Annotated in this window: 49 protein-coding genes (2 of these 49 running past the window's edge); 14 read left to right on the forward strand and 35 right to left on the reverse strand. The window is 55.2% G+C overall.

Annotation, left to right across the window (positions count from 1 at the left end; translation table 11 throughout):
• The 6 genes from E0E37_RS15730 to E0E37_RS15755 form a co-directional block, all read right to left on the reverse strand.
• Nucleotides 1–948 carry the 5' portion of an ATPase gene (locus E0E37_RS15730; protein ID WP_130863931.1) on the reverse strand. Its footprint begins 153 nt before the window's first position, so only the first 948 of its 1,101 coding nucleotides appear in the window; it begins with the start codon at nt 946–948; its stop codon lies beyond the left edge, outside the window.
• Between the two features lie 99 nt (nt 949–1,047).
• Nucleotides 1,048–2,244, reverse strand: coding sequence for a M20 family metallopeptidase (locus tag E0E37_RS15735; protein WP_130863932.1), 1,197 nt, complete (start codon nt 2,242–2,244; stop codon nt 1,048–1,050).
• A 71-nt stretch (nt 2,245–2,315) separates the two neighbouring features.
• Complete coding sequence (locus E0E37_RS15740; protein WP_130863933.1) at nt 2,316–3,413, reverse strand: DUF975 family protein; 1,098 nt, start codon at nt 3,411–3,413, stop codon at nt 2,316–2,318.
• A gap of 39 nt (nt 3,414–3,452) precedes the next feature.
• Nucleotides 3,453–6,029: a bifunctional diguanylate cyclase/phosphodiesterase gene (locus tag E0E37_RS15745; RefSeq protein ID WP_130863934.1), complete on the reverse strand. Its 2,577-nt coding sequence runs from the start codon at nt 6,027–6,029 to the stop codon at nt 3,453–3,455.
• 135 nt (nt 6,030–6,164) lie between these two features.
• Nucleotides 6,165–8,750, reverse strand: a complete 2,586-nt coding sequence (gene clpB, locus E0E37_RS15750) for an ATP-dependent chaperone ClpB (protein WP_130863935.1) — start codon at nt 8,748–8,750, stop codon at nt 6,165–6,167.
• Between the two features lie 409 nt (nt 8,751–9,159).
• A complete protein-coding gene (locus E0E37_RS15755) occupies nt 9,160–9,915 on the reverse strand; it encodes a site-2 protease family protein (protein WP_130863936.1) in 756 nt (251 codons plus the stop codon).
• 213 nt (nt 9,916–10,128) lie between these two features.
• On the opposite strand from E0E37_RS15755, the gene E0E37_RS15760 reads away from it, so the two are divergent.
• Together E0E37_RS15760 and E0E37_RS15765 are read left to right on the forward strand one after the other, a co-directional pair.
• Nucleotides 10,129–10,998, forward strand: a complete 870-nt coding sequence (locus E0E37_RS15760) for a muramidase family protein (RefSeq protein ID WP_130863937.1) — start codon at nt 10,129–10,131, stop codon at nt 10,996–10,998.
• A 311-nt stretch (nt 10,999–11,309) separates the two neighbouring features.
• Nucleotides 11,310–12,107 (forward strand): hypothetical protein, encoded by a 798-nt coding sequence (locus E0E37_RS15765; RefSeq protein ID WP_130863938.1) that lies wholly within the window; start codon nt 11,310–11,312, stop codon nt 12,105–12,107.
• A 129-nt stretch (nt 12,108–12,236) separates the two neighbouring features.
• Here E0E37_RS15765 and E0E37_RS15770 read toward each other — a convergent pair whose 3' ends face one another.
• Nucleotides 12,237–13,478 carry a serine hydroxymethyltransferase gene (locus E0E37_RS15770; protein WP_130863939.1) on the reverse strand — a complete coding sequence of 414 codons (1,242 nt, stop codon included), beginning with the start codon at nt 13,476–13,478 and terminating at the stop codon, nt 12,237–12,239.
• A gap of 468 nt (nt 13,479–13,946) precedes the next feature.
• Between E0E37_RS15770 and trxA the strand changes: the two genes are divergently transcribed.
• The 3 genes from trxA (at nt 13,947) to E0E37_RS15785 (ending at nt 16,694) form a co-directional block, all read left to right on the forward strand.
• Nucleotides 13,947–14,270, forward strand: a complete 324-nt coding sequence (trxA, locus tag E0E37_RS15775; RefSeq protein ID WP_130863940.1) for a thioredoxin — start codon at nt 13,947–13,949, stop codon at nt 14,268–14,270.
• A gap of 39 nt (nt 14,271–14,309) precedes the next feature.
• Nucleotides 14,310–15,770 (forward strand): cardiolipin synthase, encoded by a 1,461-nt coding sequence (cls, locus tag E0E37_RS15780; RefSeq protein ID WP_207302977.1) that lies wholly within the window; start codon nt 14,310–14,312, stop codon nt 15,768–15,770.
• A gap of 120 nt (nt 15,771–15,890) precedes the next feature.
• Nucleotides 15,891–16,694 (forward strand): IclR family transcriptional regulator, encoded by an 804-nt coding sequence (locus E0E37_RS15785; RefSeq protein WP_130863941.1) that lies wholly within the window; start codon nt 15,891–15,893, stop codon nt 16,692–16,694.
• A 115-nt stretch (nt 16,695–16,809) separates the two neighbouring features.
• On the opposite strand, the gene E0E37_RS15790 is transcribed toward E0E37_RS15785, so the two are convergent.
• Together E0E37_RS15790 and E0E37_RS15795 are read right to left on the reverse strand one after the other, a co-directional pair.
• Entirely contained in the window at nt 16,810–18,210 is a 1,401-nt protein-coding gene (locus E0E37_RS15790) for a YfcC family protein (RefSeq protein WP_130863942.1), read from the reverse strand.
• Between the two features lie 24 nt (nt 18,211–18,234).
• Nucleotides 18,235–19,455: a M20 family metallopeptidase gene (locus tag E0E37_RS15795; RefSeq protein WP_165445401.1), complete on the reverse strand. Its 1,221-nt coding sequence runs from the start codon at nt 19,453–19,455 to the stop codon at nt 18,235–18,237.
• A 741-nt stretch (nt 19,456–20,196) separates the two neighbouring features.
• Between E0E37_RS15795 and E0E37_RS15800 the strand changes: the two genes are divergently transcribed.
• From E0E37_RS15800 to E0E37_RS15815, 4 genes are all read left to right on the forward strand, one after another.
• Nucleotides 20,197–21,276 (forward strand): ABC transporter substrate-binding protein, encoded by a 1,080-nt coding sequence (locus E0E37_RS15800; RefSeq protein WP_246019757.1) that lies wholly within the window; start codon nt 20,197–20,199, stop codon nt 21,274–21,276.
• A 108-nt stretch (nt 21,277–21,384) separates the two neighbouring features.
• The gene (locus tag E0E37_RS15805; protein WP_246019758.1) at nt 21,385–22,401 is read left to right on the forward strand and encodes an ABC transporter permease; all 1,017 of its coding nucleotides are present in this window, start codon (nt 21,385–21,387) and stop codon (nt 22,399–22,401) included.
• Between the two features lies 1 nt (nt 22,402).
• On the forward strand, nt 22,403–23,179 hold the full coding sequence (locus E0E37_RS15810; protein WP_130863944.1) for an ABC transporter ATP-binding protein: 777 nt from the start codon (nt 22,403–22,405) through the stop codon (nt 23,177–23,179).
• Nucleotides 23,180–23,279: 100 nt separating this feature from the next.
• Nucleotides 23,280–23,699, forward strand: a complete 420-nt coding sequence (locus tag E0E37_RS15815) for a DMT family transporter (protein WP_330548593.1) — start codon at nt 23,280–23,282, stop codon at nt 23,697–23,699.
• 94 nt (nt 23,700–23,793) lie between these two features.
• Here E0E37_RS15815 and E0E37_RS15820 read toward each other — a convergent pair whose 3' ends face one another.
• From E0E37_RS15820 to E0E37_RS15855, 8 genes are all read right to left on the reverse strand, one after another.
• Nucleotides 23,794–24,777 (reverse strand): lipoate--protein ligase, encoded by a 984-nt coding sequence (locus tag E0E37_RS15820; protein ID WP_130863946.1) that lies wholly within the window; start codon nt 24,775–24,777, stop codon nt 23,794–23,796.
• A gap of 96 nt (nt 24,778–24,873) precedes the next feature.
• Entirely contained in the window at nt 24,874–25,089 is a 216-nt protein-coding gene (locus tag E0E37_RS15825) for a FeoB-associated Cys-rich membrane protein (protein ID WP_130863947.1), read from the reverse strand.
• 12 nt (nt 25,090–25,101) lie between these two features.
• A complete protein-coding gene (gene feoB, locus E0E37_RS15830) occupies nt 25,102–27,123 on the reverse strand; it encodes a ferrous iron transporter B (protein ID WP_130863948.1) in 2,022 nt (673 codons plus the stop codon).
• A gap of 231 nt (nt 27,124–27,354) precedes the next feature.
• Nucleotides 27,355–27,567, reverse strand: a complete 213-nt coding sequence (locus E0E37_RS15835; protein ID WP_130863949.1) for a FeoA family protein — start codon at nt 27,565–27,567, stop codon at nt 27,355–27,357.
• A gap of 304 nt (nt 27,568–27,871) precedes the next feature.
• On the reverse strand, nt 27,872–28,177 hold the full coding sequence (locus E0E37_RS15840; protein WP_130863950.1) for a DUF6506 family protein: 306 nt from the start codon (nt 28,175–28,177) through the stop codon (nt 27,872–27,874).
• A gap of 231 nt (nt 28,178–28,408) precedes the next feature.
• Nucleotides 28,409–29,878, reverse strand: a complete 1,470-nt coding sequence (gene spoIVA / locus E0E37_RS15845) for a stage IV sporulation protein A (RefSeq protein WP_330548611.1) — start codon at nt 29,876–29,878, stop codon at nt 28,409–28,411.
• A gap of 250 nt (nt 29,879–30,128) precedes the next feature.
• Nucleotides 30,129–31,082: a 4Fe-4S dicluster domain-containing protein gene (locus E0E37_RS15850; protein ID WP_130863952.1), complete on the reverse strand. Its 954-nt coding sequence runs from the start codon at nt 31,080–31,082 to the stop codon at nt 30,129–30,131.
• Between the two features lie 183 nt (nt 31,083–31,265).
• On the reverse strand, nt 31,266–32,891 hold the full coding sequence (locus tag E0E37_RS15855; RefSeq protein ID WP_130863953.1) for an FAD-dependent oxidoreductase: 1,626 nt from the start codon (nt 32,889–32,891) through the stop codon (nt 31,266–31,268).
• A 162-nt stretch (nt 32,892–33,053) separates the two neighbouring features.
• Here E0E37_RS15855 and E0E37_RS15860 point away from each other — a divergent pair, with 162 nt between their 5' ends.
• A complete protein-coding gene (locus tag E0E37_RS15860; RefSeq protein WP_165445402.1) occupies nt 33,054–33,986 on the forward strand; it encodes a LysR family transcriptional regulator in 933 nt (310 codons plus the stop codon).
• A 102-nt stretch (nt 33,987–34,088) separates the two neighbouring features.
• Here the strand turns inward: E0E37_RS15860 and E0E37_RS15865 are convergent, their stop codons facing one another.
• The 11 genes from E0E37_RS15865 to E0E37_RS15915 all read right to left on the reverse strand — a co-directional run bounded on the left by E0E37_RS15865 (nt 34,089) and on the right by E0E37_RS15915 (nt 44,927).
• The gene (locus E0E37_RS15865) at nt 34,089–34,409 is read right to left on the reverse strand and encodes a hypothetical protein (RefSeq protein WP_130863955.1); all 321 of its coding nucleotides are present in this window, start codon (nt 34,407–34,409) and stop codon (nt 34,089–34,091) included.
• Nucleotides 34,410–34,472: 63 nt separating this feature from the next.
• Nucleotides 34,473–35,348 (reverse strand): 3-hydroxy-5-phosphonooxypentane-2,4-dione thiolase, encoded by an 876-nt coding sequence (gene lsrF, locus E0E37_RS15870; RefSeq protein WP_130863956.1) that lies wholly within the window; start codon nt 35,346–35,348, stop codon nt 34,473–34,475.
• A 43-nt stretch (nt 35,349–35,391) separates the two neighbouring features.
• The gene (locus tag E0E37_RS15875; RefSeq protein ID WP_130863957.1) at nt 35,392–36,390 is read right to left on the reverse strand and encodes a dihydroxyacetone kinase subunit DhaK; all 999 of its coding nucleotides are present in this window, start codon (nt 36,388–36,390) and stop codon (nt 35,392–35,394) included.
• Between the two features lie 74 nt (nt 36,391–36,464).
• A complete protein-coding gene (locus tag E0E37_RS15880) occupies nt 36,465–37,079 on the reverse strand; it encodes a DAK2 domain-containing protein (protein WP_130863958.1) in 615 nt (204 codons plus the stop codon).
• A gap of 284 nt (nt 37,080–37,363) precedes the next feature.
• The gene (locus tag E0E37_RS15885; RefSeq protein WP_165445403.1) at nt 37,364–38,467 is read right to left on the reverse strand and encodes a sugar-binding transcriptional regulator; all 1,104 of its coding nucleotides are present in this window, start codon (nt 38,465–38,467) and stop codon (nt 37,364–37,366) included.
• A gap of 266 nt (nt 38,468–38,733) precedes the next feature.
• The gene (locus E0E37_RS15890) at nt 38,734–39,453 is read right to left on the reverse strand and encodes a B3/B4 domain-containing protein (RefSeq protein WP_130863960.1); all 720 of its coding nucleotides are present in this window, start codon (nt 39,451–39,453) and stop codon (nt 38,734–38,736) included.
• Nucleotides 39,446–40,876: a tRNA (N6-isopentenyl adenosine(37)-C2)-methylthiotransferase MiaB gene (gene miaB, locus E0E37_RS15895; protein WP_130863961.1), complete on the reverse strand. Its 1,431-nt coding sequence runs from the start codon at nt 40,874–40,876 to the stop codon at nt 39,446–39,448. The genes E0E37_RS15890 and miaB overlap by 8 nt, the downstream gene beginning before the upstream one ends.
• Nucleotides 40,877–41,166: 290 nt before the next feature.
• The gene (locus E0E37_RS15900; protein WP_130863962.1) at nt 41,167–42,177 is read right to left on the reverse strand and encodes an NAD(P)H-dependent glycerol-3-phosphate dehydrogenase; all 1,011 of its coding nucleotides are present in this window, start codon (nt 42,175–42,177) and stop codon (nt 41,167–41,169) included.
• A gap of 82 nt (nt 42,178–42,259) precedes the next feature.
• Nucleotides 42,260–42,901, reverse strand: a complete 642-nt coding sequence (gene plsY / locus E0E37_RS15905) for a glycerol-3-phosphate 1-O-acyltransferase PlsY (protein WP_130863963.1) — start codon at nt 42,899–42,901, stop codon at nt 42,260–42,262.
• Nucleotides 42,894–44,222: a ribosome biogenesis GTPase Der gene (gene der / locus E0E37_RS15910; protein WP_130863964.1), complete on the reverse strand. Its 1,329-nt coding sequence runs from the start codon at nt 44,220–44,222 to the stop codon at nt 42,894–42,896. The genes plsY and der overlap by 8 nt, the downstream gene beginning before the upstream one ends.
• 108 nt (nt 44,223–44,330) lie before the next feature.
• Nucleotides 44,331–44,927, reverse strand: coding sequence for an MBL fold metallo-hydrolase (locus E0E37_RS15915; RefSeq protein WP_130863965.1), 597 nt, complete (start codon nt 44,925–44,927; stop codon nt 44,331–44,333).
• A gap of 237 nt (nt 44,928–45,164) precedes the next feature.
• Between E0E37_RS15915 and trkA the strand changes: the two genes are divergently transcribed.
• The 4 genes from trkA (at nt 45,165) to E0E37_RS15935 (ending at nt 50,087) form a co-directional block, all read left to right on the forward strand.
• Nucleotides 45,165–46,529: a Trk system potassium transporter TrkA gene (trkA, locus tag E0E37_RS15920; RefSeq protein ID WP_130863966.1), complete on the forward strand. Its 1,365-nt coding sequence runs from the start codon at nt 45,165–45,167 to the stop codon at nt 46,527–46,529.
• 18 nt (nt 46,530–46,547) lie between these two features.
• Nucleotides 46,548–48,014: a TrkH family potassium uptake protein gene (locus tag E0E37_RS15925; RefSeq protein WP_246019759.1), complete on the forward strand. Its 1,467-nt coding sequence runs from the start codon at nt 46,548–46,550 to the stop codon at nt 48,012–48,014.
• 65 nt (nt 48,015–48,079) lie between these two features.
• A complete protein-coding gene (locus E0E37_RS15930; RefSeq protein ID WP_130863967.1) occupies nt 48,080–49,549 on the forward strand; it encodes a TrkH family potassium uptake protein in 1,470 nt (489 codons plus the stop codon).
• A 115-nt stretch (nt 49,550–49,664) separates the two neighbouring features.
• Nucleotides 49,665–50,087, forward strand: coding sequence for a CBS domain-containing protein (locus E0E37_RS15935; RefSeq protein WP_130863968.1), 423 nt, complete (start codon nt 49,665–49,667; stop codon nt 50,085–50,087).
• A 177-nt stretch (nt 50,088–50,264) separates the two neighbouring features.
• On the opposite strand, the gene E0E37_RS15940 is transcribed toward E0E37_RS15935, so the two are convergent.
• The 7 genes from E0E37_RS15940 to E0E37_RS15970 all read right to left on the reverse strand — a co-directional run.
• Nucleotides 50,265–51,626, reverse strand: coding sequence for a phenylacetate--CoA ligase family protein (locus E0E37_RS15940; protein ID WP_130863969.1), 1,362 nt, complete (start codon nt 51,624–51,626; stop codon nt 50,265–50,267).
• A 114-nt stretch (nt 51,627–51,740) separates the two neighbouring features.
• Nucleotides 51,741–53,996, reverse strand: coding sequence for a ribonuclease R (gene rnr, locus E0E37_RS15945; RefSeq protein WP_246019760.1), 2,256 nt, complete (start codon nt 53,994–53,996; stop codon nt 51,741–51,743).
• 196 nt (nt 53,997–54,192) lie between these two features.
• Nucleotides 54,193–54,456 carry a hypothetical protein gene (locus E0E37_RS15950; protein ID WP_130863970.1) on the reverse strand — a complete coding sequence of 88 codons (264 nt, stop codon included), beginning with the start codon at nt 54,454–54,456 and terminating at the stop codon, nt 54,193–54,195.
• A 231-nt stretch (nt 54,457–54,687) separates the two neighbouring features.
• Nucleotides 54,688–55,335 (reverse strand): CBS and ACT domain-containing protein, encoded by a 648-nt coding sequence (locus tag E0E37_RS15955; RefSeq protein WP_130863971.1) that lies wholly within the window; start codon nt 55,333–55,335, stop codon nt 54,688–54,690.
• Nucleotide 55,336: 1 nt separating this feature from the next.
• Nucleotides 55,337–56,044 (reverse strand): ABC transporter ATP-binding protein, encoded by a 708-nt coding sequence (locus E0E37_RS15960; RefSeq protein ID WP_130863972.1) that lies wholly within the window; start codon nt 56,042–56,044, stop codon nt 55,337–55,339.
• On the reverse strand, nt 56,044–56,823 hold the full coding sequence (locus tag E0E37_RS15965) for an ABC transporter ATP-binding protein (protein WP_130863973.1): 780 nt from the start codon (nt 56,821–56,823) through the stop codon (nt 56,044–56,046). The genes E0E37_RS15960 and E0E37_RS15965 overlap by 1 nt, the downstream gene beginning before the upstream one ends.
• Before the next feature lie 12 nt (nt 56,824–56,835).
• Nucleotides 56,836–57,671 carry the 3' portion of a branched-chain amino acid ABC transporter permease gene (locus tag E0E37_RS15970; protein WP_130863974.1) on the reverse strand. Its footprint extends 121 nt past the window's final position, so the window shows 836 of its 957 coding nt (coding positions 122–957); its start codon lies beyond the right edge, outside the window — the gene reads right to left on this strand; it ends in the stop codon at nt 56,836–56,838.

Consider the following 57,671-nt stretch of genomic DNA (forward strand, 5'->3'; position numbering starts at 1 on the left):
CATATAGCTGTCTTCCGCGATATGGCGCTGCTTGTCGATCCTGCCGCTGTCCACCAGGCGGCTGAGATCCACGGGAACGATCTCTCCCGTCAGCTTGCTTTCATCCACAATGTGGAAGCGATTGTGGGTCAGAAACGCCACGCCCAGCTCCGGCACCAGCAGATGCTCGATCTTTTCTTCCGGCTTCAGCGGACAGTAATACGCCTCGACATCAAATCCTCTGTAGAGGGCGCTCTCCGCAAACAGAGACAGGATCTTGGTCCCGCTCACACCCACCGGAGCCTTGATCAGATAGATCTTCTTGTATCCCTGAACCAACGTCTCCAGAAAATGTACAAATCCTGCCGGCGTAATGCCGCTGCCAAAATATTTTTTCATCTTCCCGATCTCTGCGGACAATTCCTTGTGCGTCAGTTCCTGATTGATGATATTGGCCGCCAGTTTATACATTTCTTCTTTTTTCAGACCCATCTCGTAGATGGCGGTCAGATTGTCGTACATCTTTCCCGCCGCTCCGAAATAGTTGTAGGATCTGGCGAATATGGTTTTCAGTTCGGCGTTTTTGCCGACGATGGCGTCTCTGTTCCTGCGGATGCCCGCCTCGTCCCAGTACTCTCCCAGATGAACGATGGTGTCCACCGCGCCCGGGTTGATCGGATCCACCACATGAGGACTGGTTGCGTCCACCAGCGCGATCTTCTTATCCCGAAGCACGATCCCATCCAGCGAATTGCTGTCTGAAGAACAATGCATAAAATCTACGTCGTGGCCTTCCGCCAGCATTTCCTCCCCGATCTTTCTGATAAAGGTGGATTTCCCCACGCCGGGTCCTCCTTTAAGACAGTATATTTTTTCTGCCTCCTGCTGGCTCAATATGTACTGATAATACGAAAAAAATCCTCCCGGCGTATTGTCTCCCGGGAACATGTGTCTTGCGATTCCAGACATTGACTTCTCCCCTTTCCTGTTCACACTACTTTTCCAGTGTATGCGGAAAGGGGAGCTCCGGTGCACGTCTTCTTTTTTCTGCCCCGGAAAATACCGGTATTAAGACTTTACCGCCTCTCTGAACTCCTTCTTAATGGCGTCCAGCAGGTCCGGCTGCAGGATGACGTCGCAGGCGCTGTGCGCCAGCGTACAGGCTCCGGTCAGCAGCAGGGCTTTTCCCTGGGCGCAGACAGTGCGGTCTGCAAACTCCCTGGTATGCACCACCAGAGAAGGATCGCCGAAGCCGATCCACGCGTGCACGCAGGGCGCCTGGTAGCTCACGTTGCCCAGATCCAGAGAACCGTGGCCGTCGGAGGCCTTCTGGACGATGTCCCCCAGGGCGGTCTGATTGGCGATCACCACCCGATTCAATGTCTGATTGGTCAGCAGATCGTCATAGGACAGTTCAAAATTCGAGATCTCCAGCCGGGCGCCCGTCATCATCGCAGCTCCTTTGGCGATCTCTCTCACCCGCTGCTCAGCCGCCGCTACGATGGATTTTTTCCTGGCACGGATGTAAAACCTGGCCTCCGCAAAATCGGGCACGATGTTGGGCGCCGCCCCTCCGCTGGATATGATGCCGTGATAGAGCACGCCGGGCGTATGCTGCCGCATGGCGTTGATGCCGTTAAACAGATGGATCACGCTGTCCAGCGCGTTGATGCCCTTCTCCGGCGCTGCGGCTGCGTGGGCCGCCTTGCCGAAATACTGAAACTGCAGAGCCGTCATGGCGTAGGACTCTCCGCTCTCCTCCGACAGGGACGCGGGATGGGCCATGAGAATGATATCCGCCTCCCGGAATACACCGCGCTCCGCCATCGGCACTTTCGCCCCGCTGGTCTCCTCCGCCGGAGTCCCGTAGACCACGATCTTTCCTCCGATCTCCGGCAGGACCGCTCTCAGCCCCGCCGCGCCCAAAAGCGCTATGGTGCAGATGAGATTGTGGCCGCAGCCGTGGCCGATCTCCGGCAGAGCGTCGTACTCCGCGCAGAAGCCGATGACCGGCCCTTTTTTTCCGCTGTCGTATACCGCCCGAAATGCGGTGGACAGATCGCAGAAATTCCGCTCCACCTCAAATCCGTAGCCCTCAAACGCCTCGCACAGCCGCGCGCAGGCCTTTACTTCCCCGTAGCCTGTTTCAGGGTTTTCATATAAATACCGCGTTATTTCAAACACATCGTCCAGTTCGGACTTTATTTTATCTCTGATCTCCTCTTTGATCCGGTCTCCCGAATGATGCCCTGCAAAATGCTTCATCTTTTCCTCCTGCAGATTGCTCTGATCTCTCAGATTTCTCATTTAGTATGAGGCGCGTTCAGCTTTTCTGTTTAATGTCCGCCGCGGTCCGCGCCCTCGTCCTCCCCTGTGCCTCCGGCCGCTTCCTGAAGGTCGTCCGTCTCCCGCGCTTCCTGCGTATGGTCCAGCTGCCCCACGTCAGCCGGCGGCTCTTCCTGAAGGTCCCCCGGCTGCGATCCGCCTTCCGGCAGATCCTGCTGCGGCTGCCGGTCCCATCCCTGAGCCGCCTGCGGCATATCCTGACCCTGCATTGCCCCCGGGACCTGAGGATCATTCAGCCGGTCCCATCCGCCCGGTTCTCCGGCAGGCGGAGTCGTCGTGCTGTAAAGCGGTTCTTTTCCCATGCCGTTTTGACTTCCGCTCACACGGCAGATAGTCAGATTGCCGTTGATCAGATCATACAGGTTGGATACGGAAGCGGAGATATACGGTTCGAGGAACACATATCCCACGCCGGTCAGCGTTACGCCCAGGACGAACTCCGGCATCTGCTGGAGATGGAACATCAGTTCCTGCTGCGTCAGGCCGATCAGCGCCGAATCCGGCAGATAGGCCACGGCAAAGATGCCGCCGAAGATCGCCGGAGGCAGGGCGCACAGAATGCCCCAGCCGATGAAGGAAAATTCCAGCCAGAACATCTTCGCCTTATTTCCGTCCATCAGGTACTTGCTCTCGCTGATGCACTGCATGATCCCTTTGCTGGGATCGTCCGCCAAAATATAAAACGCGAGCCGGTACCGGTAGATCGCCACAAGGCCCGGTACGACCAGCAGCAGCGTCCAGAGAAACGTAAACAGCCCCACCATAAACTGCAGGCCGATGGCTTTGAACAGATATTCAAAGCCATAGAATACTTCCACCGGCCCCGTGGGCTTCTTCCGCACAATGTTCAAAAACGCCATGGTGAGTCCCAGCGTAAGCGGAGCGCCCACCAGCAGCATATAGAGATTCAGCACCGCGCTCAGAGCTCCCGACGGGAACAGCGCGGTCAGCAGCAGTTCCGGCACCCGCAGCACCAACTGGACCAGCAGCACGGTCAGGATCGCCGTCTTCCAGCAGCCGGAAAGCGATTGGCGCGACAGCTTTCTTATGTCGGCGCTGGGTTCCGTCACAATCATTTTGTTCATCATCGATCTACCCCTCTTTTCTCAGTGAGTCGGCTGGTCATTTTATTTCGCCCCGCCGCCCTGCAAAAATTTATTTTCGAATTCTTCCGGGGACACCGGCCGCCCGAAATAAAATCCCTGGATCAGTTCCAGACCCGCGCTTTTTATCACGTTGAATTCCTCGCCCGTTTCCACTCCCTCAAGGCAGACCATCTTGCCCGCGTTGTGACAGAGCTCCGCGATGGCCCGTATGAACGTAACGTTGAACCGATCGGAGGTCAGGCCCTTCACGAATCCCCGGTCGATCTTCACGATATCTACCGGCGTGTTTTTCAGAGAAAACAGCGACGAATAGCCCACGCCGAAATCGTCCATTGCGATGCGCACGCCTATGGCTCTCAGTCTCTGCAGCACGTGGTGGATCGCTTCGTCCTCTTTGATCAGATACGTTTCCGTCAGTTCCAGCGTGATGTTGGCCGGATCGACGTTGAATTCTTTCAGACTCTTCTCCACCTGCCCGGCCATATCGCCCTCAAGCAGCTGAAGATAAGACAGATTGACGCTCATGTGAAAATCCGGCATCTTTTGGCTCCACCGGGCGCACTGGGCCACAGCCTGACGGAATATCCACATCCCCATCTGAATGATCATGCCGCTCTGTTCCAAAAGCGGAATAAACTCCACCGGGGAGATATCTCCCAGCTTCCCGCAGCGCCATCTGGCCAGCGCCTCCGCTCCGTAAAGTTTTCCGGTCTTCATCTCGATCTGCGGCTGGTAATGGACGAAAAAGCCGGAAAATCCGCGTTCCACACTTTCACGCAGCAGCTCCACAAGCTCCAGACGGCGTTTCTTTTTGCGGAGGATCTCCATTGAAAAAACGGTGATCTTGTTTTTTCCCATGAGCTTGGAGTGCTCCAGAGAATAATTGGCGTACTGCAGCAGTTCCTGATAACTTTCCGCATCCTGGGGATAGGCCGCGTAGCCCCCAGAGATCGTACAGTAATATTTCTTTCCTCCCAGTTCCTGCTGGCCCCGCAGGGACTGCTGGATCCTGTAGAAAATGTCAAAACAAAGCTTTACATCGCCGCTCTGTATAACGATGCCGAATTCGTCTCCGTCCAGACGGTAGATCTCAGCCTCCGGCGGCAGCAGCGCTGATATTTTCCTGGCAGTCACCCGCAGCACCTCGTCGCCGAAGGAACGGTTGTAGAGGTCATTGATATTCTTAAAACTGTCCATATCAAGGATGATGATCCCCATCTTCCCCGAGGACCCGCAGTCTGCCAGATTCTTTTTAACGGCGCCCTCAAATTCAAAACGATTGTACAGCCCGGTCATGTGATCCAGCTGATTCTTCCCGCCCAGGTTGGTGATCATGCCCGCAAACAGCCCCGGATTCCCATTCTCATCGCGGACCATCTTCCCTCTGCACCGCAGCCAGATCCATTCGCCGTCCTTATTTTTCGCCCGGTATTCGATACAGTGATAATCCGTCCTGCCGTCGGCGATCTCCTGATTGCTCTCCATAAATCCCTGTTCATCGTCGGGATGGATCAGATCGCTCCAGAAGGCCGCCGCGTTTTCCACCACTTCTCCCGGCAGTCCGAACTCATTCACCATCAAAGGCGAATAGCGGAAGGCTCCCGTCTGCATATTTCCCACAAACATATAGTCATCCGTGCCGCAGGTCAGCGCTTCGAACAGATGTTCTTTATCGTAGTCAAAACGTTCGATTCCGCTCTTTTCCGGCGGTACGGCCAGTCTTTCCCTGGCTTTCGCGATATGGTAATTGCGCTTCTGCACGTACATTTTCTCATCCGCTTTGGATAGAACGTCTGAAGCCGCGCAGCGGTCCCCCGGAAGAACTTCCAGAAGCCCGTAGCTGAACGAGACATCGTAAAAAACAGAGCGCTCGATCCGCTCCTCCCGCAGCTGTTTCAGGATCCACTCCATGCGTTCTTCCCCATAGGTGATATCCCGATCGTAAAACACCACTACAAACTCGTCTCCGCTCAGCCGGAACAAGATATCCTGCGGTCCCATATTCTGCTTCACCACGTCCGTAATATAAGTGAGGAGCCGGTCGCCCTCCGTATGGCCGAAACGGTCGTTTACCAGCTTCAGATCATTGACGTCCAGCAGAGCCACAGCCAGATCCTTCTCTTCCCTCCGGGCCTTCGTCACCAGCTCGCTCAGGCATTCGATCCCCGCTCGCCTGGAAAGCGCCCCCGTCAGATCATCTGTGATGGCGTTCTGGGTAATGGTCTCATAATCCGTTACATCCACAGAACTCTGCACGTGGTAATGCCTGCCGTTCCATCGGATGATACAGTCGTAATTTCTGTAGCTGCGGCCATTGCGCGTATTCTGCTCCTTCCACACACAAGTGTCGTCTCCGTCCTTTCGCAGCAGCTCGTCTATCATACAGAATTCGCATCGCCGTTCCATCCCCTCCTGAAGGACTTCCCAGCAGATGCGGCCTTCCGGATGTTCCAGAGAAAATGATTCCTTCATCGCCTGGTTCATATAGACGATCTGATCGTTCTCCGTATCCGTTATATAAATATGTGTATTTGTCTTGTCCAGAATCTCTTTTAAAAATGCTGTATCACACAGCGGATTGTTTGTTCCCACACCCATCTTCCCTCCTCGTTTCCCACTACCTGTTACGATACCATTTTGGCGTAATAATTGCAAGAAATGATACAGGAATAAATGGGCGCCGCAAAAAATATCCCGGCAGTTTAGACTGCCGGGGTGTATCTTGTTCTTTTATCAGCGAAACGTAAGGCTGCCGTTCTCCGCTCCGATCACCACAGAATCGCCGTCTTTGATATCTCCGCGGATGAGTTTTTCCGCCAGCTCGGTCTCCACATATTTCTGCAGATATCTCTTCACCGGTCTTGCGCCGTAAGCGGGCGTGTAACTCTCCGAAGCGATCAGCGTCCTGGCCTCCGCAGTCAGCGTCAGCGCGATATTCCGCTCCTCCAGCTTTCTGATCAGCGGCTTCATGGCGATATCGATGATCTCCGCGATCTGACCTTCCGTCAGCGGTGAGAACACCACGATGTCGTCGATCCGGTTGATAAACTCCGGACGGAAGTGGCGTTTCATTTCTTCCTCTACCTGAGTCTTGATCTCCTCGTCGATGGTCCCGTCCTGTCTGATATTATCCGTCAGGTACGCGCTTCCGATATTGGAGGTCATGATGACGATGGTATTCTTGAAATCCACCGTTCTGCCCTGATTGTCCGTCAGCCGGCCGTCGTCAAGCAGCTGCAGCAGAATGTTGAACACGTCCGGGTGGGCCTTCTCGATCTCGTCAAAGAGGATGACGCTGTACGGCCTGCGTCTGACAGCTTCGGTCAGCTGTCCGCCCTCATCGTAGCCCACATACCCCGGAGGCGCTCCTACCAGTCTGGAGACAGAATGCTTCTCCATGTATTCCGACATGTCGATACGGATCATATTTTTCTCGCTGTCAAACAGGGCTTCCGAAAGCGCCTTCGCCAGCTCCGTTTTGCCCACGCCTGTGGGGCCGAGAAAGATGAAGGATCCGATGGGACGATTGGCGTCCTTCAGTCCGGCTCTGGAGCGCAGGACCGCCTCCGACACGGCTTCCACCGCTTCATCCTGGCCGATCACGCGCCTGTGCAGGATCGCTCCCAGACGCAGCAGCTTCTCTCTCTCGCTTTCCACCAGTTTGCTCACGGGGATCCCTGTCCACTTGGAAACGATCTCGGCGATCTCTTCCTCGCCCACCTCTTCCTTCAGCAGACGTCCCTCTTTCGCTTCGGAGGCCTTCTCCTTCTCTTCTTCCAGCTTCTTTTCCAGCTCGGGCAGCGTCCCGTACTTCAGCTGGGCCAGCCGTTCCAGATCGTAATTGCGTTCCGCCTCTTCCATCTCGTGGCGGATCTCTTCTATTTTCTGCTTCGTGGCCTTCTGGTCCGTGATGGCCATCTTCTCCTGCTCCCACTGGGCCCGCATGCCGGCGTTCTGTTCCTTCAGCTCCGACAGCTCCTTTTCGATGTTGGCCAGCCGCGCTTTGGAAGCCCCGTCGCTCTCCTTGCCCAGAGCCTGCTTCTCGATCTCCAGCTGCATGATCTTTCTGGCGCTCTCGTCCAGTTCCGCCGGCATGCTGTCGATCTCCGTCCGGATCATGGCCGCCGCCTCGTCCATCAGGTCGATGGCCTTATCGGGAAGGAAGCGGTCGCTGATATAGCGGTCGGACAATGTGGCGCAGGCGATCAGCGCGTTGTCGGTGATCCGCACGCCGTGGTGTATCTCAAAACGCTCCTTCAGCCCGCGGAGAATGGAAATCGTATCCTCCACCGTGGGCTGATCCACCAGTACCTTCTGGAACCGGCGCTCCAGAGCGGCGTCCTTCTCGATATATTTTCTGTACTCGTCCAGGGTGGTGGCGCCGATACAGTGCAGCTCGCCTCTGGCCAGTTTCGGCTTCAGCAGATTGCCCGCATCCATGGACCCCTCCGTCTTTCCGGCCCCCACGATGTTGTGGATCTCGTCGATAAAGAGGATGATCCGGCCGTCGGACTTCTCGATCTCGTTGAGCACCGCCTTTAACCGCTCCTCGAACTCGCCCCGGAATTTCGCCCCCGCTATCAGCGCGCCCATATCCAGCGCATAGATCGTCTTATCCTTAAGTCCTTCAGGAACATCCCCGTTAAGGATCCGCTGAGCAAGACCTTCGACCACTGCAGTCTTGCCCACGCCCGGCTCTCCGATGAGCACCGGATTGTTCTTCGTTCTTCTCGACAGGATCTGGATCGTATGGCGGATCTCCGCGTCTCTGCCGATGACCGGATCCAGCTTCCCCTTTCGGGCCAGATCTACCAGATCCCTTCCGTATTTCTCCAGAGCCTCGTAGTTGTCCTCCGGGTTCTGACTGGTCACTCTCTGATTTCCTCTCACCTTTTCCAGAGCCTTTAAAAAGCCGTCCCTGGTCATGCCGTACTTTGCAAAGATCCGCGCGGAAGGCGTGTTCTTCTCGTCCAGCAGTGCCAGATAGAGATGCTCCACGCTGACGTACTCGTCCTTGAAATCCTCCGCGATCTTTTCCGCGTTCAGCAGCAGCTGATTCAGTCTCCTGGAGGAATACATGGAATCGCCGCCGCCCTGCACCTTCGGCAGCTTGTCCAGCGCCTCCTGCAGATCCCGTTCCACGTCCCCCACGCTGATCCCCATATATCCCAGGAGCTTCGGGATCAAGCCGTTCTGCTGCTGCAGCAGCGCCATATGAAGATGTTCGCCGTCCAGCTGCTGGTGGCCGTCCTGCACGCCGATATTCTGGCATTCCACCACAGCTCCCTGTGCTTTTTCCGTCCATTTTTCAAAATTCATAGTGCTCACTCCTTTACTGTTTTCTCTTTTCCAATACCTTTCTGACCGCGGACCATCCCGTTTTCCGCCTGTTCTGCCCGGCATGCCCTTTCCCGGCCGCCCGCCCGCAGAAAGAGCAGCGGCGCTCCAGCCCCTGGCGCCGGCGGATCGGTTCCACGCCGGCAGCCGGACAAAACTGTGTCCGAAATTGAAAACGACAAGCCGTTGTTTACACTTAAAACTGCTTGACGTTCGTCCTTCCATCATTTTACCCATTTGGGCATATCACCGCGTTCATACCTCTAATATACCCGAAAAGTCTTTTACTAAACATTGGAATGAAGCAACTATTCCGCATCGGCGGCGGATGAAACTTCCGTAACGCGAAAGCAGGCCCCCTCAAATGCGGAAGCCTGCTTCAATCTTTTCTTTACATCAGCCACATCCACTGCGGCACCCCGAACAGAACGTTCATGATCAGCTCGCAGATGAGGATCAGCGGACGAATCAGTATCTTGCCGGGAATGTTGAACACGACTACCACCATGAGGATCAGCATGCTGTGCTCATACAAGGTGTAGTAAATGCTTTTGTAGCGGAAGTTGAAGATCTGGGCCGCTACGTTGAATCCATCCAGAGGCGGTATGGGCAGCAGATTGAAGAGCATGAGCATGACGTTCACCCAGACGATCTGCATCAGCATGTAGCCCACCCGGCCGCCGAATCCGCTTGCGAACAGAAATCCCGGCATCAGCACGGTGATGAGCTTGATGATACCGCCGAAGACCACCGCAAGGAAAAGATTCATGGTGACGCCGGCCAGACCCACGATGATCTCGTCTCTTTTCGTATGTTTGAAGTTCCGCGGATTGATCTCCACCGGCCTCCCCCAGCCAAAGTGGATAAAGATCAGCGCCAGAAAACCCATGGGATCGATATGCGCCGCCGGATTGATGGTCACCCGGCCCTGCAGTCTGGGCGTATCGTCCCCGCACAGATCCGCGGCCTGGGCGTGGGCGTACTCGTGAAAAGAAAGCCCGATGATGATGGCCGGGAGAAACAGCAGTTCATCCATGAACCAGTTCATGAACGCCGCAGGTCCGCCGGTCAGAAGCGTCATGATGGGATCCACAGCCAAAATGACGAACAGTACGATGATAAACGGATTATTGAAAAACCTTCTCAAACCAATTTCCCTCTCTTCTTAATTTGTGTCTGTTTTGCCCCGGAGCAGTCCGGCGCTTTGCCACCGTCCGAAAACAAAAAAATAATTAATCTATTCTATCACAAAAACGGCCGCTTTCAAATAATATATAGCGATAAAGTCATACGTTTCGGAAACGCTATGCCCGTATGCCCGAAACGTCAGGCCAACATTAAGAATTGAGGTGATACCGTCATGGCATATGATACTTACAAGTGTCCTGACTTTCCGCAGAGCCCTTCGCTTCCCCCGAATTATTCGTGTGTGGAAGTTTACACCGTGAAAGCCGGAGACACCCTATACGCCATCTCTCAGGCTTACGGCGTACCTGTGGCCGTACTCATGCAGGTCAACCGTATCCTGAATCCGTACAATCTGAAGATCGGTCAGAAGATCTGCATCCCCGGCCGCGACAGCGCCGGCGGCGGAAACAGCGGAAACAACAACGGCAACAACAGCGGGAATAACAATGGCAGCGGAACGCCGGCTCCCGTGTGCGACGGAAAAATGCACACCATCGCCAAGGGCGACACGCTCTACATGATCGCGAAAAAGTACCAGGTCCCGCTGGCTGTCATCATGAGAGCCAATCCCAATATCGATCCGTACAATCTGAAGATCGGACAGCAGCTGTGTATTCCCAACTTCCCGCCGGCCGACGCGCCTGTGGCTCCCCCGGCCACCCCGCCCGGAAACGGCAATCCCATCCTTCCCACGCCCTCTCTGCCCTCCTGCAAATACGGCAGACCCTACATGACCCAGAGAGGCGACACGCTGACGAGAATTCTGGACCGCTTCGACATTACTTACGGTCAGCTTTTAGCAGCCAATCCGGATATCGATTTTGAGGGTTCCCTGGAAACGCTGACGCTCTGCATTCCCTATAAGGACGGCGAGACCGAAGACGATGGGGAAATGTGCACTTACACCATCCAGGCCGGCGACACGCTGGATTCCATCAGTCGGAAATACGGCATTGTGGCGGACACTCTGCTCATGGCCAATCCCGATATGACCACCGCCGATTTCACAAGAGCGGGCACGATCATCTGTATACCCAGATAACAGCGCGCTGTATGAGCCTGACTTTTGACCGACCCGTTAAAAACCCCGCGGCCTGCCGTGACCGCGGGGTTTTGTCGTCCCTTCAATTTCCATCTGCCGCCGCAGGACCGGCTTTTCGCATATTGCTTTTTATTGGATGAGTAACAGACCGCCGATCTCTTATCCATGATATCTCAGCACAAACAGGAAAGAAAATGTGCTGCCATGGGGCAATTTAACTGAATTTGTTGTATACTGTCTGTAAGGGAGAACGCAACTTCATGGGGGGAAAATAGTTTTAATCCAATTTAATAAAACAGGGAGGGATCAAAATGGTCAAGCGAAGGAGAATGGCAGCAATAAGTATTTTTTTAGTATGTGCTTTTCTATTTGCAATATTTGTCATAGTCAAATCATCTTCCAACGCTCCAGCCGTCCCAATATTAAATGAAAAAACATCGTTTGTGAAAAGCACCGGCGATATTTTCATACCACCGGATACCAGATATATATTGAATTTTTATTTTAATACGGATTCCAGCAAAAAAAATATAGAAGAAGAAAATAATCGAAAAGGTCCGAAGATTTCATTCAACAATTCTGACGTAGAAATTATCGACCATCACATAACCCTGATCGACGCGAAAACAGGTTTGTGCGAATTGACCCTGTATTTAAATGTAAATAAAAATTTGGATCTCAAACTTGAAAAAATAGAAATTGATGAAAAACAGTATGACGTTGGACCGATCCGTATTCACTCTTCTGAGAATGAAGATTTCGACATAATCTCAAATTATGCGCTGGCAAAAGAATTTACAATGTATAATGCAACGATCAAAACCAACGCTGAAACGCCCATCTCCATCGCCTCCGTTTCCTGCGGAGAATTTCAGCGCGCTGTGAAATCCTGCCTTTGGACCATCAATGGCGTTCCTTACGACAGCGATGATGTAAAACAGATAAACCTGGAGACGAATGATACCGTCGAACTCTCGATCGAATTGGACAAAGACGCCGTCTCTGATGAATATAAGGTCATCCTGCTGTCTCCAAAAATCGAATACTATGTGAACGGCGGGACAAATGAGTATGACCTTCCCTATTGCATTTATAACAGGATTACTTAAATAATCGGCAGCGCCCCCGGAACAGACTGCGAGATCTCCTTGCGCTGTCTGCCCGGGGGCGTTTGATTCTGATCTTGTTTTTATCTGCTGCTCTGCGTCCTGCAAAATGCAGTTTCTTTCAGCGCCCTTCTACTTGTACAGCGGATGAGCGTCGCAGAGTTCTTTCACGATAGCCTTTGCCTTTGCTTCATATTCCTTGTCGCCGGGATGATCCAGCACCAGTGCGATGGCCTCCGCCACCTTGGCGAAATCGGCTTCCTTGAAGCCTCTGGTGGTCATAGCCGGGCTGCCCAGACGGATGCCGCTCGTCACAAAGGGACCGGCGGGATCGTCGGGAATGCTGTTTTTGTTGGTGGTGATATTGGCCTCGTCCAGCAGGTGCTCCGCCTCTTTTCCGGTGATGTTCTTGTTGGTCAGTTTGACCAGCAGCAGATGATTGTCGGTGCCGCCGGATACCAGCTGGAAGTCTCTGGCCATCAGTTCGTCGGCCAGCGTCTTGGCGTTGGCCATGACCTGTTTCTGGTATTCAGCAAATTCCGGCGTTCCGGCTTCCTTCAGGCAGACAGCCTTTCCGGCGATGATGTGCATCAGCGGGCCGCCCTGCATGCCGGGGAAGATCGCCTTGTCGATGGCCTTGGCATACTGCTCTCTGCAGAGGATCATTCCGCCTCTGGGCCCCCGAAGCGTCTTGTGTGTGGTGGTGGTCACAACGTCTGCGTATTCCACCGGATTGGGATGGAGCCCCGCCGCCACCAGTCCGGCAAAATGAGCCATATCCACCATCAGGATGGCGTTGACCTCGTCGGCGATCTCCCGGAATTTCTCAAAATCCAGCACTCTGGGATAAGCGCTGTATCCCGCGACGATGAGCTTGGGCTTGTGCTGAAGCGCCAGCTCTCTCACATTGTCGTAGTCGATGCGCTCTGTTTCAGGATCGATCTTATAGGAAACGAAATGATAGCTCTTGCCGGACAGGTTTACCGGGGAGCCGTGAGTCAGATGCCCGCCGTTGGAGAGGTCCATGCCCAGGACCGTGTCGCCGTGCTCAAGCAGCGCTGTGTAAACGCCGATGTTGGCGCTGGAACCGCAGTGGGGCTGTACGTTTACGTGCTCCGCGCCGAAGATCTTCTTCGCTCTGGCGATGGCCAGGTTTTCCGCCTTGTCCACGCACTCGCAGCCGCCGTAGTACCGCTTGCCCGGATACCCTTCCGCATACTTGTTGGTCAGCGCGCTGCCGCAGGCTTCCATCACCGCCGCGCTGGTAAAATTCTCAGACGCGATGAGCTCAAGCTTGTTCTCCTGCCGGTCCATCTCCTCCCTGATCACCTGTGACAGCTCAGGGTCAGCCGCATCCAATCTGTTGAAATACATGTTCCGCCTCCTTTGATTCTCTTTCATTGATTCTCTTCCATTTCAGCCCAACGCCGAAAGATCCCGGCGCCGGCTGCTCTTTTCATGATTCCGTCTGCCGCTTCTTTTCGCCATGAGGATAAACGCTTTCCCACGGCGATGCGATGTGATTATTATACAAAATGTACGTTGAAAACACAATATTTATTTATATTTTTATAGATTTGTCTCATAACATTCGTTACGTATCGTATATAATTTTTATTTCTTTTTAAAATGTTCCGGTTTATTTCCGATCCGCATGTCCAGCCAGACGAAAAACAGTAATTTTGAGGTTTTCCCTGACGGAATTGTGGTATAATATTCGAAGAGCGATATGATACCGATTCTGTGCGCGGCGGACGCCATGGGCGGATCGTGCCATGACGGCCTGCAGCCGGTCAAGTATGATATTAGCTGAGATAAGAAACACACAGGAGGAATTATACAATGTCAGATAAGATCACTTACTTAACAAAAGAAAATTTTGAAGCGGAACTCACCGCCGGCCGTCCCATAGTCATCGACTTCTATGCGGACTGGTGCGGACCCTGTCAGATGCTGGCTCCCGTCTACGACGAGATCGCAGATAAATACGGCGACCAGGTGAATTTCTGCAAGCTCAACATCGACGAACAGAAGAAACTGGCCGTTTCCAATCAGGTACTCTCTATCCCCACTCTGCTGTTTATCAAAGACGGCCGTGAGATGGAACGCGTGACCGGCGCTGTCACCGCCGCAGCATTGGAAGAAAAGGTAAAAGCGCTTCTGTAAGTCCTGCAGTCGGATGTTTCGGATGATAAGGAGACTTTTATGTGGCCTTCCCATATGTTTGATATGTCGTCATTTCTCACATTTATATATGTTCTGAACTTCCTGATCGCATTTACGGTACTTTTTCTGGAACGAAAAGAACCTTCGAAGACCCTGGCCTGGATCATGATACTCTTTCTGCTTCCAGGCGTGGGTATTCTTTTTTATGCGTTCTTTTCCCAGAACATCGCGCGTCAGAAAATTTTTCGTCTCTCAAAGTTCGAGGAGGCCAACATCAGTACCTCTCTCTATGAACAGATGACGGATATTCGGAACAACACCTTCCCTTTCGCAGGACCTGAATCGAAAAAATGGCAGGACATGATCCGCCTGAATCAGGTATACGGCAGCTCCTATTTCACCCAGGACAACCACATTACGATCCTAACGGACGGAAAGCACAAGTTTTCCAGTCTGATCGAAGATATCGAGCGGGCGGAGACCAGCATCAATGTAATGTATTACATATTGAAGCCGGACAGCGTGGGCCGCGCGCTGCTTGACGCTCTGGTAAAAAAAGCGGCCGAAGGAGTGGAGGTCCGCGTCCTGGTGGACGCCATGGGCAGCCGCCGCCTCTCCCCCCGCCACTTTGAAAAGCTGACGGAAGCCGGCGGCCATTACGCCTTTTTCTTTCCTCCCAAGTTCAAGTATATCAATATGAAGCTCAACTACAGAAACCACCGCAAGCTGGTGGTGATCGACGGTCGGATCGGCTATATGGGCGGTTTCAACGTGGGAAACGAGTATGTGGGGAAAGTGAAGAAGTTCGGCAACTGGCGCGACACGCACCTGCGCATTACCGGCGGCGCCGTACAGGATATGGACGCCCGGTTCATTCTGGACTGGCGTTTTGCTTCCGGAGAAAACCTGGTCATTTCCCACGCCTTTTATCCCGCGCCGCCGGAGACGGGACACACGGGCATTCAGATCGTTTCCTGCGGCCCGGACACGCCTCAGACAGAAGTGAAGCTGGCTTATCTGAAAATGATCTCCTCCGCCAAGAAAAATATTTATATTCAAACGCCCTACTTCGTGCCTGACGACAGCATTCTGGAGGCCCTGAAGATGGCGGCGCTGTCCGGCGTGGACGTTCGGCTCATGATCCCCTGCAAGCCGGATCACATTTTCGTATACTGGGCCACCTACTCTTACGTAGGCATTCTGCTGAACGCCGGCGCCAGGATCTATATCTACGAGGACGGCTTCCTCCACGCCAAGACCATCACGGTGGACGGCGAAGTGACCTCTGTGGGTTCGGCCAATTTCGATATCCGCAGCTTTTATCTGAACTTCGAAGCCAACGCCTTTATTTACGACAGCGCGGAAGCATATAAAATGGAAGCGATCTTTGAGATGGACATCGCCCGCTCGCATCAGCTCACCCGGCAGGAATACCGCAGCCGTTCTCTGCTGATCAAATTCAAGGAATCCATCGCCCGGCTGCTCTCGGATCTGCTTTAGGAAAGACAGCGATGACACAGGCACGGACACGGCAAAGGATACGCAAAGGACAGGTACGGCAAAATACGGCGGGCCGGTCGGAAGACAGGCGGGCTGTCGTACTGAAAGAAAGGATTTAGTATGGATCGTGAAACGCGCAGTCAAAAAGTTTCGCCCGACAAGGTCAATGCCGAAAAGGAATCCCTTACGAGCATCGACAAAGCGCTGATTATTCTGGAGACCCTCGGTTCCGACCCCTATGAATATAAAGTGCAGGCTCTGGCTCAGAAAACCGGTTTCAACCGGTCTACTGTCTACCGGATGCTGCGGACTCTGGAAAGCCACCACCTGGTGGTCTATGAATCTGAGACAGACCGGTATAAGATCGGGCCCGGCATGTATCATATCGGGGCTACCTATCTCTACAATCACAATTACAGCAATAAGATCCAGGATATTCTTTCGGAGATCTCCGATATTACGAAAGAATCCGTGGGCATGGCCGTAAAGGACGGTGACAAGATCATTTCCATCTTCGAGATCGAAGTCCATCAGCCTATGAAGCTGAACGATGTGCCGGGCAGATACTTTACGGTCAATAAGGGAAACTACGGAAAGTGCATCATGGCCTATCAGGACCCAGAGTACATCGATCGTTTTCTGGATACGCAGACTTTTGAAAAGACCTGTCCGCGCACCCTGACGGAGAAAGAGGAACTGCTGGAGGAATACAGCCGCATTCGGGCCCAGGGTTATTCCGAAAGCATTGATGAACTGGGGATCGATATTCTTGGAGCCGGCGTTCCCCTCTTTGACAAAAGGGGGAAGATAAAGGCCTGCGTCGCCGTGGCCTTTTTCCGCGACGACGGCTGGGAGGAAAAACTGGTGAACATACGCAATATCCTCCTGAGTTATAAAAAGGAATTGGAAAAGTACCTTCCATGATCGCCGCCGCGCCGCCCCTGTGAGACGGCCGCTCCGGTACGGTCCACGTTCCGCCAAAAGGTACGGAAAGCCCCGGCAGCGCAGCGCGCTGCCGGGGTCTTTTATTCCGTGATCATCAGAACGGTCCGTAGCCGATAGTGTTTGCAATGACTACGAAGATCGCGCCCATGAGATATTCCAGCAGGATCAACGGAAGGATCCATTTCGCCCACTTCTCCCACGGTATCTTGGCCAGGGCCAGACCGGCCATAAAGTATCCGGAAGTGGGAGTAAAAATGTTCGAAATGCCGTCTCCCAGCTGATACGCCAGCACTGCAGTCTGACGGGTCACGCCTACGATATCTGACAGCGGCGCCAGGATCGGCATGGAGACCGCGGCCTGACCGGAGCCGGAGGGCACCAGATAGTTGAGAAAACATTGGAAGATATAGATCCCCACAGCGGCCACATTGGAAGACAGACCTGCCACCAGATTGGATGTGTAAAACAGGATCGTGTCTATGATGCCTCCATCGGTCATCAGTACCAGTATGGCTCTGGCAAAGCCCACGATGATGGCTCCGCTGGCCAGAGTGGCCATTCCCTTCGTCAGATGTTCGGCAAAACCGTTCAGGCCAAGACCGCCTACCGCCGCGCTCAGGCCGGCCATGATCAGGAAAACGGCGGACAGTTCTTTGAAGTACCAGCCGAATTTCACCACGCCCACGGTAAACGTGATGATCGAGGCCGCTACGATAAGCAGGATGATCACGTGGGCCTTTGTCATCTGCTTCAGGTTGGACAAGTCCAGCTTATCTTCTCTGGCCGCGTCGATCTCATACATGGAGCTTTTCAGTGGATTCTTCTTCACCTTTCCTGCGTAGATATAGACAAATCCGATCATCAGCAGACACATGCAGAAAAACAGTACGATGCGAAGACCCATTCCGGAGGCCATGGGAAGGCCTGCGATCCCCTGGGCCACTCCCACCGTAAACGGGCTGAGAAAAGCGCCTGCGAATCCCGCGCTGCATCCTACCAGGACCATGGCCGCTCCGGTCATGGAGTCGAATCCCAGAGAGATAGCCAGCGTCACCATGATCGGAATAAAAGGCAGGGCCTCCTCCGCCATACCGAAGGTAGCTCCTCCCACAGCGAAGGCGAACATGATGAACGGTATGACGATCCGCTCTTTCCCGGCCATCAGCTGAGTGATCTTGCACAGGACGGCTTCGATCGCTCCCGTCCCTTCCACTACGGCAAAACATCCGCCTACGATAAACAGAAAGAAAATAATTCCCGCCATCTCCACCAGCCCCTGATGGAAGGACTGGAAATACTGAAACAGATTCTGGGGCGTCTGCGCGATGAAATGGAACGATCCCGGGTCCACCACCTCTCTGCCCGCCTCGTTGACCACCCGGTCGTACATACCTGCCGGTACCAGATAGGTCAGTATCATACAGATCAATGCGATACCCATGATGATAATATACACGTGAGGAACCTGAAATTTCTTTTTATTCAACGTTTCCATCTGAACACCTCCTCATGTTCTCCGTCATTTTTCACCGTTTACACCGCAGAAGCTCACTGCCGCCAGCGCGTAAGAGAGGCAGCCGTCCTCCAGACTTTTTATTGAAATGTGTTCGTCGTTGGAATGACAACAGGCGATCTCTCCCGGACCGATGACGACGGTAGGTATTCCGGCGTAGTTGCTCAGCAGGCCGCCGTCTGTCCACGCCGGAAAGAAGCTCATGACCGCATCCTGCTCTACGGCGCTTTTCACCGCCTGTCTCACAGCCTGTACCAGCGGGTGGTCCGCAGATATCTCCATCGCCTTGTGCACATACCCTTCTTTCATGGCGCTCTCTTCCGTAACGCTCATGATGCATTTGAAGTCCTTATCTTCTCGTTCCAGTCTGTGAAGGATCTCCCGGAATTCCCCTTCCACCTCCTCGTAATTCTCACCGGGCAGAAACCGCCGGTCCACATACAGATTGCATTCGCCCGCCACAGTGGACAGCTGCGTCCCGCCGTGTATCACCCCGTAGTTCAGCGTAGCTTCCTCCAGCAGCGGGTGCTTTCTCGCGTAAATTTTCGGAATCAGCTCTTCCTCCAGGGCGTTGATGAACCTCACCGCCTTGGCGATGGCGTTGATTCCCTCCTTCTGTCTGCCGCCGTGCACTGTTTTTCCGATGAACTGAAAACGGTACCATTCCAATCCTCTGTGGGCGGTGCAGACCTGCAGGCCTGTGGGCTCTCCCACGATGGCGCCGTCGGCCTTTATCCCCTTCTCGATCAGGTCGATGGTGCCGATGCTGTTGTGCTCCTCATCCAGCACGCCGGTAAAGATCACGTCTCCTTTCAGCTGGATCCCCGCGCGTTTCAGAGCCAGCATCGCTCCGATCATGGCGGCCAGCGGTCCTTTCATATCAGCCGCCCCACGGCCGTACAGATTTCCGTCTCTGATCTCCGGTTCAAAGGCTTTTTCCATTCCATTGGGCTCCACCGTATCCATGTGCCCGTTGAACAGCAGAGTCTTTCCGCCCCCTGTTCCGATCATTCTGGCCGTCACATTGCACCGCCCGTCCTGGACTTCGTCCAGACGGCACTCAATGCCCTCCCGGTCAAAAATACTCTTTATGTAGCGCGCCACCTCCGTTTCCTGATTTTTGATCCCAGCATAAGACGGGATACGTACCAGATCACCGGTCATCTCCGCCAACTCTTCCCTGTCGATCAACGGTTTCAGCTTTTCCGAATAATCCTGACAAACCATTTCAACGCCCCCCTTTTCGTTTTTGTTCATATCTTGAACATTAAGTTCATAATTTAAACGTATTATATCACAGCCCCGATAGATTGCAAGTAAAAAATGAAGTTATGCTCCCCTGAAATTGACATCCGCCTATTTTCACAAAATCGTTGACAGACTTATGCAGCAGTGCTAATATATTTTCATATCAGGAAACCGAAGACGGGGAAGTAAAACTGCAAAACGGTCTCACAGCGAATCCGGGGCGGTGCAAGCCGGACAGATGACGTTGCAGATAAATGGTCCTCCGAGGGCGAAGCGAACGGACAGCAGGCCGTGTGCAGAAACGATCCGCAAGACAGGATCCACAGTTGAGAGTTTTTGCGCCCCATGTGAAGTTCAAGTAGCTGAGACGCTTGAGCCGGCGTTATCGGGCTGAGGGTGTGATGGCACTCTGCAGAGAGAATCTGTCTTCCGCTTTTGCCGCGAGATGGATTAAACAAGGTGGTACCGCAGGTCAACACTTGTCCTTGTATGAGGATCGGTGTTTTTTTTATTCAGCGGGAAATATCGGCGTGGGCAGATCTGACCTACGCAGATTCCGCAGCTGCCCTGCCGCTTTGCAGAGAAATTACCCTTTTCAACAACCCCACAGAGGTCCGCGCTGCGTTTCGGCGCATCCTTTCTCTTTTTCCCGCAGGATGGGGAGGGAAAGAGCAGCGAAAACAGTTTGGGCCGAACAGAAAAGGAAAAGGAGAAAAGAAAATGAAAATGAAAATGAGAATGACAAACAGAGACGCGGAGAGAAAGAACATGGGCAGAGGGCGCAGAAAACTTGCGCTGGCCCTCTGTGTGATGCTGCTGGCCCTGGCGGCCTTCACCGGCTGCGGCGGCGACGGAAACGGAGGCGGCTCCGGCAACGCAGACCGGCCGCTCATCGGTATCGTACAGATCCAGGAGCATACTTCACTGGATATGATCCGCACCTCTATTTTGAAGCAGATGGCCGACGACGGCTTTATCGACGGTCAGACCTGCGATATTTATTACCAGAATGCCGGCGGTGAGCCCAGCAACCTGAAGACGATCTGTCAGCAGTTTACGGCCAAAGGCTGCGATCTGATCATCGCCATCGCCACCCCCTCCGCTCAGGTGGCCCTGGGCGAGACCACGGAGATCCCCATTGTGTTCTCCGCGGTCACCGATCCTATCGAGGCCGGCGTCGTCACTTCGCTGGAGCAGCCCGGAGGAAACATCACGGGGACTTCCGACTACGTCTCCGCCGCTCAGATCATGGATCTGGCGGCACAGATCACGCCGAATTTCAAGACCATCGGCGCCATCTACAATTCCGGTGAGACGAATTCCCTTTCCGTCATCGAAGATCTGAAAGCTTACGCCGTTGAAAACGGTCTGACTGTTGTGGACGCTCCAGTCATGAACACCAGCGAGGTACAGCAGGCCGCCAGTTCTCTCATGGGAAAAGTCGACATCGTCTACGCTCCCATCGACAATACCATCGCGTCCAATATGCCGGTGATCTGTCAGGCGCTGGATGAGGCAAAGATCCCCTTCTACGTCAGCGCCGACTCCATGGTAATGGACGGCGGACTTGCTACCATTGGGATCAACTACGAAGTTCTTGGCGCTGAGACCGGGAAAATGGTCACAAAGATCCTCAACGGGACCGATCCTGGGACCATCGACGTAATGACCATGAAGGATCTGAATATCTATGTGAACACCGACACCGCAAAGCGCATCGGCGTGACATTCCCCCAGGACGTTCTGGACAACGCCACCGTCTTCACCGACGCGGACGCGGCGATCAACAAGACGGAGTAATACCCGGCCGGCTGACGGGCTGATGAACGTCCCGCCGGTACGATGAGAAAAATAATCTGCAGATGGCACAGGCGTTCCTGTGTCATTTGCGGCGTAATGGAGGCAAACATGTTTATGTCATTTACCGCAGTGGTCGGCTCCGTGGAGCTCGGCCTTATATACGCCATACTGGCCCTGGGCGTATTTCTCTCCTTCCGGACGCTGAACACGCCGGATCTGACCGTGGACGGAAGTATCGTCACCGGCTCAGCCGTGTCCGCCGTGGTGTGCAGCACGCTGGGAAGCCCTGTGCTGGGGCTTCTGCTCTCTTTTGTGGCCGGCGGACTGGCCGGCGCGGTAACGGCCCTGCTCAATACGAAGCTGAAGATCGAAGCGCTTCTGGCCGGTATCCTTGTCATGCTGGGCCTCTATTCCGTCAATCTGCGGATCCTGGGAGGGAGGGCCAACATTCCCCTGACCCAGAGTCCCACGATCTATAAGAACGCCAGATCTGTTCTCAACACGCCTTACTCCGGCTGTCTGATCGGGATCGGCGTTCTGATCTTAGTTATCATACTGTTTTATCTGTTTCTGAACACTCGTCTGGGCTTCGCTCTGCGGGCCACGGGAGACAACGAATACATGGTGCGTTCCGCCGGCGTGGACAGCAGCGCCATGCGGCTTCTGGGCATCTCTCTCTCCAACGCCTTCGTGGGACTGGCGGGCGGTATGCTCGCCCAGTATCAGTCCACCGCCGACATCAATATGGGAACCGGCATGGTGGTCATCGGCCTGGCCTCCGTCATCATCGGCGAGGCGGTCTTCGGCGTGATCTTCAGAAACATGCCCCTGCTCCTTCGTCTCTTCGCCGTGGCCGCGGGTGCGGTGCTCTACCGGCTGGTCCTTGCCGTCGCCCTGAACTCCGGCATGCCTTCCACCGACCTGAAGCTGACTTCCGCGGTCATCGTCACCATCGCCCTTGCCAGCGGCGCTGTCAGCGATATGCTGCCCGGACGCAAAAAGAAAAAAACCATATTGGGCCAGGGCGACGTTTCTGTCCGCGGATCCTCCTCTGTCCCCTCCTCACGCAGGAACCCGGCGCGCTCGTCCTCTGCCGGGGAGAACAGCGGAAAGGACGGTGAATAAAATGCTTAAAATCCAAAATCTGAGCAAACGATTCAACATCGGTACCGTGAATGAGAGGATCGCCTTAAACGATCTGAACCTCACGGTCAGAGAAGGCGAATTCATCACCATCATCGGGAGCAACGGCGCCGGAAAATCCACCCTCATGAACTGCATTTCCGGCGTGGAGCGGGCAGATTCCGGACGGATCTATCTGGATACCATGGACATCACCCGGCTTCCTGAGCACAGGCGTTCACGCTACATCGGACGCGTGTTTCAGGATCCCATGAAGGGAACCGCCTTCGATATGACCATCGAACAGAATCTGGCCATCGCGGCCTGCAAAAATAAAAGCCGGGGCTTTCAGAAAGGGATCACGAAGAAAGACCGGGAAGAATTTAGACAGCGGCTGTCTCTTCTTGGCATGGGACTGGAAGACCGCATGACGCAAAAAGTGAAACTGCTGTCCGGCGGCCAGCGTCAGGCCCTCACCCTCTTCATGGCCGTGCTTTCCGGCCCCAAGCTTCTCCTTCTGGATGAGCACACGGCGGCGCTGGACCCGGGAACAGCAAAAAAGGTGCTGGATCTCACCGACCGCTTCGCCGATTCCAACAGTATGTGCACGCTGATGATCACCCACAACATGTCCGACGCCCTGGCCCACGGCAGCCGTACCATCCTGATGGACAGCGGACGGATCATCATGGATCTGAAAGGACGCGACCGCGACAATATGACAGTGGAGATGCTGGTGGAACAGTTTGATATCGCCAACGACCGCATGCTGCTGAAATAATCTGCGCTAAAATATCAGCATTCGAAATTTAAGATGTAATAAAAAAACCACCTCAAGGAACACTATTCCTGAGGTGATTTTTTTTATGCTTGGAGTTATTATGAGTATTGTAGCCGGCGCGGCTATGAGTTTTCAGGGCGTGTTCAATACGCGCCTGTCAGAAAAGATCGGATTGTATGAATCGAACATGTTCGTTCAGGGCACGGCCTTTGTGCTGGCTCTGGCCGCCATGTTCATCCTGGGAAAAGGAGACATCATGCAGCTGACCCAGGCCAGCAAGGTATACTGGCTGGGCGGCGTTCTGGGACTGATCATCACGGTGACGGTGATGCTGGGGATCGGGAATCTCAGCCCCACTTACGCCATCTCGATCATACTGATCTCACAGCTTCTGGTCGCTGCCATCATCGACGCCTTCGGGCTGTTCGGTTCAGAAAAGGTCAGCTTCGACTGGAATAAGTATGTGGGGATCGCAGTGATGATCGCCGGCGTGCTGCTGTTTAAATGGCAGCGAAGTTAGCCGGCGGGCGGGACGGCGGTGAATCGCCGTCCCGCCGTCCCATGACCGGCCGTACCTTCACCTGCTCTCTCAGGGAAAACAGGCCGAAAGCCCGTCAGCCCAGCAGAAGCTCTGTCAGCTCTTCCGGCGTCATGCCGCCTATATAATCGCTCAGGCCGCTTCCTTCCAGCGTCTTCAGGATCGCCGCGCGCTCATAGGGCACGCCCCTCAGCTGGTCTTCCAGCTCTGAGATCTCCCGGACGCCGAAAAAATCCCCGTAAAACCGCAGTTCTTCCATCCGTCCCTCTCTCACAGTAAAACGCGCGTCCACGATCCCGAACTCATATTTTTTCGCGTTCCCCGCCGTAAAAGCCGGCGATCTGCCGTAGTTCCATTCCCATGTCTCGTACTTATCCTTCGCCAACTCTGCGATAGCCCGCTGATCTTCCTCTGTGATCACGTATTCTTTCACATCCGGACTGGTGTTCAGAAAATATTCATACAGACCGTTAAAGAAATCTTCCGCACTCATCTGTCTGTCCAGATGAGAAGCGATGTTGGTGATCCGGCTGCGCACAGATTTGACGCTCTTGCTTTCGATCTTCAGCTTGCCGGGCGTCAGCACGCCGGAGAGATCAGCCACATCTGCCGCAAAGAGAATACACCCGTGATGCATGAACTTTTCGCCCCTCTTTGTCTGAGCGTTGCCGCAGAATTTCATGCCGTCGATGAGCAGATCGTTTCTCCCCGACAGCTCCGCGTCGATTCCCAGCGTGCGGATATAATCGCACACTGGTTTCGTAAAGTATTCGTAGTTGCTGAACAGTCCATCCCTGAACGTCTCGATGACCGTATAATTCACATTGCCCAGATCGTGAAAAACCGCTCCTCCTCCCGACAGGCGGCGCACCACGGCGATGCCGCTGCGTTCCGCGTAAGAAGCGTCCACTTCCTCCGCCGTGTTCTGATTCTTACCCACTACCACGGTCTTGTCGTTTCGCCACAGCATGATCAGATCGCCGTCAAATCGATCAAGGAAATACTCCTCCGCCGCCATATTGAAATATGGATCAGTGCTCAGATTTTTTGTCAGATACATATCGGTGCTCCTTTATCATGTTTTTAACAGCATATCACACATGATAATAATGTACAATCCTTACGCTGTATCCGCACCTCTCTGGCTCCTGTCCCGTTATTTTTCGTCCCCATGGCAGCGGCATGGGCTTTGTTCGCTGTGGGCTCTCTGGGCCATAGGCGGCTTTTCCGGCGTTTTCTGCGGATGTTTGCAGTGGCATTCACATGCTGAACAGCCGATGCATCTGGCGCCGCTTTTCTTTGACTTGATGATGTATCTCAGCGCCGCTCCGATGAGAACAGCAAGAATGACGACAACGATAATATCTGTCATAAGACCTCCTCCTTACGCCGCACTTCTTGACGCAGAATTTGATTCCAGCTCGTATTCCGCAGCCAGACGGCGATTGGTTCTCCGGATCAGATAAATGATCACAGCCGCCATGGCGAGAACCGCCGTCAGTCCGGGAACAAATCCGCCTCCTACCGTGCCGGTGGCGGCCAGCGTACCGATCTGATAGACCAGAAAACCCGCAGCATATCCGACGCCAAGCTGCAGACCGATGCCGCCCCAGAGCCACTTGGCACTCTTCATTTCAGAATTCATTGCGCCGATGGCGGCAAAGCAGGGAGGCGTGAACAGATTGAACATCAGGTAGGCCAGCGCGGCCGCTTTGGTCAGACCGAACACGGCGGCAACGCTGGAACCCGCCCCATCCATCAACGCCAGCTCATCCGTATTGATGAAGTTGGAGATACCATAGCAGACAGCCAGTGTGCCGACCACATTTTCTTTTGCGATAAACCCGGTCACCGCCGCGGCGGCCAGCTGCCACGCGTGGAAACCGACGATGGGGATCAGCAGATAGGCGAAGGGCCCTGCCACGGAGGCCAGAATGGAGGTGTTTTCCATCCCCTCTTCCACCACCTGAAGCTGCCAGTTGAAGCTCTGCATGATCTGGACCAGCGTATTGCAGACCAGAATGATCGTCCCCGCTTTGACTATGTAGGCCCATCCCCGTCCACACATGGAGTAAAACGCGCGGATCAGACTGGGCGTCTTATATTCGGGCAGTTCAATAATAAAGTAAGACTTTCTCACCTTATAACCGGCCAGCGTATTGACGAGCAGCGCGCACGCCAGGATCAGGAATATACCCACGAAATACATCAGCGTGCCTACCCAGGAGGCGTCGGCGAAGAAGGCGCCTGCAAACAGCGCGATCACAGGAAGCTTAGCGCCGCAGGGCATGAAAGAGGTCAGCATGGCGGTGGCTCTGCGTTCACGCTCGTTGCGGATGGTCCGGCAGGCCATAACTCCGGGGATCGCACAGCCGGTGCCGATGATAAAGGGAATGACCGATTTGCCGGACAGACCTACCTTCTTGAAAATAGGATCGAGAACCACAGTTGCCCGCGCCATGTATCCGCAGTCCTCCAGGAGCGCGATCAGGAAGTACATGACCATGACCAGCGGCAGGAAACCAATGACCGCTCCCACGCCGCCGATTATGCCGTCGACCACCAGCGACTGCAGGAAGGGAGAGGAGCTTTCCATCCATCCGCCCACCGCTTCTCCGAAGGCATCGATCCGGCCTGTCAGAAGGTCCGCAAACCAGGGACCGGCCCATGCCTGGGATATCTGAAATACCAGAAACATCACGCCGGCAAAGATGATCAGACCGATCACAGGGTTGGTCAAAATATTGTCGATACGGTCCTGAACATTTCTTTCCTTCGTCAGCGTCCTGCGCGTCTCTACCTTGGGAACGATCCTGTTCACAAACTCAAAACGCCTGCGGTCCGCTTTTTCTACCTCATGTTTGTCGGTCAGATCCACGCCTGTCTGCACATAGGGCGCCTTCTGGCTCTTGCCTTTTAATGACACGGCTGCCTGGACCACCTCCTCCAGTCCGCAAGCCGACGTGGAAACGGTATTTACCACAGGACAGCCCAACTGATCGGACAGCGCCACAGAATCGATACTGGTGCCCTTCTTCTCATTGATATCGCTTTTATTCAGCGCGACGACCACCGGGACGCCCAGTTCCAGCAGCTGTGTGGTGAAAAACAGGCTGCGGCTCAGATTCGTAGCGTCTACGATATTGATAATGACGTCCGGTCGTTCGTTTCTGACATAGCTGCTGGTGATGCTCTCCTCAGAAGTAAAGGGAGACATGGAATAAGCTCCGGGAAGATCGACTGCCACCAGTTCCTCTCCTCCGGCGCAATAGTTTTTCTTAATGGCCGCTTCCTTCTTTTCCACGGTAACGCCCGCCCAGTTTCCCACTCGTTCGTTTCTTCCGGTAAGGGCGTTGTACATCGTCGTCTTACCGCTGTTAGGATTGCCTGCAAAAGCAATTCTCATTGTTTGATCCTCCTCTCAAAATTACGTTACACTGAAATTTATCACATGTATCCCGCAGTCGCCGCACACGAGTTAGCATTCACTAACCCAACGTTCATAAAAAAGTTCCCTTCGAAAACTGATTCGCCCTATGGGCTCACTTTCACAAGGCAACCTTTTTTGAAACATACGGAAATATCAACGAACAATATTTCCTATACGATAAAAAGCCGGACGCCGGCGGCCGATCATTCAGATCAAGATGGCCGATGCCAACTGGTGATCGATGTTATACCTGCCATCCTTGACAGAGATAACGCAGCCGTTCCTGGTTCGGGAAACCACGGTGACCGGCTCGCCGCTGTAACATCCCAGCGTAAATAGAAACGAATCTAATTCTTCATCATCCGTTGCGATCTCACGAATGATATATTCCTTTCCTTCCTGTGCATAAGTCAAATCCATATTGTGTATCCGCCTTTCAAACACGTTGTTGACCATAACCATTCTTTTGTCCCCTGACATTTTCATGCCGCCCCTATTGACCGGGAAAAAGCCCGCGGCCGCCGTTTATCGGACTATCTGACCGGAAAAAAACGTTCAGTCAATAGTTGACGGACCGCGGGCATGGTTAGAATATGCTAACCATCGTGTTTTTTATAAGGGTTAGTATAAGCTAACCCTTTCAACATTTGCAGTTTACCACTGCGGGCGGCATTCTGTCAATACCAAACGGCCATTTTTTCTGGAATTTTTTTCACCCGTGCCGCTACATCCACTTGGTATCGCCGGAAGCTCCATCATAGCCGGGGTGATTGTCGAAGCGCACCACGCCCACCGGGCACTTCCCTTCCACGGCCTCCGTCACTCTGGCGTGTCCGATGGTTCCGAAACCTCCGCAGAGCTCGATGCATTTCGCACCCTCATCGGCCGCTTTCAGCGCCTCTTCACAGGCCATAGCGTAGTTTCCCACTCCGATGATGATCATCTCACCGTTAGCGCCCACATCCATTACCGTGCGCTGCGCTTCCTTGATATCTCCATTCACGAACATAAACACGATCTTTCTTTTCATATTTCCCTCCCGGCGGTCTGAAACAAAGATGCCCTTCCGCCCTGTTCCGATGGCGATGTAACTTATCCTATCATTATAACAACGATATCCCTTTCCCGCAATCCCGCAAAACAGGAATTACGTCAGAGGCCGGACGCCCTTCCCCGGCGTCCGGCCCCATTCCGCTCCGCTTCGTTCACTGCTCTGCCCGTCGCCGGGGTTCCCGGACTCTGTTCACCGCTGTGGGCGGGCTTAAAGCACGATGCAGATAAAATATTCCTTGCCTTCGTCGCTGATCTTCTGCAGCGAACGCTGTACCTTCGCCCGGATGTGGTCCGGTACATTGGACAGCTTGTTTTCCATCTGCTCGGTCACCATCTCGTACAGAGATTTCCCAAAGATATTCGTCTCCCAGATAGCGGAGGGATCGTTCTCAAATTCCGCCAGCAGATATTTGATCAGATCCTCGCTCTGCTTTTCGCTGCCCACCACGGGAGAGACCTCTGTGGTGATGTCCGTCTTGATGATATGTAAGGAGGGCGCTTTCGCCTTCAGCCTGACGCCGAATTTGCTGCCCTGTTTAAAGATCTCCGGTTCCTCCAGGACCATCTCGGACAGCTTCGGCTGGACGATGCCGTAGCCGGAATCCTCGACCTGCTCCATGGCGGCCTTCAGTTTGTCGTAGGACTTTTTCGCCTGAGAGAACTCCTTGATGAGCGTAAAGAATTTGTAGTCGTTCTCCACCTCGCATTCCATGATCTCGCCGATCACCTGATAGAACAGGCCCTTCACTTCTGTCATCTCCACGTCGATATTGCCGCTTCCAAGATCCATGTTCCTCACATCCACGCTCTGTATAACAGTGCCGTCTGCCAGAGATCCGATGGTGCTGCGGATATCGCGGATATTGTCAAAGGTCTTGCTCCATTCGCGGATGTTGTTGATCAGCGTAGCCTTGATCCAGTGATCGTTGCCCAGTCCTTCGATGAAACCCGGCAGCCGGAAACTGATCTGGGATGCGGGGAATTCGTAGAGGGTGTCGGCCAGGATCTCGTTCAGCGTATCCTGGCTCATTTTGCGGCAGTCCGCCGGAATGACAGGCACCTGGTATTGAGACTCCAGCTTGCTGCGCAGATCTTTAGCGGCTCTGCCTTTCGGTTCCAGGGTGTTCAGCACGATGACGAATGGTTTTCCCAGCTCTTTGAGTTCCTTGACGACCCGTTCCTCCGCCGCCGTGTAGCTGTCCCTGTCAATGTCTCCGATGGAACCGTCTGTGGTCACCAGAATACCGATGGTGGAATGATCGCGGATCACCTTCTCCGTCCCCATCTCCGCAGCCTGTGCAAAGGGCATCTGTTCTGTGGACCAGGGCGTGCTGACCATCCGGGGCGTGCCGTCCTCCATGTGTCCCAGCGCGCTGGTCACCAGATAACCCACACAGTCTACCAGACGCACCCGGCAGTTCACATTGCCGGGAAGCTCCAGAGCCACGGCTTCCGCAGGCACAAATTTGGGCTCCGTCGTCATGATCGTGCGGCCGCTTCCGCTCTGCGGCAGTTCGTCCTGTATCCGCTGCTTCACGTACTGATTGGCCACGTTGGGCAGGACCATCAGATCCATAAACCGCTTGATAAACGTGGATTTACCCGTGCGCACAGGACCCACTACCCCCACGTAGATGTCGCCCTGTGAACGCTTCGCAATGCTTTCATATATGTTCATATCACTCAAAATAAAACCTCCCCTTGCCGCCGGTTTTCTATCCTGTGCCGCACGCTGCGGGCGTTCGGGAAAATAAGCGGCCGCTATACTGTATTTGCCTGTCGTCCAACCAGTCTGTGTTACAGTATACGGGGGAGGTTGTTTTATTATTCTTGTTTTTCTGCAGGTCTTTCAAATTTCAGACTGCCGGCCGTCCGACCCGGCTTCGGCATCCAGATCTGATGCACGAATGATCCGGCACTCGTACGGTCTAGCACGTAGCTCCGCCGGTCTCGTGAAGCTTGGCCGCCAGGATCTCGTCTTTTCTTCCCAGGATCTCGTCGCTCAGGAGCTGCTTCTGTACCTCGTCGAATCCGATACGCGCGATGGTCTGAGCGAAACGCTCGCCGGTCTTTCCCTGCTCGCGGTAGAGGAGCAGTGTTTTTTCGATGACGGAAAGCGCTTCTTCTTCATCCATGAACACCTTATCCAGCGCTCTGCCGACAGCCACCTTCTTGCCCCAGCGGCCGCCGATGTAGATCTTGTAGCCTGTCTTGCCTCCGGGCAGCGCGTCGAAGTTGCACTTGCCCACGCAGCGGCCGCAGTTGTTGCAGGCCTCCGGGTCGATGGTGAGCATGCCGTCCTCAAGTTTCGCCGCGTCCATGGGGCAGACGGTCTCCACGGGACATTTCTTGCATCCCATGCATTCATCCTCGTCATATTCGGGGATCAGCTGACCGATGATCCCCAGATCATTGAGATCCGGTTTCACACAGTTGTTGGGACATCCGCCCACCGCGATCTTGAACTTGTGGGGAAGTTTGACCTGGGCGTACCCCTCGAAGAAACGATGATGGATCTCCTCAGACAGCGCAAACGTGTCGATGAGACCGTACTGGCAGGTCGTTCCCTTGCAGGATACTACAGGGCGAACCTTAGAGCCCGTTCCTCCGGTCACGAGACCTTCCTTCGCGATATATTCCTGGAATTCCCCGATCTTATCAAAGGGAACGCCCTGGATCTCAAGGGTAAGACGGGTGGTAAAGAGAATGTTTCCATTTCCGTATTTTTCCGCCGCCTCGGCGATGCACTTCTGCTGTGCCGCCGTGATCTTGCCGTTGACGGTGATGATACGAGCGGAAAAGTTGTCGGTTCCCTTGTTGCTCAGAAAACCCTGAGCCTTCACTCTCTTTTCTTCTTCGGGGCTGATGGTTAATGTGGCCATTGGTGATTGGATCCTCCTTTAAAACTGTGCGATACGATGCGAATAATATATTTTTAAAATGACATGCAAACCCGGCCGCCCTGTTCCGGCGGCCGGCTGCATAGGGAGCCCGGACCTCTTCCGGCACGCTGCCGGCGCTCTGCCGGATCACAGGCCGGCTCTCACGATATCTTTCATTATAAACTAGATCTCTGTTCCGTTAAAGGTCGTTCCGCCTTCCAGCACCTTCGTATTCGTATACCCGAAGGCCTTCAGCCGGTTCTGCAGCAGGTACGCTCTCTTTCCCTTTGCACAGACCAGCAGCAGTCTGGCGTCGGCTGCATAACCTGGCAGAGGTCCGTTGACCTGGGTCAGGTCCACGTAGGGAGCTCCCTCGACGGTGGGATTGATGGAAGCGTCGATGACCTGATAGCCTTTGGCCGCTCCCGCTCCAAACTCCGTGGGAGTAAAGGTATCAAAGGCGCCTTCCAGCTTGTTTTTCAAAATATACACGGCGTTTACGAAGGGATGGATCGCCGTAGAAAACGGCGGCGCGTAGGCCAGATCCATATCCGCCAGCTGATCCAGCGTGGCGTTCAGGTACAGACCCGTGACAGCCACGTCCACCACCTTATCCACTGCGTTCTTTCCCAGCGCCTGTACGCCCAGAAGTTTCCTGCTCTCTCTGTCCGCGATCAGCTTGATGATCATGTCGCCCGCTCCCGGGTAATAATGCGCTTTGTCGTCCACTACCACAGTGACGCTCTCCGGATCGTAGCCTGCTTCTCTTGCCTGAGCTTCTGTCAGTCCTGTGTGCCCGGCGTCCAGCCCCGGCAGGCGGCAGACTCCCGTACCCACTACGCCGCGGTACGATACGTCTTTGCCCGCCAGATGCATAGCGGCGATCCGGCCCTCTATATTAGCCGACGAACCCATGGGCGACCACTGAGACGCTCCGGTGACGGCGTTCGTCACGCAGGCGCAGTCTCCCGCCGCGTAGATGTCCGGGTCGTTGGTCCGCATGTTTCCATCTGTTTTGATCGTGTGGTTGGGCATCATCTCAATGCCCGTACCCTCCAGGAACTCCGTATTGGCGCGGATTCCGATAGCCAGCACCACCGCGTCCGCTTTCATGGCTTTCCTGCTGGTCAGGACCTTCTCCACCTTCTCCGTTCCCTCAAGTCCCTCGAAGCGCGTTCCCGTAAAGCACATGATCCCCTGGTCTGCCAGATGATTCTCCACGTACTCCTGGACCTCCGGATCAAAGCCCGGCAGAATGTGATCCGCCATGTCGATGACGCTGACCCTCACTCCTCTGGCAAAGAGGTTTTCCGCCACTTCAAGGCCGATGAAACCTCCGCCTACCACTACGGCCCGTTTCATCTCGCCGCTGTCCGCAGCGTCCCGCAGAGCGTAGGCGTCCTCCGGCGTTCTCATATAAAAGACGTTCTTCAGGCCGGTGCCCTCCACCGGCGGTACAAAGGGTCTGGCGCCGGACGCGATCACCAGCTTGTCATATGCATAACTTTTCCGTTCTCCGGAATTCAGATCCACGGCGGTGACGGTCTTTGCCTGCCGGTCGATGGACACCACTTCGGTCTCCGTCTCCACAGCCGCCCCGGTCAGCGCCGTAAACTTCTGCGGCGTGTTGACGATCAATTCTTCCTTCTCCTCGATCACATGCCCTACATAATAAGGAAGTCCGCACCCGGCGTAAGAAATATCTCTGCTTTTCGTCAGAATCCGTACCTGGCAGCTGCTGTCTTCTCTTTTCAGCTTTGCTGCTATTTTCGTTCCCGCGGCGACACCGCCGATGATGATCACGTTCATGACAATTCATCTCCTTCTGTCGGATTCGCTTCTCTGCGAAGCCTGATCTCTCCAATTATATGGCTTTAGTTTACTACTATTCTTTTTATAAGTATAGTGCTATAATTTTTATAGAAGCCATAGGAAAAACCTATGGTCATTACCCGAAAGGAAATAGTAAATATGGCAGTTACCTTGTGGCATCTAAAGCTATTTACAGCAGTGGCCGAGTCCGGCAGCATGAGCGCGGCGGCGGCGCGGTACATGATCCGCCAGCCCTCTGTGAGCCAAAAGATCGGCGAGTTGGAGACCCATTACGGCGTCCTGCTCTTTGAGCGGTTCGGGAACCGGCTGCAGATCACGGAGTCGGGAAAGCGTCTTCTCCCCCTGGCCAGAGACCTGACCAGCCGGTTCGATTTTCTGGACGAATTTATGTCCGCCGAACGCGGACGGCGGCGTCTGCGCGTGGGCGGAACGATCACCGTGGGAAGCGCGGTCTTTCCCCGGCTGCTTCAGACGTATCGGGAAGAAAATCCGGATGTGGAACTCTTCGCCAGCGTCAGCAATACGTCCGCAGTCTGTGAAAAACTGCTCAACAATGAACTGGACGCCGCTCTTGTAGAGGGCCGGGTGACCCATCCCGACCTGATCAGCACGCCGAAAATAAACGACTCTCTGGTCCTGGCCTGCGGGCGCGCCCATCCGTTTTACAGCAGCCCGGCGGTGAGGATCGGCCAGCTGGACCAGATGGAGTTCGTCATGCGCGAACCGGGAAGCGGCACCCGGGAGCTCTTCGAACAGTATGTGAACCGACACGGAGTCAAGATCCGCACTCTTCTGGAATACAATAACCCCGACGCCATGCGCAAGGCTCTCTTCGCAAACAGCTGTCTGGCGGTGATCTCCGTACTCCTGCTGGAAGAAGACGCCATGCGCGGCGACGTCCGGCTGTTCCAAAACAGCCGGCGGGAGTGGAACCGCACTCTGAATCTGGTCCGCCACAAAAATAAGCATATCGGCCGGCCCCTGAGCCGATTCTTCGAACTGCTGGACCGGGATGCGAAAAGTTTTGAAACTCACGAATCGATCCCTATGGGACTGCTGCTGGACGAATGACCCCTTTCCTCCCAGAGACCGGATCCCCCGCAGGGGAAATGATATCCGCAGAGTTAAAAAAAGAGAGCGTCTGCCTGCTTTGCAGGCAGACGCTCTCTTTTTCTATTTCTCTTCATACAGTTCCAGGATGGCATCGTCCTTGATAACGAAAGCCAGTCTGGCCGTCTCAGAAGCCGCGGCAGGTCCAAAGATCACCTGATCCGCATCTTCCATGTACTTTTCCAGATCGTCCACCCTGTACGCCACGTGGGGATTCTTGTGGAGTATCTCCGGGAAAGGAGTGCCTTCCTCAAATTTCAGATACTCGATCTTATAATCGTAATCGTCCGGATCGCTCATCCACAGCTTCATGTCCTCGTTGTAGACCATCCCCGGCTTCTTGGTGGTGATTGGAATACCGATATGCATATATTGAGCCGCCATTATGTACCGTCCTTTCTATTACGCCCCAAAGCCCGCCCTCGGAGGGCGCGGCGGGCCCCGGAGCTATTTCATATCACAGTAGAATTCATAGGCCTGCCGGTCGGTAAATCCCTCGTGGACCACCTTTCCTACAGCCCGGGCCATCATCTTCGGATTTTCCGCCTGGAAGATGTTTCTGCCCATGTCCACGCCCCTGGCTCCCTCGCTGACAGCGCGGTAAGCCATGTTCAGCGCCTCGTCCTCCGGTACCTTCTTGCCTCCGGCGATGACGATGGGGACGGGGCAGGCCGCCGCTACCTTTTCAAAGTCCTCGCAGTAATAGCTCTTTACCACGTGAGCGCCCATCTCCGCCAAAATGCGGGTGGCCAGAAGGAAAAACTTCGTGTCTCTTGCCATCTGTTTGCCCACGGCCACAACACCCAGGGTGGGGATACCGAACCGGGTGCCCGCGTCGATGGTACGGCACAGATTTTCCAGCGAGGCCGACTCTCCCTCAGAACCGATGAATGTCTGTACCGCCATACAGCAGGCGTTCATCATCACCGCGTTCTGGACGTCGGCGGACAGGCCGCTGCCCACCGTCATGTCCTCCTTTGCCACGGAGGCGTCGTACGTCACGCGCATGCAGACCGCCTTGTCCATCTGGGGCGGAATGCAGCTGCGCAGCGCCCCCCGCATGGCCATGAGGACGTCCACCTCCTCGATCAGCGGCGGGATGGCCAGATCCAGCCGTTCCAGCCCGGCCGTGGAACCCATGATATATCCGTGATCAAAGGCCAGCATCACAGTATTTCCCGATCTGGGACTGAACATCCGCGATAACCGGTTCTTCATGCCCCAGTCGCAGTGATCCAGTCCTTTTACATAAAATCCTTCCTGCTTCGGCAGGACGTCAAGGTGATAATCCTTGGAGGCCTTGAATCCTTCGTTGTCCGCCATCTGTCTTTCTCCTTCCGATTCTGTATTTTGCGGTGGTCCGCTCTTATTTCTTCATGTAAGGCGTTCTGCAGGGCGCGTTGTAATATCCCAGCAGCTCGTCGTCCATTCTGGCCAGGAACATCTGGAACCCGGCCTGTTCCTGAACGGTCAGAAGTTCGCCCACCTCGTTGGCCACGATCTCGATCTTTTTCTCAGCCAGATGTTTTACGCACTTTCTGTAGATGATCAGCAGCTCCATGAGGGTGGTGGCGCCGCTGCCGTTGAGGATCAACATGACCCTCTCCCCTTCCCTGATGCCGATGTCGGCCAGCAGCGCGTCCAGCATCAATACCGCAGTGTCGTCGGCGCTGGCCAGAGGCCGGGCTCCGCCGCCGCCCTCTCCATGCTGGCCCATGCCTACCTCCATGTCGTTCTCGCCCACCTCGGAAAGGGCTCCGCCCGTGGCGGGATGGGTAGCGCCCCGAACAGCCACCGCCAGCGTGGCCATATTTTCTGCAAAGCGGCTGGCTATCTCATAGACTTCGTCCAGATTTTTTCCGGCTCTGGCCGCGGCTGCCGCTATCTTATATGTAGGAATACATCCCACCAGACCCCTTCTGTCGTCCGAGTTTTCCCTGGGCGCGTTGGATACGTCCTCCTGTGTGACCAGCTTTTTCACATTCATTCCCAGCTTTTTCACCTGCTTCATGGTCAGGTTGGCCGTCAGCATATCTCCGGCATGGTTCAGCACTACGAAGAGCACGCCGTGGCCCTTGTCCGCCATCTTCAGCGCTTCCACGCAGGCCTGAGGACCGGGAGCGGCAAATACGTCGCCTACCACGGAAATATCCACCATGCCTTCTCCCACAAAACCGCTGATGGCCGGTTCGTGTCCGCTTCCGCCCAGAGTCACGATGGTAACGCGGTCCGCGTCCGCCAGCGCCTTGCTGACTACCAGATTATTCTCCCTGAGTTCGATCAGATCGCTGTTGGCCAGCGCCAGGCCTTCCAGAAGTTCTGACGTGAGATCTGCCGGATCGTTGATAAACTTCTTCATTTTCATGACAAATTCCTCTCTTTCTGCTGCACGCTTCCCCTGTGAACAGGAAATAATCTTACGCTCGTTTTCTTTTGGTCCTAAACTTCTGAGAGTCCCAGGAAGAAATACTTCATAGAGACCGCTCCCGCGTCCGGAGTCCCGATGGTCTTTTCCTTATAGCTTTTCGCTCTTCCAAACTTGGATACAAAAGCCTCGCTGGCCTTCGCACCCTGTTCCGCCGCCTCAGCCGCCGCCGCGAACAGCTCGCTTTCGCTTCCCTCTGTCCGCTGCATGGCCTCCACCGCCGGGATCAACGTGTCCATCATAGTCTTGTCTCCCACCCGGGCAGTAGAAATATCGTACATCTCCTCAAGGGCTGCCGCAAACATCTTTTTAACGTCGTCCGCTCCCAGTTCCGCCGTCTCCTCCTCGATGCCCAGAGCCAGACCGCCGATAAAGGTGCCCCACAGCGGGCCCGCCGATCCGCCGTTCACGCCCATGATGGCCGCGCCCAGATCGTCCAGCAGCGCGTAGAGATCGTCGCCTTCCTCGTACTCTTCCAGGCTCCCCTTTATCTCTCCGGCAATTTTTCCGATGGTGATGCCGTGGTCGCCGTCGCCGAACAGGGAATCGATCTCAGTCAGCTCGTCCTTCGCCTCTTCCATCCTCTCCGCAGCCGACAGCAGTCTCTCTTTGAATTCGCTACCAGTCATAATTATCGCCTCCGCCCGTATGATTCGCAGCCTCTGCCCGCCATGGGCATTCCCGCTGCGTTTTTCAAGTAGATAGTAACATCTGTAATTAACGCAGTCAATATTTTTCCGAATATTTCTTATTTATTTTTTGAGATCCATTGCTGCGCCCTGCCGTTTCTTGCTTAATTTCAAGCCATTCAGAGATATTCAGGTATTAATTCTTATTTCAGACATAAAAAAATCGCCGAATACGGCATATATCATTCGGCGATTTTAGTTACATATGTAACTTTTCATCTATTCTATTTACCTCTATGCCGCCCTGTCAGCGCTGCGGGAATTCCTCCTTCAGCAGCTCGGCGGCCAGCGTCTCGTTCAATATCAGATCGGTGATCAGGCCTGTAGCCAGCGCCCCTGCCGCAGCCACGGCTTTGACGCCGCCGGCGCAGAGCGCCGTCACGCTTACCCCGGTCCCCTCCACGAGCTTGTTCCGGTCTTGCGTGCCAGGAGTCCGGTAGGGAAGAAGGCCCCTGATCCTTATCCAGAGAGGGATGTGTATAAGTGACGGACGCTGCCGCAGCCACGGCTTTGACGCCGCCGGCGCAGAGCGCCGTCACGCTGCCCGCCGACGCCAGGTCTTCCCTGGAAATACGAAGGATCCGGTCGCTGTCTTCCGGGATAAAGCGCCCTTCCCGATCATAAAAGTAAGACAGCATGTGTCCGGCGGCCTTCCGCTCCGACAGCCTGGAACCAAAACGCAGCGCCGTGGCCATATCAGGCGACGAAGGATAGTTGGATATATTGATCAGGGCCACGTCCAGACGCCGCCACAGCTGCCTGATCTGGCAGTAGGAATCCGTGTTCTCGTAGATCTTCTTCTCCGCCTCCGACTCCGCGATGGCCGGGCCGTAGATGTAGACGGGAGAGAGACCGGTCCTGCCTGAGAGGATGCGGACCAGCTCGTTTGGATGATAGCTGCGGTACGAAGCCGCCGCGTTGCCGATCAGAGGGCAGATCACACCGGAGAGACCTCTCTCCCCGCCGCTCTCACTCTGCTGCTCCCTGCCTTCCAGATGATCCGCGACGCGTCCGATCAGCGATCCCCATCCGATCCCCAGACAGCCCGAACCGTTCATTTTCTCCTCCACCAGCTTCCAGGCGGCGGCCACCACGCTCTTGTCCGTCCTGTCCTCGTCGCTTTCCATGGGAACCACCCGCGCGCACCGCAGACCGTACTTTTCTCTCAGCTGTTCTTCCATGATCTGATGAAAGCTGGTTGCTTCCGTAATGCGGATCGTGACGATCCCCAGCTCTCTGGCCTCTGCCAGAAGTTTGCTCACCATGGGACGGGAAATGGCAAAATACTTTGCAATATCCGCCTGGGTCTTATTCTCTTCATAATACATCCGGCTCGCCCGTACGAGCCTCTTCAACTTTTCTTCGTTACGCCACATACTCTCACGACCGCCGTTATTGCAACTGGCCTTCCTCTCCATGTCTATATCTACGTCTGTCCGTACTTCAGCCCGCAGCTTCATACGGTTGAATTTCATCTGCTTATACTCATTATTAGTTTAACAATTACGACGCAAAATAGCAAAGTTTTTTTACATATATGGCAGGGCGAAAGGCCCTGCCATGTGTCAAAGGTCAGATTAAAAAGAGCCTGGGGTTAAAGCTCCGTCTCCGGATTTTCTCTGTTCAGTCGGCGCAGTTCCAGCCTTCCGCCCAGCCAGCGCTCTGTCTTGCGGGCCAGTTCCTCCAGCGCCGCCTGCACGTCGGCGGAACGGGTTGGATCCACGGATTCGATGATCAGAAACGCATTGCGCGTATCTTCCGTCAGCATGGTGCGCTGACCGTCCCGCCAGTTCCAGCAGCGGCAGACGGCCCCCTCCTCATCCAGATAGCAGATCTCGCCGGGCAGCGTGTTGTCGTTTTCCTCATCTCCCAGCGCCAGAAACAGATCGCCGCCCTTTTCGGTCCGCGTCAGTCTCAGATCGCCCCGGAAGGCGTCCAGATCTTCCCCGCCGCAGGGCAGGCCGAATTGAAGGGAGACTCCGTTATAAATGTCCACCAGGGGGTTGATCCTTCCCACCGGGTTTCCTTTTTCCGCCCGCTTTAAGAGGGCCTCGATGGAACAGCGCACGCCCTTCTTCGTCTTAAACTTACGGTAAGCGTCCCGCCAGACGGCCACTGCCCGGTTTTCGCTGAATACTTCTTCCGTCAGAAATCTCTTCGCTAAAAGGTTGCTCTCCGCCAGATACCGGTCGATCTCCGGCCGCACAGAAGCGGCGGCTTCCTCTCTGTTGTCGACGCCTTTTGCCAAGACCACCGCGATCTCCGCATCCGGAAAAAGTTCCCAGAATGGCTCCTCAATTATAAATTTACTCATGCTCGCCCTCCTTACCCGGCGCCGGACCGCTCTTGCTCCCTTTCTGCGGACAGGGGGACGGACGCCCTGCCACCTCGCCCCACAGGCTGAATGTTTTGCCCTCCGTGATCCTGACGTCCACGATCTGTCCGGTCAGTTCCCGGGGGCCGCTGAAGTTCACCGTCTTGTTCGCATCGTTTCTGCCGCCCAGGGTCCTGGGATCCGTCTTGCTGGGACCCTCCACCAGCACCTTTTCGATCCTGCCCTCGCACGCCTTATTCTTCACGGCCTGAATGCCGTGGATCACATCTACCAGCCGATTGAACCGCTGGTGTTTGACTTCCTCCGGCACCTGATCGCCGTACTTTTCCGCGGGGGTCCCTTTGCGCACGGAATAGAGGAATGTAAAGGCGGAATCATACTCCACTTTTCTGGCCAGATCCAGCGTGTCTTCAAACTGCGCCTCCGTCTCTCCCGGAAAGCCGACGATGATGTCCGTGGTAAGCGCGATGTCCGGCACGGCGTCTTTCAGCCTGCTCACCAGCTCCAGATACTGTTCTCTGGTATATCTGCGGTTCATTCTCCGCAGCACTTCGGTGCTTCCCGACTGTACGGGCAGATGGATGTGACGGCACAGCTTTTCGCAGTCTGCAAAGGCCCCGATGAGCCTGTCCGACAGATCCTTGGGGTGCGACGTCATAAAGCGGATCCTCTCAATGCCCTCGATCTCGTTGAGCAGATAGAGCAGCCCCGCAAAATCCGGTCCCTTCTCATCCGCGGCGCAGTAGCCGCCCTCATAGCGGCTGACGCCGTAAGAATTCACATTCTGGCCCAGCAGCGTGATCTCTTTCACCCCGGACCGGGCCAGCCTTTTTGCCTCTTCTACGATCTCCTCCGGTCTGCGGCTCCGCTCTCTGCCCCGGGTGTAGGGCACGATGCAGTAGGTGCAGAAGTTGTTGCAGCCGTACATGATATTGACAAATGCTTTGAAGTCGTACAGATGTTTGGCCGGCAGCCCTTCGACGATGGCCCCTCCATCCTCCCAGATCTCCACGATCTTGCGCCGCTCCTGTACTACGTTCTGAAACAGCTGGGGGAACTGATGGATATTGTGCGTCCCAAAGACCAGATCCACCCATGGATACTTGGCCTTCAGCGTGTCGATGACGTGCTGCTGCTGCATCATGCAGCCGCATACCGCCACCACCATATCCGACCTCTCTTCCCTGTATTTCTTCAGCTGTCCCAGGATCCCGAAAAAGCGCTTGTCGGCGTTCTCCCGAACGCTGCAGGTGTTGAGGATGACTACGTCCGCCTCCGCCTTGTCCCCGCAGGGGCCATATCCAAGATCCGTGAGCATTCCCGCCAGCGTTTCCGAATCCCGTTCGTTCATCTGACAGCCGAATGTCTGTATATAAAATTTACCCTGTGTCGTCGATTCCATATTCGTTTCCTACTCCTTATCCAGTCTTCACGATCCCTATCAGAATATCATTAACGGCAGTTTTTTTCAACAGGAAACCGCCCGCGCCGGCAGGTGCGGAGACGAAACGCTCCTTTTTCTCAAACAAAAAGTCTGCCCGCAGAGACGGCTCCCCGCCGTCTTCTGCTAAAGCAGACTCTTTCCATATCCTTTCGTCGTTTCCGTGATCCGCTGCGGCAGTCTCTGCTGTTTCAGAGTCCCTGGGACATCTTCGGGACGGCAGATCTGCCGCCGGCCGGAAGGCGCCGGGATCAGATAAAGCTGTCCTCGATCTCGTGCTTTCTGGTTCTGGTCATCAGAGCCGGAACGGCTTCCCGGGCGTCGATCTTCTCGTTTATCACATTGTAGATCGCTTCTGTGATCGGCATTTCCACGCCGTTTTTTTTGGCAAGCTCATAGGCGGCCTCCGTGGTGAACATTCCTTCTACCACCATGCCCACGCGCTTGGTCGCCTCCGACGGAGCCACGCCTTCGCCGATCATAATGCCGCAGCGGCGGTTTCTGCTGTGCATGCTGGTGCAGGTCACGATCAGATCGCCCATGCCGGACAGCCCTCCGAAGGTGGAGAGCTGAGCCCCCAGCTTTACGCCCAGACGGGACATTTCCACCATCCCTCTGGTCATCATCGCCGCTTTGGCGTTGTCTCCGAAGCCCATGCCGTCGGATATGCCCGCGCCCAATGCGATGATGTTTTTCAATGCGCCGCCCAGCTCTACTCCGGCCACGTCGGAGTTGGTGTAGACGCGCAGACTCTCGCTCATAAACACGTCCTGTATATATTCCGCCAGTTCACGGTCCTCTGAGGCGGAGACCACAGTGGTAGGCATTCCTCTGCCTACCTCCTCGGCGTGGGACGGGCCGGAGAGCACCACATATCTGGCGCCGGGCAGTTTTTCTTCCGCGATCTGAGACATGCGCAGAAGGGTCTTCTGCTCGATCCCCTTCGCCACGTTCACCAGCACCATCTCCGGTTTCAGGTAAGGGACCGCCGATTCCAGCGCGCTTCTGAAATGCTGTGCAGGCGCAGAAAACAGAACCACATCCGCCCCCTGGATGGCCTCCTGGGGATCGCCCACCGGCTTCAGCTGTTCGCTGAACATGACGCCGGGCAGATACCGCCGGTTCTCCCGGTTTTCCTTCAGCTCCTTCACATGCTCCGGATTAATGTCCCACATGCATACCTCGTGCCCTTTTCCGCTGAGACTGACAGCCAGAGCCGTACCCCAGCTTCCGGCGCCTAAAACAGCAATTTTCTTTTCCATGATCCGTCCTTTCTCCGGCAGCCGTCCGCCGGCCGCGTTCTTATGAAAATACAGGGCATACCTCCCTGTCTGCCTTTCCCGTCTATTTTTTGAAGCTGATCTTCGGCTCCTGTCCTTTGCAGATACGGACGATGTTCGACCGATGCTTCCACAGTACGATGAGAGCCAGCAGACTCAGGGGCAGGATATAATCCGGGGCGAAAAACCAGGCCAGGACCGGCAGCGACAGAGCCGCCAGAACAGAGCCTACCGATACCCTCCGGGACAGGACGATGCCTGTCACCGCGATGAGAAGCAGGCCCAGACCGATCTGCCACTGAAACGTGACCAGCGCCCCGAATCCGGTGGCGATGCCCTTGCCTCCCCGGAACCCGAAGAACACCGGCCAGATATGCCCAAGCAGAACGGCCGCGCAGCAGATCATGGCCAGCAGATCCGCTTCCGGCAGGAAGTATGTACCCGCCAGCCGCCCCAGCCAAACGGCCAGGACGCCCTTGAAAATATCCACCAGCAGCGTTTCCGCGGCGGCCTTCTTTCCCAGCACCCTCAGCACGTTGGTGGTGCCGGCGTTTCCGCTGCCTTCCTTTTTAATATCTATGCCGTGCAGTCTTCCGATCAGGATCGCCGGCGAAATATTTCCGATGAAATAAGCTGCCAGGGCTGCGATCAGGCAGACCGCCGCGCCTTCCCAGCTCATCTGCGATATGACGATCACGCTATACATCTTCCTTTTCACCTTTCTCCCTGAAAACAAATTTGATAGAAGTTCCTTCAAATCCGAAGCCTTCACGGATCTTATTCTCCAGGTATCTGGCGTAGGAAAAGTGCATCAGCTCCCTGCTGTTGATCTTGAACGTAAACAGCGGCGGCTTCACACCCACCTGGGATACATAGTAGATCTTCAGACGTCTTCCTTTATCCGAAGGCGGATTGTTCATCAGCGTGGCGTCGGCGATGAGACTGTTCAGCTGACCGGTGGACACCCGCATGGCCCTGCTCTCCGCCACGTGTTTGGCCATAGCCATCACCGCCGGCAGTCTCTGATTTTTCAATACGGAGATGAACAGCACCGGGGCGTAGGGCATGAAGGAAAGCTCGCTGCGCACGGTCTTTTCGTAATCCCTCATGGTGTTGGTCTCTTTCGTCAGCAGATCCCACTTATTTACCACCACGACGATGCCCTTGCCGGCTTCATGGGCGACGCCTGCGATCTTTTTATCCTGCTCCGTCACGCCTTCCACAGCGTCCAGCACCAGCAGACACACGTCGCAGCGCTCGATGGCGGATATGGCGCGGATAACGCTGTACTTCTCGATATCTCCCGTCACCTTGCTCTTTCTGCGGATCCCCGCGGTGTCGATGAGCAGGTAATCTTCCCCGTCATAGGTGAACGGCGTGTCGATGGAATCTCTGGTGGTACCGGCGATATCGCTGACGATCACGCGGTTCTCTCCCAGAAACGCGTTGATCAGCGAGGATTTCCCCACATTCGGCTTTCCGATGACAGCGATCTTGATCTCGTCTTCATTTTCCGGCTCAAAAGCCTCCGGCGGAAATTTCTCCATCATCAGGTCCAGCAGTTCGCCCAGTCCCAGCTGGTTTGCCGCCGAGATCGCCACGGGATCTCCCAGTCCCAGTTCGTAGAGATCATAGAAGTCCTCGGGCAGATTCCTGGTGTCGATCTTATTGGCCACCAGTATAACGTCCTTGCCCTTTCTTCGGAGCATGGACGCCACTTCCCGGTCCGCCGCCGTCACGCCGGCCCGCCCGTCCACGAGAAAAAGTATGACCGATGCCGTCTCCATGGCGATCTCCGCCTGGGCCCGCATCTGAGAGAGGATGATATCGTCGCTGTCGGGCTCGATCCCCCCTGTGTCGATCATGATAAAAGGGACGCTCCTCCACTCTGCTTCCGCGTAGATCCTGTCCCGCGTCACACCGGGCGTATCCTCCACGATGGACACTCTGCGCCCTACGATCTTATTAAAAAATGTAGATTTTCCTACGTTGGGCCGTCCCACGACGGCAACGATGGGTTTACTCATCTGTATTTTCCTCCCTTTCGGTCTCTTAGATCGGCCGCCGGCCATATCCGAACCGCCGTACCGCCGCGTTGTCCCCGGACCGTGGCTATTTTACCACGTTTCCCGGGCTCACACAAGCAGATCCAGGTACTCCTGATTGTTTGCCCTGACGTATTTCATGGTAGCCGGATCCCCGTGTCCCGGGTAGATGGTCATGTCGTTTCCCCATTTTGCGCAGATCTCATTGATGGTGCGGGCCATATCGGTCTCCGATCCCCCCTCCAGATCCGTGCGTCCCAGGTCCACATTGAAGATCGTATCGCCTGTAAAGACTGCCTTGCTCCGGTCGCTCTCCGAATAAAAGCAGACGCCGCCGGCCGTATGGCCCGGCGTGTGCAGGACCAGCAGACTCTCGTCGCCGATGAAAAACCGTTCTCCGCCTGACAGCATGACGTCCACCGGCTTTTTGTACAGATCGCAGTCGTCTCTGTGGAGATACACAGGAATATCCCACTCCTTTTTCAGCTTATCCACCGCTCCCACGTGATCGTAGTGACAGTGAGTCAGCAGGATGCCCCGAACCTTCAGCCTGAGCTTTTCGCACTCTGCGATAAACGCCTCGCCCCGGTACCCCGGATCGATGATGTAACACTCCCCGCCTTCCTGATCGTAAACGATATACCCGTTGCTTTCCAGATTTCCGCCTATCAGCCTTTTTATTTTCATGTGATCTCTTCCTCTCGGTCCTCTCTACAGTATGCCCATTCCCGGCCTGATTATCTCCTGACATCATACCACAGAGAACGGGCGGCCGTCAACGAGCGGCGCCGTCCGGTTTCCGCCCGGACGCGGCTCCGCTCTCTTTCGTCCTTCCGTCAAAAATGAAAAGCAGGTTGCTTTCACAGGAAAAAATGGTACAATGATAAGATGAATAAAGAACTTTAAAAATTCTGGAGGAAAAACATGAAAGTCGCAATCATCGGAGCCGGGAAACTTGGCATCACTATCACGGAAGCCCTTCTCGGCGGCGATAACGAAGTCACTCTGGTGGACAAAAACGCTGATCTGCTGCAGAAAGTCGGCAATCAGCTGGACCTGCTCACCCTGACCGCCAACGCCAAGCAGATCGACGTCATGAAGGAACTTAAGATCTGGACCTATGACTACCTGGTGGCTGTGACGGATAATGATGAAAAAAATATCGTCATCTGCTCCTTTGCCAAGCATCTGGGATGCCCCAAGGTAATCGCCCGCATCCGGGACCCGGAGCACTTCCGTCAGCTGGACTTTATAAAGGAAGCCATGGGCATCGACTATATCGTCAATCCGGATCTGTCTATCTCCAACGAAATATATAAGTATCTGGTAGAAAAATACAGTCTGTCCGGCGGCAGCTACGCCAGCGGCAAGATCGCCGTGGTGGAGTTCTCCACGGACAAGCTGCCTGTGCTCATCGACAAGCCCATTCACAGCGTTTCAAAGATCCTGGGGGACATGCTGGTGACGGCCATCTCAAGAAACGGCAAGGTCATCATCCCAAAAGGCGATACCGTTCTTCTGGCCGGAGACCGGCTCTATGTGCTGGGGCTGGACGAGCCCATCCGCAAATTGAACGACATCGTCCACGACAAAGATCAGTATACCGACCTGCAGCGGGTCATGATCGCCGGCGGCGGAAAAGTCGGCTTTTACCTGGCCCAGAAGCTCTCCAAATTCGGCGTGGCGGTCAAGCTCATCGAGATCGACCGGGCCCGCTGCGAATACCTGTCGGAGCATCTGGACAACGTGATGGTGCTCCACGGCGACGCCACCGATCCCAACCTGCTGGCGGAAGAAAACATCGACGAGATGGACGCCTTCGTCACAGTCACCGGCTACGACGAGGAGAATCTTCTCCTGGCGCTCATGGCAAATCAGCACAATATCGAGGACGTGGTGGCCAAGGTCAGCCGCAAAAGCTACGCCCAACTCATCGAGAAGATGGGGATCAGCATGGCTCTCAACCCGCTGGATATGACCGCCACCAATATACTCCGGTTCATACAGGGGTCCACCCACATCATCTTCTCCCAGCTCATACAGGGGCAGGCGGAGTTCATCGAGATCGCCGCGGACCACCACATGCGCATGATGAATATCCCTCTCTCCAAGCTGGATCTGCCCGAGGGCGTCATCATCGCCGCCATACACCGGGGAGACGAGGCCATTATTCCCACGGGCAGCACGGAGATCAAGGAAGGCGACCGGGTCATCATCCTCTGCCTGCTCTCCAACATCACCAAACTGGAAAAGCTGTTCCATTCCAAACGCTCGAAATTCTTCCAATAACAGAAAGGCTTTTCACCCATGGTTTTGAATTATCGGCTGATTGCCAAGATTATGTCTGCCATTCTGGTCCTCATCGGCGCGTCGATGATCCCCTCCATGGCCGTATCGCTCCTGTACGGCGACACCGTGTCGGCAGCTGCGTTTCTCAAATGCATGGTTCCAATGATCCTCGTGGGCGCCGTGCTCATGAAAAAGATCCGGCCCTGGTCCAGGACGCTGCGTATGCGGGACGGCTTCCTCACCGTGGCGCTCTGCTGGTTGCTGGCCTCCCTTTTGGGCGGCCTTCCTTTTGTTCTGTCCGGGGCCATCCCCTCTTTCGTGGACGCCTTCTTTGAGACAGCCTCCGGTTTTACCACCACCGGTTCCTCGATCCTCACGGACATCGAGGTGCTGCCCAGGGGCATCCTGTTCTGGCGTTCCTTCACCCACTGGCTGGGCGGCATGGGGATCCTGGTTTTCTTCATCGCCCTGCTCCCGTCCCTGGGCATCGGCGGCCAGAACATCGTCAACGCGGAGACCACCGGTCCCATCAAAGACAAACTGACGGCGAAGATCTCCGATTCCGCCAAGCTGCTCTATACCATCTACATCGGCATGACTGTCATCGAGGTGGTCCTGCTGTGTCTGGGAGGCATGAGTCTGTATGACTCTCTGGTCCACACCTTCGGCACTGTGGGCACCGGCGGTCTTTCCGTATACAACAGCAGCATCGGCCATTACGGCAGCGCCTACATCCATGTGGTCATCGCCGTCTTCATGATGCTGGCCGGAATCAACTTCAACTTGTACTACCATCTGATCTCCGGCAATCCCCGGGAATTCTTTTCCGATTACGAGCTGCGGGGCTACATCGCCATACTGGGCATCGCCACGGGACTGATCGCGATCGATCTGGTGCGCAGCGGAATATACGACGGAGCCGGCGAAGCGCTGCGCTATTCCTTCTTCCAGAGCTCGTCCATCATCACCACCACCGGGTATTCCACCACTAACTTCGACCTCTGGCCCACCTTCAGCAAGATGGTCCTGTTCATCCTCATGTTCGTGGGCGGCTGCTCTTCTTCTACCGGAGGCGGCGTTAAAGTGATCCGCGTGCTCCTGCTGTTTAAACTGGTGCGCAGAGGCCTGTACCGCAGGCTCCATCCCCGGGCGGTAGTGCCCCTGAAGCTGGGCGGAAGGGCTCTGCCCTCCGAGGTGATGTCCGGCGTCTCCAGCTTCATCTTCCTCTATATCGGGCTGCTCTTTGCGGGGACGCTGCTCCTGTCCTTCGAGGGCTTTGATCTGGTGTCCACCTTCACCGCGGTGCTTGCCTCCATCGGCAATATCGGGCCCGGTTTTGAGCTGGTTGGTCCGTCCATGAACTACAGCATCTTCTCCGCACCGGCGAAGATCCTGCTGTCCATCTATATGATCATCGGACGGCTGGAACTGTTCACCATCATCCTGCTGGCCACTCCCACCTTCTGGAATCCCGACCGGCGCTGATCGAAGGTGCCGGCGGATCCTTTGCAACATCACCTTTGCAACATCACATCAGGAGGTTTATCCACATGTCTCTGAATTATCCCGTCATAGGAAAAATAGTGGGAACGACGCTGATCATTCTTGGCTGCGCCATGATGCCCTCTCTGCTGGTCTCCGCCGTTCTCGGCGAGACGCAGACCATCGCAGCGTTTCTGGCGGCCATCATTCCCCTGCTGGCGGCGGGCTGGTTTCTCATATACAGGATCCAGCCTGTATCCAACGTTCTGAAGCTGAGAGACGGCTTTCTCACAGTGGCTCTCTGCTGGATCGCCGCATCTCTGGCGGGCGCCGTACCTTATCTCGCATCCGGTTCCGTCTCCAGTCTGGCGGACGCGATCTTTGAGTCCACCTCCGGCTTTACCACCACCGGTGCCACGATCTTTAACGACGTGGAGATCCTCCCCCGGGGTCTGCTGCTGTGGCGTTCCTTCTCACAGTGGCTGGGCGGCATGGGGATCCTGGTCTTCGCCATCTCCCTGCTGCCTGCTCTGGGCATCAGTGGTCAGATCATCGCCAGAGCGGAGACCCCCGGCCCTACCCTTGAGAAGATGACGCCGAAAATGCACGACTCCGCCAAGATGCTGTATTCCATATACATCGGTCTCACCCTCCTGCAGATCGTTCTGCTTCTCTTCGGCGGCATGAGTCTCTTTGATTCCTGTATCTTTACCTTCGGCAGCGTGGCTTCCGGCGGTCTCACCAACTATAACGACGGCACCGCTCATTTTGACAGCCCGTACATCGAACTGGTGATCAGCTTTTTCACCGTGTTCGCCTGCGTCAATTTCAGTCTCTACTACACCCTGGGCAAAGGCCGGGTGCGGGAATTCTTCAAAGATACCGAGCTTCGCGTCTTTCTCATCCTGCTCTTCGTCTCCACCCTGCTGATCAGCGGCGATCTGCTGGCCGCCGGGACCTACGGAAGCGCCGGCGAGACGCTGCGCTACGGCTTTTTCCACGCGACCTCGTTCATTACCACCACCGGACATGTGACCTCAGATCTGATGGTCTGGCCTACCTTTTCCAAATTCCTGCTGCTGACCCTCAGCTTCATCGGCGGCTGCTCCTCTTCCACCGGAGGGGCCATCAAGGTCATACGGGTCATCGTGCTCTTTAAACTGATCCACAGAGGGATCTACCGCAGGCTCCATCCCCGGGCGGTAGTGCCCGTAAAAATACGGGGGAAAAACATCCCCTCAGACACGGTGTCCAACATCACGGCCTTTGTGGTACTGTATTTTCTGGTTTTCCTGTTCGGCGCGCTGATCCTGTCTCTGGAACCCTTCGATTTTCTCACGGCGATCAGCGCTTCGGCGGCGACCCTGGGCAATATCGGCAGCGGCTTCGGCGCCATGGGCCTGGGCGGAAATTACGCCGCCTTCTCCCATTGGGCCAAGCTGTTCATGTCTCTGCTGATGCTGGTGGGACGGCTGGAGCTGTTCACGATCCTGCTGCTGTTTACACCCACCTTCTGGAATCCAGATAAGCAGTATTGACGCCGTTCTTCTGTTCAGCAGAGTCCATGGCCGCATAAAAAGCTGTCTCCGAAGCATACTAAAGAAAACGGCGTCCCCAGGGCGCCGTCGAAAGGTACTTGAATGGAGGCAGCAAATGAAAGTAAGAGATCTGATGACCACCGCCGTCACCTGGGCCAGGCCCAACACATCCATCAGACAGATCGCTAAGCTCATGCGTCAGGAAAACATCGGCGCGGTCCCTGTGTGCAGCGACCGGGGCGAGCTTCTGGGCATTGTCACCGACCGGGATATCGTGATCCGCAGTCTCTCCGGAGAGGAAGACAAAGCGGAAGCGCAGGATATAATGACAAAACATCCGGTGAGCGTTCACCCTGATATGAACACCCATCAGGCGGCGCTTCTGTTCGCCCGCTATCAAGTCCGCCGCCTGCCTGTGGTGGAGAGCGGCAAGCTCACCGGCATGCTGACGCTGGCGGATCTGGCCAGAAAAACACTGTATATCGACGAAGCCGGAGACGCGCTGTCTGCGATCTCCCGGCCCAGCACGCTGAACTGACAGGCCCGGCGCCGTGCGCCCCAGCCTGCGGGATGCGCTGGTAAATAAGAAAAAACGTTCTGACAGCAAAGGAGGCTTCATTCGGACGAATGGAGCCTCCTTTGCACAGATCCAGCAGGATTTTCGAAAAGGATCTTCCGGTCTCCCGGTGCACTAAAGTCGAACTATAGTCAGCCCTTACAGTTCAAACTTGCGGATCGCGTAGCGATACTTTCCGGAAGCGGTCACCGGTATATCCTCTACATACTTTACGCTGATCTCCGTTCCCGGCAGCAGCGCGCGGATATCTTCCATGATCCCGGCAAAACCCTCCGGCTCTCCGCCCTCCCCCGTTACCAGAGAAAGCTCCGCACGATCCGGCGCGAACTGCACGATCTGGAATTTCGTCACGCCCAGAGAACGTTTTATGATGTTGTTGAAGGCCACGCCGTGGACAAAACCGCCCTCGGTGGTCACGAAGGTATCGTCCTCCCTGCCCTCCACGGAATTCATCACGGGAAGTTCCATGCCGCAGGGACAGGTCTCGTCGGACAGCGTCACCGTGTCTCCCAGCGCATAGCGCAGTCTGGGCATGGAATAGTTGTTCAGGTCCGTGACCAGGATCAGCCCCGGCTGCCCCGCCGGCGCCGGTTCCAAGGTCTTCTGATCCACCACTTCTACCAGCGCGTTTTCGCAGGTGATGTGCAGTCGGCCGCAGGGGCATTCATAGGCCAGTATACCGCCGTCTCTGGCTCCGTACTCGTTGATGACGGCGCAGCCGAAAGCCTTCCCGATCAGCTCGCGCTGAAACGGAAACAGGGATTCCGAGGTAGAGACCACCGCCTTCGGCGTAAAGGACAGCCTTCGGCCCTGCTCCAGCATGAGCCGCGCGAAAACTGCCAGAGCGCTGGCGTAGCCGTAAAAATATTCCGGCCGGTAGTCTTCGATGGTTTTGATGTACTCGGCCATGGCCTGAGGCTTCAGGCCGTAAGCCGGTATCATGATGCGGTTTTTCAGGTATTTCTCCTTGCGGTAATAGCTCTTTTCCTCTGCCTTGGAGAGCTCGAAAGGATTTCCCCAGATCATTACGCTGCGGCTTCCCGGCGTGATGCCGGACCAGGAAAGTCCGCGCCAGCGCGCCGCCTCGAAATGCTCCACCGTCACCCGGTCGATGTAGAAATGGGTGGGTTCCCCCGAAGAACCGCCGGTGGTGTTGGGGATCAGACTGGCCCGGTCGGCGCCGTCGGCCAGGTAACGGTCCGGATCAGCCTTGAACACCTGCTTGGGCAGTACGGGAAAGCGAAGCAGCGCCGCCCGGGGATCTCTGCGTATCAGTTCCTCCAGCGCGCCGTCCCCTGACAGGCCTTTATAAGCCTCCACGTTATGTATGGAAAACAGAAGGAGACTGCCCAGCTTTTCCTCCTGCTCTCTCATCAGCTCTTCCCGGCTCCGCGACTGCGACTGCTTCAGCTCTTCCAGATACGTTCGGATGCGGTTTCCCTTCTTTTTTTCCATGGCCGGATACAATATATGTTCAATAAACGGCTTGATCAGATCCATTCTCTTTCCTCTCTCCTCAAGTACTCTTGGCGGCGGCAGCCGCCCTGCTCTCTCCCCCCGGCCGGCCGCTGACCGCGGCCGCCGGCCTTATTTTCATCTGTGCCCGCCGGGCTTTCAGGATATCACTTCAAAGTTGATCTCCCGGTTCGTCACGTCCACGGAATCCACGCGGATCGTCACCCGCTGGCCCAGGCTGTAGATCCGGTGCCTGCGCCGGCCGATGAGCCGGTATTTTTCCGGTTCATAGTCGTAATAGTCATCCCTGAGATCCGCCGCACGCACCATTCCCTCAATGGTATTTTCCAGTTCGACGAAAAAGCCGAAATTGGCCACGCCGCTGATGATCCCGTCGTGGACCTCTCCAATGTGATACGACATATACTCCGCCATTTTCAGTTTTTCCACATCCCGTTCCAGCTCCTGGGCCGCCCGCTCCGTGGCCGAGGACTGCGCCGCAGCTTCCTCCGTTTTTCTGCGAAGCTCCGCCGTCCGCCTCTCCGCGGGCGCCTTTCCTTCCCTCTCTCCGCTGAGGATCTCCTTGATGACCCGGTGGATCATCAGATCGGGATATCTGCGGATAGGCGAGGTAAAGTGGCAGTAATATTTCACGCCCAGTCCGAAATGTCCTTCGCACTCCGTGCCGTAGAACGCTTTCTTCATCGAGCGCAGCATAACTGTGTTCACCACGTGTTCTTCCGGTTTTCCCTCCACTGCGGATATGATCTCGTTCAGCGCTCTGGGATGGATGTTTTCCGGATTGCCTTTCAGATGGATGCCGAAACTGTGGAGAAACTTCTGCAGTTCTTCCATCTTTTCCGGAGAAGGTTTTTCGTGGATCCGGTAGACAAAAGGCACGTCCATCCAGAAAAAGTGTTCCGCCACCGTCTCGTTGGCCGCCAGCATGAATTCCTCGATCAGGCGGTTGGCCACTCTGCGCTCCGCCGTCTCCACCGACGTGGGGATCCCCTCGTCGTTCAGCGTAATATATGCCTCGTCGAAGTCAAAATCCAGGCTGCCCCTCCGTTCCCGTGCGGTTCTCAGTATTTTCGCCAGTTCGTCCATCAGCAGCAGATCCTCCCAGATCGCCGCGTAGCGTTCCCTCAGTTCCTTTACGCGGCCGTCCTTTCGCCGGGCTTTCTGCTCCCGGGACGTTTCCTGCACGTCCGTCTCCGGCAGGCTCCGCGCCTCCAGCATGTCCGATACATCGGTGTAGACCATCCGCTCTTTCGAGTGGATCACGCTCTCGTAGATCTCGTGGCCCACCACCTGGCCCCGGCCGTCGATCTCCATGTCGCAGGACAGCGTGAGTCTGTCCTCGTGGGGATTCAGACTGCAGATGCCGTTGGACAGCGCCTTCGGCAGCATGGGGATGACCTGATCGATCAGGTAAACGCTGTTTCCGCGCTTCAGCGCTTCCAGATCCAGGGCGCTTCCCTCCCGCACGTAATGGGTCACGTCGGCGATATGCACACCCAGCAGATAATTCCCATTCTCCAGGCGCTCCACAGAAACCGCGTCGTCAAAGTCCTTGGAATCCGCCCCGTCAATGGTGATGATCGTCTTCTGTCTCAGATCCCTTCTTCCCACAAGAGCCCCATCCTCCACCTGCCGGGGGACCGCCTCTGCCTCCGCCGTCACAGACTGAGGAAATTCGGGCGTCAGCTGCCGGCTGCGGATGAGCGCGAGAATATCCCCGCCGGTGTCGCCGCTGCGGCTGATGATCTCTGTGATCACCCCCTCCGCGCTGTTGTCCTTTTCCGGCCAGACCGTGATCTTGGCCACCACCTTATCTCCGCTTCTGGCGCCGTTGATATTGCGCTCCGCGATAAATACATCGTCTCTCTGCTTGGGGTCGTCGGACACCACAAAGCCGTACCTGCGCTGAAGTTGGAAGGTTCCCACGATCTCGGAAGACGCCCTCCGGATGATCCGGGCCACCGCGCCCTCTCTCCGCCTGCCCGACTCCTCGGCGGTCAGAAGCTTTACCGCCACCAGATCGCCGTTCATGGCGTATTTCATATTGTCCGGAGCGATGAAAACGTCCTCTTCCTCTTTATTCACAGGCAGCACGAATCCAAAGCCTTTACGGTGCTTGGACAGAATGCCCGTGGTCATGTTCATGGCCCGCGGCAGCAGATATTTGCCCTTTTTCGTCCTGAAGATCTGTCCTTTGAGATAGAGCTCGTCCAGCTGATTTAAAAGGGCCGCCGCGTCCCGGCCCCAGACCTGAAACTTGCTCACCATTTCTTCATCGGACAGGGGCTGGTACGTCTTTTCCTCCAGCATCTCCAGTATTTCTTCCCTGAAATCTCTGTCCTTTTCGTTCTTATCGTCCCGATCCTTATTGTTTTCATCCATATATAATTCCATAAACCCTCCAAATCAGCGGTATTCTTTTACATGTATCCTTTTTGTCCTCTTGAAGTAGTATACCATAAAAAGAAAAGAAACCCACATTCACCGCCGATTTCACACAAAAATATATACAAAATACCACAAAGCATCTGAAAAGAGAAAAGCACCCGGCCATGGCCGGATGCTTTTCCCTCTTGGCTGACACAAATGTCTATTTCATCGTGTCGTTTCCGTTGTTGTTGATTCCGCTGCCCGTGGCGGTGTTGTTGTCCAAACCGTTGTTCAGATCGTTCACACCGTCTCTCACTCCGTTTTCAACGTCGTTGATGCCGTTGTCAACAGGGTTGTTGGTCGTTCCGTTGGTCGTGCCATTGTCAGCCGGTCCCACGTCGGAACCGTTGTCATTGGCGCATCCGGTGAACGCCAGCAGAGTTACAATCATCAAAGATGCCATAATAAATCTCGTCTTCTTCATATCTTCAACTCCTCTCTGTTCAGCTTTAGTATAAACAGAAGCAGTTTTTTTTAATCATGGAAATACCGGAAATCCAATTAAAGAAGTTTGTTCCATTTTTTTATTTTCTGAAAATACTGTTTTTCCTTTTTTCTTTACGGCGCGCCCTGCGCCAGACCCTGGCGCGCTGCAAAGGAAAACGCCCGGCAAACAGCCGGGCGCCTTCCTTCACACATATTATCTTATTCTTCCTTATCCGCGTTTTTTAATGACGCTGGTGATCTTGTAACCCTTGGATTCCAGTCTCTGGATAATGGGTTCCGCATCCAGCGTGTCCAGACGGAGGATCAGATCCGCCGCCTTCTTGTCGTCGTACTTGATGACAGCCATATGGTTGATGTTGCCGCCCATCTTCGCCACTTCGGAGCACACATCCGCCAGGATCCCCGGCTTATCCTCCGTGTAGATGACGAATCGGGTGCCCACCACTCTGGCTCCCAGCATATCGATCAGAGCGTCCATCAGATCGCTTTCCGTCACAATGCCCACCAGCTGCCCATTCTCTACCACAGGCAGAGCGCTGATGCGGTTGGCTCTCATCTCGATAGCCGCTTCTTCTATGAGATCGTCCGGCGTGATGGTAAAGACCTTTTTGCTCATGGCGTCTTTCACCGTCATTTTGGACAGAAGATAGTTGATTTCAAAAACACTGAGCGTAGTAGCCTTGGTAGGCGATACTTTCTCCACGTCGCCGTCGGTGACGATGCCCACCACCTTTTCCCCGTCCAGAACAGGGATCCGCTTCAGGCCTTTGTCCCGGATCAGTCCGATGAGCTCGTTGATCGGAGCGTCGGCCTGAATGGAAACAGGGTCCTTTGTCATTCGATCCTTTACATACATCTTATTCCCCTCCTAGGTAGGCCTTCTGGACCTCGCTGCTCTTCGCCAGCTCTTCGCCTGTGCCGCTGAGCACGATGGATCCGGTTTCTATAACGTAGCCCCGGTCCGCGATGGAAAGGGCCATGCTTGCGTTCTGTTCCACCAGCAGCACAGTGGTGCCGCCTTCATTGATCGATTTAATAATATCAAAAATTTCGCGAACAAGCAAGGGTGCAAGACCCATTGAAGGCTCATCCATCAGCAAAATTTTCGGGCGGGACATCAGCGCCCTGCCCATGGCAAGCATCTGCTGCTCTCCTCCGGACAGCGTCCCCGCCATCTGTTTTTTTCTGTCGCCCAGGATGGGGAAACGATCGTAGACCATCTCCATGTCCCTGCGGATCTCGCTTTTATCCGTGCGGAGAAACGCGCCCATCTCCAGATTTTCGAACACGCTCATCTCCGGAAAAATTCTCCGTCCCTCCGGTACCTGCGACAGGCCCATTGAGACTCTCTGGGGAGCAGACAGATGCTCTATCTGCTTCCCATCAAGTATGATTTCGCCGCTCGTGACCTTTTTGAGGCCCGAAATGGTGCGGAGGGTGGTGGTTTTTCCCGCGCCATTGGCGCCTATCAGCGTTACGATCTCGCCGTCGTTAACGGTGAGTGAAATATCTTTCAGGGCGTGGATGACGCCGTAGTGAACATTTAAATTTCTGATCTCCAGCATTAGTTAACATCCTCCCCCAGATAAGCTTCGATTACCCTCTTGTTCTTTCTGATCTCCTCGGGCGTGCCGTTGGCGATCATCATGCCGTAGTCCAGCACGTAGATGCGCTCGCAGATCTTCATGACCAGCGACATATCGTGTTCGATCAGCAGAATGGTCAGGCCGAACTTTTCCCTGATCCAGGCGATGGTCTTTGTGAGCTCCGCCGTCTCGTTGGGGTTCATGCCCGCCGCCGGTTCGTCCAGAAGCAGCAGTTCCGGCCTGGTAGCCAGCGCTCTGGCGATCTCCAGGTGACGCTGTTCTCCGTAGGGGAGATTTTTGGCCAGTTCCTGCTTCTTGTCCGTCAGATTGAAAATGTTCAGAAGCTCCTCCGCCTCTCTGACCAGCCGTTCCTCCTCGCTGTGATACTTGATCCCGTGAAGAAACGCGGAGGGCATCATGTATTTGATATTCTGATGCATGGCGATCCGCACGTTGTCCATGACGGTCAGATCCTTGAACAGACGGATATTCTGGAACGTACGGGCCAGCCCTTCTTTCGTAATGTCGTAGGGCTTTTTGCCCTGGATCTTTCTGGATCTGCCCTCCGTCTCCAGGATAATATCCCCCGTGGTCGGCTCGTACACGCCGGTGAGCAGGTTGAACAGCGTGGTCTTTCCCGCGCCGTTGGGGCCGATGAGACCCACCAGTTCACCTTTTTCGATCTGCAGATTCACGTTGGAGACCGCAGTGAGGCCGCCGAAAGACTTGGTCAGTTTATTTACAGTCAAAATTGGCATATTCGGCACCCCCTACTCTTGTTTATTGCTCTGAGGCTTTTTCTGGAGAAGTTTGAAGGTGATCTCCTTCGATCCCATGAGCCCCTGCGGACGGAAGATCATTACGACTACCAGCAGCGCCGCGTAAATGATCATGCGCACGGCGGTGAACTCGGCCAGCACCGTATTCACCACAGCCAGGAAGATCCCGGCGACCACTGAACCGGTAATGCTCCCCATTCCGCCCAGCACTACGATGACCAGATAGTCGATGGACTTCAGGAAACCGAAGGTGGCCGGCTTGAGGAAAAAGAACGTGGAAGCGTACAGCGCGCCGCCGATCCCGGCGAAAAAGGCGCCCACGGCAAAGGCCATGACCTTATATTTCGTCGTATTGATACCCATGGCTTCCGCCGCGATCTCATCCTCCCGGATGGCGATGCAGGCGCGGCCGTGGGAAGAATGGATAAAATTGTTGACCAGAATAATGGTAAGTACCGTGAAGAACCAGAACCAGGGCCAGTTGGTAAACTTGGGCACGCCGTTTAGGCCCGCCGCTCCCCCGGTGATATCCAGCGTCTGCACGATGATGCGGATGATCTCCGCAAAACCCAGCGTGGCGATGGCCAGATAGTCCCCCTTCAGTCTCAGCGTGGGGATCCCGATGATGATGCCGGCCAGAGCCGCCAGCACCGCTCCCATGACGATACCTGTCAGGAAGCCGCCTACAGTGGGATTTGCCACGGTGATAATGCCGCAGGTGTAGGCCCCGATGGACATAAAACCCGCGTGTCCCAGAGAAAATTGACCCGTAAAGCCCGTCACCAGATTCAGGCTGACGGCCATGATAATGTTGATACAGATAGTGG

It is taken from the genome of Bacilliculturomica massiliensis (genome assembly GCF_900605495.1).
Classification (GTDB): domain Bacteria; phylum Bacillota; class Clostridia; order Peptostreptococcales; family Anaerovoracaceae; genus Bacilliculturomica; species Bacilliculturomica massiliensis.

Bases quoted from the DNA above. Each gene is read 5' to 3' on its own strand.
- E0E37_RS15955 (WP_130863971.1), bottom strand. From the start codon at position 55,335: ATGTATGTAAAGGATCGAATGACAAAGGACCCTGTTTCCATTCAGGCC.
- E0E37_RS15915 (WP_130863965.1), bottom strand. From the start codon at position 44,927: ATGAAAATAAAAAGGCTGATAGGCGGAAATCTGGAAAGCAACGGGTAT.
- E0E37_RS15890 (WP_130863960.1), bottom strand. From the start codon at position 39,453: ATGAGTAAATTTATAATTGAGGAGCCATTCTGGGAACTTTTTCCGGAT.
- plsY (WP_130863963.1), bottom strand. From the start codon at position 42,901: ATGTATAGCGTGATCGTCATATCGCAGATGAGCTGGGAAGGCGCGGCG.
- E0E37_RS15875 (WP_130863957.1), bottom strand. From the start codon at position 36,390: ATGAAAATGAAGAAGTTTATCAACGATCCGGCAGATCTCACGTCAGAA.
- miaB (WP_130863961.1), bottom strand. From the start codon at position 40,876: ATGGAATCGACGACACAGGGTAAATTTTATATACAGACATTCGGCTGT.
- trkA (WP_130863966.1), top strand. From the start codon at position 45,165: ATGAAAGTCGCAATCATCGGAGCCGGGAAACTTGGCATCACTATCACG.
- E0E37_RS15865 (WP_130863955.1), bottom strand. From the start codon at position 34,409: ATGGCGGCTCAATATATGCATATCGGTATTCCAATCACCACCAAGAAG.
- E0E37_RS15805 (WP_246019758.1), top strand. From the start codon at position 21,385: ATGTTTATGTCATTTACCGCAGTGGTCGGCTCCGTGGAGCTCGGCCTT.
- E0E37_RS15770 (WP_130863939.1), bottom strand. From the start codon at position 13,478: ATGTATTTCAACAGATTGGATGCGGCTGACCCTGAGCTGTCACAGGTG.
- E0E37_RS15960 (WP_130863972.1), bottom strand. From the start codon at position 56,044: ATGCTGGAGATCAGAAATTTAAATGTTCACTACGGCGTCATCCACGCC.
- E0E37_RS15855 (WP_130863953.1), bottom strand. From the start codon at position 32,891: ATGAACGTGATCATCATCGGCGGTGTCGCCGCGGGAACGAAAATAGCA.
- rnr (WP_246019760.1), bottom strand. From the start codon at position 53,996: ATGGAATTATATATGGATGAAAACAATAAGGATCGGGACGATAAGAAC.
- E0E37_RS15735 (WP_130863932.1), bottom strand. From the start codon at position 2,244: ATGAAGCATTTTGCAGGGCATCATTCGGGAGACCGGATCAAAGAGGAG.
- E0E37_RS15785 (WP_130863941.1), top strand. From the start codon at position 15,891: ATGGATCGTGAAACGCGCAGTCAAAAAGTTTCGCCCGACAAGGTCAAT.
- cls (WP_207302977.1), top strand. From the start codon at position 14,310: ATGTGGCCTTCCCATATGTTTGATATGTCGTCATTTCTCACATTTATA.
- E0E37_RS15795 (WP_165445401.1), bottom strand. From the start codon at position 19,455: ATGGTTTGTCAGGATTATTCGGAAAAGCTGAAACCGTTGATCGACAGG.
- E0E37_RS15815 (WP_330548593.1), top strand. From the start codon at position 23,280: ATGAGTATTGTAGCCGGCGCGGCTATGAGTTTTCAGGGCGTGTTCAAT.
- E0E37_RS15820 (WP_130863946.1), bottom strand. From the start codon at position 24,777: ATGTATCTGACAAAAAATCTGAGCACTGATCCATATTTCAATATGGCG.
- E0E37_RS15930 (WP_130863967.1), top strand. From the start codon at position 48,080: ATGTCTCTGAATTATCCCGTCATAGGAAAAATAGTGGGAACGACGCTG.
- der (WP_130863964.1), bottom strand. From the start codon at position 44,222: ATGAGTAAACCCATCGTTGCCGTCGTGGGACGGCCCAACGTAGGAAAA.
- E0E37_RS15790 (WP_130863942.1), bottom strand. From the start codon at position 18,210: ATGGAAACGTTGAATAAAAAGAAATTTCAGGTTCCTCACGTGTATATT.
- E0E37_RS15745 (WP_130863934.1), bottom strand. From the start codon at position 6,029: ATGGGTGTGGGAACAAACAATCCGCTGTGTGATACAGCATTTTTAAAA.
- E0E37_RS15825 (WP_130863947.1), bottom strand. From the start codon at position 25,089: ATGACAGATATTATCGTTGTCGTCATTCTTGCTGTTCTCATCGGAGCG.
- E0E37_RS15940 (WP_130863969.1), bottom strand. From the start codon at position 51,626: ATGGATCTGATCAAGCCGTTTATTGAACATATATTGTATCCGGCCATG.
- spoIVA (WP_330548611.1), bottom strand. From the start codon at position 29,878: ATGAACATATATGAAAGCATTGCGAAGCGTTCACAGGGCGACATCTAC.
- E0E37_RS15860 (WP_165445402.1), top strand. From the start codon at position 33,054: ATGGCAGTTACCTTGTGGCATCTAAAGCTATTTACAGCAGTGGCCGAG.
- E0E37_RS15885 (WP_165445403.1), bottom strand. From the start codon at position 38,467: ATGTATTATGAAGAGAATAAGACCCAGGCGGATATTGCAAAGTATTTT.
- E0E37_RS15935 (WP_130863968.1), top strand. From the start codon at position 49,665: ATGAAAGTAAGAGATCTGATGACCACCGCCGTCACCTGGGCCAGGCCC.
- E0E37_RS15800 (WP_246019757.1), top strand. From the start codon at position 20,197: ATGAAAATGAAAATGAGAATGACAAACAGAGACGCGGAGAGAAAGAAC.
- feoB (WP_130863948.1), bottom strand. From the start codon at position 27,123: ATGAGAATTGCTTTTGCAGGCAATCCTAACAGCGGTAAGACGACGATG.
- E0E37_RS15760 (WP_130863937.1), top strand. From the start codon at position 10,129: ATGGCATATGATACTTACAAGTGTCCTGACTTTCCGCAGAGCCCTTCG.
- E0E37_RS15765 (WP_130863938.1), top strand. From the start codon at position 11,310: ATGGTCAAGCGAAGGAGAATGGCAGCAATAAGTATTTTTTTAGTATGT.
- E0E37_RS15740 (WP_130863933.1), bottom strand. From the start codon at position 3,413: ATGATGAACAAAATGATTGTGACGGAACCCAGCGCCGACATAAGAAAG.
- E0E37_RS15965 (WP_130863973.1), bottom strand. From the start codon at position 56,823: ATGCCAATTTTGACTGTAAATAAACTGACCAAGTCTTTCGGCGGCCTC.
- E0E37_RS15810 (WP_130863944.1), top strand. From the start codon at position 22,403: ATGCTTAAAATCCAAAATCTGAGCAAACGATTCAACATCGGTACCGTG.
- E0E37_RS15840 (WP_130863950.1), bottom strand. From the start codon at position 28,177: ATGAAAAGAAAGATCGTGTTTATGTTCGTGAATGGAGATATCAAGGAA.
- E0E37_RS15925 (WP_246019759.1), top strand. From the start codon at position 46,548: ATGGTTTTGAATTATCGGCTGATTGCCAAGATTATGTCTGCCATTCTG.
- trxA (WP_130863940.1), top strand. From the start codon at position 13,947: ATGTCAGATAAGATCACTTACTTAACAAAAGAAAATTTTGAAGCGGAA.
- E0E37_RS15835 (WP_130863949.1), bottom strand. From the start codon at position 27,567: ATGGATTTGACTTATGCACAGGAAGGAAAGGAATATATCATTCGTGAG.
- E0E37_RS15880 (WP_130863958.1), bottom strand. From the start codon at position 37,079: ATGACTGGTAGCGAATTCAAAGAGAGACTGCTGTCGGCTGCGGAGAGG.
- lsrF (WP_130863956.1), bottom strand. From the start codon at position 35,348: ATGGCGGACAACGAAGGATTCAAGGCCTCCAAGGATTATCACCTTGAC.
- E0E37_RS15950 (WP_130863970.1), bottom strand. From the start codon at position 54,456: ATGAAGAAGACGAGATTTATTATGGCATCTTTGATGATTGTAACTCTG.
- clpB (WP_130863935.1), bottom strand. From the start codon at position 8,750: ATGAATTTTGAAAAATGGACGGAAAAAGCACAGGGAGCTGTGGTGGAA.
- E0E37_RS15850 (WP_130863952.1), bottom strand. From the start codon at position 31,082: ATGGCCACATTAACCATCAGCCCCGAAGAAGAAAAGAGAGTGAAGGCT.
- E0E37_RS15900 (WP_130863962.1), bottom strand. From the start codon at position 42,177: ATGGAAAAGAAAATTGCTGTTTTAGGCGCCGGAAGCTGGGGTACGGCT.